The organism is Nitrosopumilus adriaticus, from assembly GCF_000956175.1.
In the GTDB taxonomy this organism is placed as follows: domain Archaea; phylum Thermoproteota; class Nitrososphaeria; order Nitrososphaerales; family Nitrosopumilaceae; genus Nitrosopumilus; species Nitrosopumilus adriaticus.
The window spans coordinates 1,403,167-1,458,213 of sequence record NZ_CP011070.1; the positions used below are offsets into that span (position 1 = coordinate 1,403,167).

General features: G+C 35.4%; 72 protein-coding genes and 1 tRNA gene (2 of these 73 cut by a window edge). 31 read left to right on the forward strand and 42 right to left on the reverse strand.

Annotated features, from left to right (window positions below):
- The 5 genes from leuC to NADRNF5_RS08340 all read right to left on the reverse strand — a co-directional run.
- Positions 1 to 884: the 5' portion of a 3-isopropylmalate dehydratase large subunit gene (leuC, locus tag NADRNF5_RS08320; protein ID WP_048117316.1), read on the reverse strand. Its footprint begins 532 nt before the window's first position; only the first 884 of its 1,416 coding nucleotides appear in the window; it begins with the start codon at positions 882 to 884; the stop codon falls past the left edge of the window.
- A 1-nt stretch (position 885) separates the two neighbouring features.
- Entirely contained in the window at positions 886 to 1,377 is a 492-nt protein-coding gene (locus tag NADRNF5_RS08325; RefSeq protein WP_048117319.1) for a LeuD/DmdB family oxidoreductase small subunit, read from the reverse strand.
- Positions 1,377 to 2,645 (reverse strand): 3-isopropylmalate dehydratase large subunit, encoded by a 1,269-nt coding sequence (locus tag NADRNF5_RS08330; protein ID WP_048117323.1) that lies wholly within the window; start codon positions 2,643 to 2,645, stop codon positions 1,377 to 1,379. The genes NADRNF5_RS08325 and NADRNF5_RS08330 overlap by 1 nt, the downstream gene beginning before the upstream one ends.
- 106 nt (positions 2,646 to 2,751) lie before the next feature.
- Entirely contained in the window at positions 2,752 to 2,970 is a 219-nt protein-coding gene (locus NADRNF5_RS08335; protein ID WP_048117326.1) for a hypothetical protein, read from the reverse strand.
- A gap of 72 nt (positions 2,971 to 3,042) precedes the next feature.
- Positions 3,043 to 4,140: a baeRF10 domain-containing protein gene (locus tag NADRNF5_RS08340; protein ID WP_048119433.1), complete on the reverse strand. Its 1,098-nt coding sequence runs from the start codon at positions 4,138 to 4,140 to the stop codon at positions 3,043 to 3,045.
- 78 nt (positions 4,141 to 4,218) lie between these two features.
- On the opposite strand from NADRNF5_RS08340, the gene NADRNF5_RS08345 reads away from it, so the two are divergent.
- Both NADRNF5_RS08345 and NADRNF5_RS08350 read left to right on the forward strand, forming a co-directional pair.
- The gene (locus NADRNF5_RS08345; protein ID WP_048119436.1) at positions 4,219 to 4,989 is read left to right on the forward strand and encodes a coenzyme F420-0:L-glutamate ligase; all 771 of its coding nucleotides are present in this window, start codon (positions 4,219 to 4,221) and stop codon (positions 4,987 to 4,989) included.
- Between the two features lie 53 nt (positions 4,990 to 5,042).
- On the forward strand, positions 5,043 to 5,597 hold the full coding sequence (locus NADRNF5_RS08350) for a hypothetical protein (RefSeq protein ID WP_048117329.1): 555 nt from the start codon (positions 5,043 to 5,045) through the stop codon (positions 5,595 to 5,597).
- Positions 5,598 to 5,599: 2 nt separating this feature from the next.
- Here the strand turns inward: NADRNF5_RS08350 and NADRNF5_RS08355 are convergent, their stop codons facing one another.
- A complete protein-coding gene (locus NADRNF5_RS08355) occupies positions 5,600 to 5,926 on the reverse strand; it encodes a hypothetical protein (protein ID WP_048117332.1) in 327 nt (108 codons plus the stop codon).
- A gap of 98 nt (positions 5,927 to 6,024) precedes the next feature.
- Here NADRNF5_RS08355 and NADRNF5_RS08360 point away from each other — a divergent pair, with 98 nt between their 5' ends.
- Positions 6,025 to 6,558 (forward strand): hypothetical protein, encoded by a 534-nt coding sequence (locus NADRNF5_RS08360; protein WP_048117335.1) that lies wholly within the window; start codon positions 6,025 to 6,027, stop codon positions 6,556 to 6,558.
- Here the strand turns inward: NADRNF5_RS08360 and NADRNF5_RS08365 are convergent.
- The 4 genes from NADRNF5_RS08365 to NADRNF5_RS11435 are packed head-to-tail and all read right to left on the reverse strand — an operon-like array spanning position 6,551 to position 10,103.
- A complete protein-coding gene (locus NADRNF5_RS08365) occupies positions 6,551 to 6,991 on the reverse strand; it encodes a hypothetical protein (RefSeq protein WP_048117338.1) in 441 nt (146 codons plus the stop codon). The genes NADRNF5_RS08360 and NADRNF5_RS08365 overlap by 8 nt on opposite strands.
- 50 nt (positions 6,992 to 7,041) lie before the next feature.
- Positions 7,042 to 8,004: a 2-oxoacid:ferredoxin oxidoreductase subunit beta gene (locus NADRNF5_RS08370; protein ID WP_048117341.1), complete on the reverse strand. Its 963-nt coding sequence runs from the start codon at positions 8,002 to 8,004 to the stop codon at positions 7,042 to 7,044.
- Complete coding sequence (locus NADRNF5_RS08375; protein ID WP_048117344.1) at positions 7,994 to 9,904, reverse strand: 2-oxoacid:ferredoxin oxidoreductase subunit alpha; 1,911 nt, start codon at positions 9,902 to 9,904, stop codon at positions 7,994 to 7,996. Before NADRNF5_RS08375 ends, NADRNF5_RS08370 begins: the two co-directional genes overlap by 11 nt.
- 49 nt (positions 9,905 to 9,953) lie before the next feature.
- Positions 9,954 to 10,103 carry a hypothetical protein gene (locus tag NADRNF5_RS11435; RefSeq protein WP_179372231.1) on the reverse strand — a complete coding sequence of 50 codons (150 nt, stop codon included), beginning with the start codon at positions 10,101 to 10,103 and terminating at the stop codon, positions 9,954 to 9,956.
- A 52-nt stretch (positions 10,104 to 10,155) separates the two neighbouring features.
- Here NADRNF5_RS11435 and NADRNF5_RS08380 point away from each other — a divergent pair, with 52 nt between their 5' ends.
- Positions 10,156 to 11,124, forward strand: a complete 969-nt coding sequence (locus tag NADRNF5_RS08380; protein ID WP_048117347.1) for a 2-hydroxyacid dehydrogenase — start codon at positions 10,156 to 10,158, stop codon at positions 11,122 to 11,124.
- A gap of 193 nt (positions 11,125 to 11,317) precedes the next feature.
- Here the strand turns inward: NADRNF5_RS08380 and NADRNF5_RS08385 are convergent, their stop codons facing one another.
- Together NADRNF5_RS08385 and NADRNF5_RS08390 are read right to left on the reverse strand one after the other, a co-directional pair.
- A complete protein-coding gene (locus tag NADRNF5_RS08385) occupies positions 11,318 to 11,692 on the reverse strand; it encodes a ChuX/HutX family heme-like substrate-binding protein (RefSeq protein WP_048119439.1) in 375 nt (124 codons plus the stop codon).
- A gap of 26 nt (positions 11,693 to 11,718) precedes the next feature.
- On the reverse strand, positions 11,719 to 12,000 hold the full coding sequence (locus NADRNF5_RS08390; protein ID WP_048117350.1) for a hypothetical protein: 282 nt from the start codon (positions 11,998 to 12,000) through the stop codon (positions 11,719 to 11,721).
- 86 nt (positions 12,001 to 12,086) lie between these two features.
- Between NADRNF5_RS08390 and NADRNF5_RS08395 the strand changes: the two genes are divergently transcribed.
- The 3 genes from NADRNF5_RS08395 to NADRNF5_RS08405 all read left to right on the forward strand — a co-directional run bounded on the left by NADRNF5_RS08395 (position 12,087) and on the right by NADRNF5_RS08405 (position 15,615).
- Positions 12,087 to 13,397: an NAD(P)/FAD-dependent oxidoreductase gene (locus NADRNF5_RS08395; RefSeq protein ID WP_048117352.1), complete on the forward strand. Its 1,311-nt coding sequence runs from the start codon at positions 12,087 to 12,089 to the stop codon at positions 13,395 to 13,397.
- 115 nt (positions 13,398 to 13,512) lie between these two features.
- On the forward strand, positions 13,513 to 13,956 hold the full coding sequence (locus NADRNF5_RS08400; RefSeq protein WP_048117355.1) for a universal stress protein: 444 nt from the start codon (positions 13,513 to 13,515) through the stop codon (positions 13,954 to 13,956).
- A gap of 51 nt (positions 13,957 to 14,007) precedes the next feature.
- Positions 14,008 to 15,615, forward strand: coding sequence for a hypothetical protein (locus NADRNF5_RS08405; RefSeq protein ID WP_048117359.1), 1,608 nt, complete (start codon positions 14,008 to 14,010; stop codon positions 15,613 to 15,615).
- Positions 15,616 to 15,681: 66 nt separating this feature from the next.
- Here the strand turns inward: NADRNF5_RS08405 and NADRNF5_RS08410 are convergent, their stop codons facing one another.
- The 17 genes from NADRNF5_RS08410 to NADRNF5_RS08490 all read right to left on the reverse strand — a co-directional run bounded on the left by NADRNF5_RS08410 (position 15,682) and on the right by NADRNF5_RS08490 (position 27,140).
- Positions 15,682 to 15,990, reverse strand: coding sequence for a hypothetical protein (locus tag NADRNF5_RS08410; protein WP_048119443.1), 309 nt, complete (start codon positions 15,988 to 15,990; stop codon positions 15,682 to 15,684).
- A 132-nt stretch (positions 15,991 to 16,122) separates the two neighbouring features.
- Positions 16,123 to 16,425: a hypothetical protein gene (locus tag NADRNF5_RS08415; RefSeq protein WP_048117362.1), complete on the reverse strand. Its 303-nt coding sequence runs from the start codon at positions 16,423 to 16,425 to the stop codon at positions 16,123 to 16,125.
- Positions 16,426 to 16,620: 195 nt separating this feature from the next.
- Positions 16,621 to 16,722, reverse strand: a tRNA-Ser gene (locus tag NADRNF5_RS08420).
- 62 nt (positions 16,723 to 16,784) lie between these two features.
- Complete coding sequence (locus NADRNF5_RS08425) at positions 16,785 to 17,231, reverse strand: hypothetical protein (RefSeq protein ID WP_048117365.1); 447 nt, start codon at positions 17,229 to 17,231, stop codon at positions 16,785 to 16,787.
- A gap of 22 nt (positions 17,232 to 17,253) precedes the next feature.
- Positions 17,254 to 18,255, reverse strand: a complete 1,002-nt coding sequence (locus tag NADRNF5_RS08430) for an RNA-guided pseudouridylation complex pseudouridine synthase subunit Cbf5 (protein WP_048117368.1) — start codon at positions 18,253 to 18,255, stop codon at positions 17,254 to 17,256.
- Positions 18,252 to 18,812 carry a cytidylate kinase-like family protein gene (locus NADRNF5_RS08435; RefSeq protein WP_048117381.1) on the reverse strand — a complete coding sequence of 187 codons (561 nt, stop codon included), beginning with the start codon at positions 18,810 to 18,812 and terminating at the stop codon, positions 18,252 to 18,254. Before NADRNF5_RS08435 ends, NADRNF5_RS08430 begins: the two co-directional genes overlap by 4 nt.
- Positions 18,809 to 19,438: an EMC3/TMCO1 family protein gene (locus tag NADRNF5_RS08440; protein WP_048117384.1), complete on the reverse strand. Its 630-nt coding sequence runs from the start codon at positions 19,436 to 19,438 to the stop codon at positions 18,809 to 18,811. Before NADRNF5_RS08440 ends, NADRNF5_RS08435 begins: the two co-directional genes overlap by 4 nt.
- Before the next feature lie 3 nt (positions 19,439 to 19,441).
- A complete protein-coding gene (locus NADRNF5_RS08445; protein ID WP_082052002.1) occupies positions 19,442 to 20,029 on the reverse strand; it encodes an adenylate kinase in 588 nt (195 codons plus the stop codon).
- Positions 20,007 to 21,437, reverse strand: a complete 1,431-nt coding sequence (gene secY, locus NADRNF5_RS08450; RefSeq protein WP_048117391.1) for a preprotein translocase subunit SecY — start codon at positions 21,435 to 21,437, stop codon at positions 20,007 to 20,009. The genes NADRNF5_RS08445 and secY overlap by 23 nt, the downstream gene beginning before the upstream one ends.
- Positions 21,430 to 21,855, reverse strand: a complete 426-nt coding sequence (locus NADRNF5_RS08455; RefSeq protein WP_048117396.1) for an uL15 family ribosomal protein — start codon at positions 21,853 to 21,855, stop codon at positions 21,430 to 21,432. Before NADRNF5_RS08455 ends, secY begins: the two co-directional genes overlap by 8 nt.
- A gap of 1 nt (position 21,856) precedes the next feature.
- Positions 21,857 to 22,324 carry a 50S ribosomal protein L30 gene (locus tag NADRNF5_RS08460; RefSeq protein ID WP_048117401.1) on the reverse strand — a complete coding sequence of 156 codons (468 nt, stop codon included), beginning with the start codon at positions 22,322 to 22,324 and terminating at the stop codon, positions 21,857 to 21,859.
- A gap of 6 nt (positions 22,325 to 22,330) precedes the next feature.
- A complete protein-coding gene (locus NADRNF5_RS08465) occupies positions 22,331 to 23,050 on the reverse strand; it encodes a 30S ribosomal protein S5 (protein ID WP_052661909.1) in 720 nt (239 codons plus the stop codon).
- Between the two features lie 2 nt (positions 23,051 to 23,052).
- Positions 23,053 to 23,535, reverse strand: coding sequence for a 50S ribosomal protein L18 (locus NADRNF5_RS08470; protein WP_048117405.1), 483 nt, complete (start codon positions 23,533 to 23,535; stop codon positions 23,053 to 23,055).
- 36 nt (positions 23,536 to 23,571) lie between these two features.
- Positions 23,572 to 24,486 (reverse strand): ornithine carbamoyltransferase, encoded by a 915-nt coding sequence (gene argF / locus NADRNF5_RS08475; protein WP_048117408.1) that lies wholly within the window; start codon positions 24,484 to 24,486, stop codon positions 23,572 to 23,574.
- Positions 24,483 to 25,997: a signal recognition particle-docking protein FtsY gene (gene ftsY, locus NADRNF5_RS08480; protein ID WP_048117411.1), complete on the reverse strand. Its 1,515-nt coding sequence runs from the start codon at positions 25,995 to 25,997 to the stop codon at positions 24,483 to 24,485. Before ftsY ends, argF begins: the two co-directional genes overlap by 4 nt.
- Before the next feature lie 3 nt (positions 25,998 to 26,000).
- Positions 26,001 to 26,426, reverse strand: coding sequence for a prefoldin subunit alpha (gene pfdA / locus NADRNF5_RS08485; RefSeq protein ID WP_048117414.1), 426 nt, complete (start codon positions 26,424 to 26,426; stop codon positions 26,001 to 26,003).
- 93 nt (positions 26,427 to 26,519) lie between these two features.
- Positions 26,520 to 27,140, reverse strand: coding sequence for a superoxide dismutase (locus tag NADRNF5_RS08490; RefSeq protein ID WP_048117417.1), 621 nt, complete (start codon positions 27,138 to 27,140; stop codon positions 26,520 to 26,522).
- 78 nt (positions 27,141 to 27,218) lie between these two features.
- Between NADRNF5_RS08490 and NADRNF5_RS08495 the strand changes: the two genes are divergently transcribed.
- Positions 27,219 to 29,240, forward strand: coding sequence for a S8 family serine peptidase (locus NADRNF5_RS08495; RefSeq protein ID WP_048119447.1), 2,022 nt, complete (start codon positions 27,219 to 27,221; stop codon positions 29,238 to 29,240).
- Between the two features lies 1 nt (position 29,241).
- On the opposite strand, the gene pckA is transcribed toward NADRNF5_RS08495, so the two are convergent.
- A complete protein-coding gene (gene pckA, locus NADRNF5_RS08500; RefSeq protein WP_082052003.1) occupies positions 29,242 to 30,846 on the reverse strand; it encodes a phosphoenolpyruvate carboxykinase (ATP) in 1,605 nt (534 codons plus the stop codon).
- A gap of 148 nt (positions 30,847 to 30,994) precedes the next feature.
- Here pckA and NADRNF5_RS08505 point away from each other — a divergent pair, with 148 nt between their 5' ends.
- Together NADRNF5_RS08505 and NADRNF5_RS08510 are read left to right on the forward strand one after the other, a co-directional pair.
- Complete coding sequence (locus NADRNF5_RS08505; RefSeq protein ID WP_048117423.1) at positions 30,995 to 31,399, forward strand: 50S ribosomal protein L32e; 405 nt, start codon at positions 30,995 to 30,997, stop codon at positions 31,397 to 31,399.
- Complete coding sequence (locus NADRNF5_RS08510; protein WP_048117426.1) at positions 31,383 to 31,838, forward strand: 50S ribosomal protein L19e; 456 nt, start codon at positions 31,383 to 31,385, stop codon at positions 31,836 to 31,838. The genes NADRNF5_RS08505 and NADRNF5_RS08510 overlap by 17 nt, the downstream gene beginning before the upstream one ends.
- Here NADRNF5_RS08510 and NADRNF5_RS08515 read toward each other — a convergent pair.
- Together NADRNF5_RS08515 and NADRNF5_RS08520 are read right to left on the reverse strand one after the other, a co-directional pair.
- Positions 31,835 to 32,134: an MGMT family protein gene (locus NADRNF5_RS08515; protein WP_048117429.1), complete on the reverse strand. Its 300-nt coding sequence runs from the start codon at positions 32,132 to 32,134 to the stop codon at positions 31,835 to 31,837. The genes NADRNF5_RS08510 and NADRNF5_RS08515 overlap by 4 nt on opposite strands.
- A complete protein-coding gene (locus NADRNF5_RS08520) occupies positions 32,131 to 32,907 on the reverse strand; it encodes a D-aminoacyl-tRNA deacylase (RefSeq protein WP_048117432.1) in 777 nt (258 codons plus the stop codon). The genes NADRNF5_RS08515 and NADRNF5_RS08520 overlap by 4 nt, the downstream gene beginning before the upstream one ends.
- Positions 32,908 to 32,946: 39 nt before the next feature.
- On the opposite strand from NADRNF5_RS08520, the gene NADRNF5_RS08525 reads away from it, so the two are divergent.
- The 4 genes from NADRNF5_RS08525 to NADRNF5_RS08540 all read left to right on the forward strand — a co-directional run bounded on the left by NADRNF5_RS08525 (position 32,947) and on the right by NADRNF5_RS08540 (position 34,419).
- A complete protein-coding gene (locus NADRNF5_RS08525; protein ID WP_048117434.1) occupies positions 32,947 to 33,120 on the forward strand; it encodes a protein translocase SEC61 complex subunit gamma in 174 nt (57 codons plus the stop codon).
- Positions 33,121 to 33,122: 2 nt separating this feature from the next.
- Complete coding sequence (locus NADRNF5_RS08530) at positions 33,123 to 33,581, forward strand: transcription elongation factor Spt5 (RefSeq protein ID WP_048117438.1); 459 nt, start codon at positions 33,123 to 33,125, stop codon at positions 33,579 to 33,581.
- A gap of 35 nt (positions 33,582 to 33,616) precedes the next feature.
- Complete coding sequence (locus tag NADRNF5_RS08535) at positions 33,617 to 34,096, forward strand: 50S ribosomal protein L11 (RefSeq protein ID WP_048117441.1); 480 nt, start codon at positions 33,617 to 33,619, stop codon at positions 34,094 to 34,096.
- Between the two features lie 83 nt (positions 34,097 to 34,179).
- Positions 34,180 to 34,419, forward strand: a complete 240-nt coding sequence (locus NADRNF5_RS08540; protein ID WP_048117444.1) for a hypothetical protein — start codon at positions 34,180 to 34,182, stop codon at positions 34,417 to 34,419.
- Between the two features lie 473 nt (positions 34,420 to 34,892).
- On the opposite strand, the gene NADRNF5_RS10750 is transcribed toward NADRNF5_RS08540, so the two are convergent.
- Both NADRNF5_RS10750 and NADRNF5_RS08550 read right to left on the reverse strand, forming a co-directional pair.
- Positions 34,893 to 36,266 carry a sensor histidine kinase gene (locus tag NADRNF5_RS10750; protein WP_052661910.1) on the reverse strand — a complete coding sequence of 458 codons (1,374 nt, stop codon included), beginning with the start codon at positions 36,264 to 36,266 and terminating at the stop codon, positions 34,893 to 34,895.
- A 1-nt stretch (position 36,267) separates the two neighbouring features.
- Entirely contained in the window at positions 36,268 to 37,185 is a 918-nt protein-coding gene (locus tag NADRNF5_RS08550) for a phosphate/phosphite/phosphonate ABC transporter substrate-binding protein (RefSeq protein ID WP_048117447.1), read from the reverse strand.
- 52 nt (positions 37,186 to 37,237) lie between these two features.
- On the opposite strand from NADRNF5_RS08550, the gene NADRNF5_RS08555 reads away from it, so the two are divergent.
- The gene (locus NADRNF5_RS08555) at positions 37,238 to 37,621 is read left to right on the forward strand and encodes a response regulator (RefSeq protein ID WP_048117450.1); all 384 of its coding nucleotides are present in this window, start codon (positions 37,238 to 37,240) and stop codon (positions 37,619 to 37,621) included.
- 105 nt (positions 37,622 to 37,726) lie between these two features.
- Positions 37,727 to 39,394 (forward strand): acetolactate synthase large subunit, encoded by a 1,668-nt coding sequence (locus NADRNF5_RS08560; RefSeq protein ID WP_048117453.1) that lies wholly within the window; start codon positions 37,727 to 37,729, stop codon positions 39,392 to 39,394.
- A gap of 255 nt (positions 39,395 to 39,649) precedes the next feature.
- Here NADRNF5_RS08560 and NADRNF5_RS08565 read toward each other — a convergent pair whose 3' ends face one another.
- The 3 genes from NADRNF5_RS08565 to NADRNF5_RS08570 all read right to left on the reverse strand — a co-directional run bounded on the left by NADRNF5_RS08565 (position 39,650) and on the right by NADRNF5_RS08570 (position 40,761).
- Complete coding sequence (locus tag NADRNF5_RS08565) at positions 39,650 to 40,057, reverse strand: DUF6659 family protein (protein ID WP_237089252.1); 408 nt, start codon at positions 40,055 to 40,057, stop codon at positions 39,650 to 39,652.
- On the reverse strand, positions 40,058 to 40,216 hold the full coding sequence (locus NADRNF5_RS11440; protein WP_192828315.1) for a hypothetical protein: 159 nt from the start codon (positions 40,214 to 40,216) through the stop codon (positions 40,058 to 40,060).
- 107 nt (positions 40,217 to 40,323) lie between these two features.
- Positions 40,324 to 40,761, reverse strand: a complete 438-nt coding sequence (locus NADRNF5_RS08570; protein ID WP_192828316.1) for an Lrp/AsnC family transcriptional regulator — start codon at positions 40,759 to 40,761, stop codon at positions 40,324 to 40,326.
- A 181-nt stretch (positions 40,762 to 40,942) separates the two neighbouring features.
- On the opposite strand from NADRNF5_RS08570, the gene NADRNF5_RS08575 reads away from it, so the two are divergent.
- The 5 genes from NADRNF5_RS08575 to NADRNF5_RS08595 all read left to right on the forward strand — a co-directional run bounded on the left by NADRNF5_RS08575 (position 40,943) and on the right by NADRNF5_RS08595 (position 44,578).
- Positions 40,943 to 41,614, forward strand: coding sequence for a 50S ribosomal protein L1 (locus NADRNF5_RS08575; protein ID WP_237089253.1), 672 nt, complete (start codon positions 40,943 to 40,945; stop codon positions 41,612 to 41,614).
- Positions 41,607 to 42,473, forward strand: a complete 867-nt coding sequence (locus NADRNF5_RS08580) for a 50S ribosomal protein L10 (protein ID WP_048117460.1) — start codon at positions 41,607 to 41,609, stop codon at positions 42,471 to 42,473. The genes NADRNF5_RS08575 and NADRNF5_RS08580 overlap by 8 nt, the downstream gene beginning before the upstream one ends.
- 69 nt (positions 42,474 to 42,542) lie before the next feature.
- Positions 42,543 to 43,325, forward strand: coding sequence for a hypothetical protein (locus NADRNF5_RS08585; protein WP_048117462.1), 783 nt, complete (start codon positions 42,543 to 42,545; stop codon positions 43,323 to 43,325).
- A gap of 145 nt (positions 43,326 to 43,470) precedes the next feature.
- A complete protein-coding gene (locus NADRNF5_RS08590; RefSeq protein ID WP_052661912.1) occupies positions 43,471 to 44,172 on the forward strand; it encodes a sensor histidine kinase in 702 nt (233 codons plus the stop codon).
- Between the two features lie 43 nt (positions 44,173 to 44,215).
- A complete protein-coding gene (locus NADRNF5_RS08595; RefSeq protein ID WP_160289404.1) occupies positions 44,216 to 44,578 on the forward strand; it encodes a response regulator in 363 nt (120 codons plus the stop codon).
- A 4-nt stretch (positions 44,579 to 44,582) separates the two neighbouring features.
- Here the strand turns inward: NADRNF5_RS08595 and NADRNF5_RS08600 are convergent, their stop codons facing one another.
- A complete protein-coding gene (locus NADRNF5_RS08600) occupies positions 44,583 to 45,440 on the reverse strand; it encodes a hypothetical protein (protein WP_048117468.1) in 858 nt (285 codons plus the stop codon).
- 322 nt (positions 45,441 to 45,762) lie between these two features.
- On the opposite strand from NADRNF5_RS08600, the gene NADRNF5_RS08605 reads away from it, so the two are divergent.
- The 9 genes from NADRNF5_RS08605 to NADRNF5_RS08645 all read left to right on the forward strand — a co-directional run bounded on the left by NADRNF5_RS08605 (position 45,763) and on the right by NADRNF5_RS08645 (position 51,712).
- On the forward strand, positions 45,763 to 45,954 hold the full coding sequence (locus NADRNF5_RS08605; RefSeq protein ID WP_148313090.1) for a hypothetical protein: 192 nt from the start codon (positions 45,763 to 45,765) through the stop codon (positions 45,952 to 45,954).
- Entirely contained in the window at positions 45,951 to 46,421 is a 471-nt protein-coding gene (locus tag NADRNF5_RS08610) for a hypothetical protein (protein ID WP_048117474.1), read from the forward strand. Before NADRNF5_RS08605 ends, NADRNF5_RS08610 begins: the two co-directional genes overlap by 4 nt.
- A 115-nt stretch (positions 46,422 to 46,536) precedes the next feature.
- Positions 46,537 to 47,310, forward strand: a complete 774-nt coding sequence (locus NADRNF5_RS08615; protein ID WP_052661914.1) for a DUF432 domain-containing protein — start codon at positions 46,537 to 46,539, stop codon at positions 47,308 to 47,310.
- Positions 47,311 to 48,132 carry a mechanosensitive ion channel family protein gene (locus tag NADRNF5_RS08620; protein WP_048117478.1) on the forward strand — a complete coding sequence of 274 codons (822 nt, stop codon included), beginning with the start codon at positions 47,311 to 47,313 and terminating at the stop codon, positions 48,130 to 48,132. It abuts the gene before it with no gap.
- A 78-nt stretch (positions 48,133 to 48,210) separates the two neighbouring features.
- A complete protein-coding gene (locus tag NADRNF5_RS10755; RefSeq protein ID WP_052661915.1) occupies positions 48,211 to 49,452 on the forward strand; it encodes a GAF domain-containing sensor histidine kinase in 1,242 nt (413 codons plus the stop codon).
- Positions 49,453 to 49,501: 49 nt separating this feature from the next.
- On the forward strand, positions 49,502 to 50,149 hold the full coding sequence (locus NADRNF5_RS08630; protein ID WP_048117480.1) for a DM13 domain-containing protein: 648 nt from the start codon (positions 49,502 to 49,504) through the stop codon (positions 50,147 to 50,149).
- 80 nt (positions 50,150 to 50,229) lie between these two features.
- Positions 50,230 to 50,898 (forward strand): sensor histidine kinase, encoded by a 669-nt coding sequence (locus NADRNF5_RS10760; protein WP_052661917.1) that lies wholly within the window; start codon positions 50,230 to 50,232, stop codon positions 50,896 to 50,898.
- A gap of 43 nt (positions 50,899 to 50,941) precedes the next feature.
- Positions 50,942 to 51,337 (forward strand): VOC family protein, encoded by a 396-nt coding sequence (locus tag NADRNF5_RS08640; RefSeq protein WP_048117483.1) that lies wholly within the window; start codon positions 50,942 to 50,944, stop codon positions 51,335 to 51,337.
- Positions 51,338 to 51,481: 144 nt separating this feature from the next.
- Entirely contained in the window at positions 51,482 to 51,712 is a 231-nt protein-coding gene (locus NADRNF5_RS08645) for a hypothetical protein (protein WP_048117491.1), read from the forward strand.
- A 2-nt stretch (positions 51,713 to 51,714) separates the two neighbouring features.
- Here the strand turns inward: NADRNF5_RS08645 and NADRNF5_RS08650 are convergent, their stop codons facing one another.
- Entirely contained in the window at positions 51,715 to 52,143 is a 429-nt protein-coding gene (locus NADRNF5_RS08650; protein ID WP_048117494.1) for a cupin domain-containing protein, read from the reverse strand.
- Between the two features lie 113 nt (positions 52,144 to 52,256).
- On the reverse strand, positions 52,257 to 52,433 hold the full coding sequence (locus tag NADRNF5_RS10950) for a CDGSH iron-sulfur domain-containing protein (protein ID WP_048117497.1): 177 nt from the start codon (positions 52,431 to 52,433) through the stop codon (positions 52,257 to 52,259).
- Between the two features lie 125 nt (positions 52,434 to 52,558).
- On the opposite strand from NADRNF5_RS10950, the gene NADRNF5_RS10765 reads away from it, so the two are divergent.
- Complete coding sequence (locus NADRNF5_RS10765; protein WP_052661919.1) at positions 52,559 to 53,314, forward strand: hypothetical protein; 756 nt, start codon at positions 52,559 to 52,561, stop codon at positions 53,312 to 53,314.
- Between the two features lie 127 nt (positions 53,315 to 53,441).
- Here the strand turns inward: NADRNF5_RS10765 and NADRNF5_RS08665 are convergent, their stop codons facing one another.
- Together NADRNF5_RS08665 and NADRNF5_RS08670 are read right to left on the reverse strand one after the other, a co-directional pair.
- Entirely contained in the window at positions 53,442 to 54,848 is a 1,407-nt protein-coding gene (locus NADRNF5_RS08665; RefSeq protein WP_048117500.1) for an MBL fold metallo-hydrolase, read from the reverse strand.
- Between the two features lie 142 nt (positions 54,849 to 54,990).
- Positions 54,991 to 55,047: the final stretch of a rhodanese-like domain-containing protein gene (locus NADRNF5_RS08670; RefSeq protein ID WP_048117503.1), read on the reverse strand. 240 nt of this gene lie beyond the right edge of the window; only the last 57 of its 297 coding nucleotides appear in the window; its start codon lies beyond the right edge, outside the window; the stop codon is at positions 54,991 to 54,993.

Here is a 55,047-nt window from a genome sequence, read left to right on the forward strand (position 1 = left end):
GGATTTGTTCCCCAACTAACTTGAGGAGCAATGTCGTCAATGTGTAAAATGAATTGTTTCTCAAATGTTGCATCAGTATCAGTCTTTAGATGTTCACGCCATTCTTCAACTAGAGATTCATAATTTTTAGGAGTGTATTTTCTTCCTCTAAGATAATCAAAGGTTTTCTCATCGGGGGCAACCAAACCTGCTCTTGCTCCTGCTTCAATAGACATATTGCAGATAGTCATTCTCTGCTCCATTGAGAGATCCTCAATTCCCTCACCCCTATATTCAATTACTGTGCCTGTACCACCCCCAGTACCAATATTTTTGATTATTGAGAGAACAATATCTTTTGCAGTTACTGCATGAGGGTTCTTTCTTTTTCCCTCCACTCGAATTTCAAAAGGTTTTGGTTTTTCAAGCCACATTGTCTGCGATGCCAATACATGCTCCACGTCACTAGTTCCTATTCCTAATGCTAGAGCACCGAATGCACCATGAGTGGACGTATGACTATCACCACATACTATTGTAGAGCCAGGCAGTGTAATCCCTAATTGGGGACCTATAACGTGAACTATTCCTTGATTAGGACTATTAATATCAAATAGAGTTATTCCAAAATCTTTGCAATTTTTTTCCAGTGTTTGGATTTGAATTGCAGAAGTTTGATCCAAAATTGGAAGTGACCGATCATTAGTTGGAACATTATGATCCATTGTAGCTATAGTAAGATCAGGTCGTCTAACCTTCCTATTGTTGATTCGCAATCCATCAAATGCTTGAGGAGATGTTACTTCATGAACTAAATGTCTGTCAATGTAGATTAAAGAAGGATTATTTGGTTTTTCAACAATTACATGAGATTCCCAAATTTTTTCAAAAAGTGTTTTTCCCATTTTAATCCTGGTCGGGCTTGTACTTGAAGAGACCACCAGCAGCAATAATTTTTCCAATGATTTCTGAGAATGGTTTCATTTTGTATGTCTGGTTTTTTGTAAGATTTTTTATTTCATTTGCAGAAACATCAATGTCTATTTCATCGCCTTCAGAAATTCCATCATATGCATCTTGATCAATTTCAATGGGTAACAAAAATGCACCATCCACTGCATTTCTGTAAAAAATTCTTGCAAAAGATAATGCAAGTACTGCTTTAATTCCAGAATGAGACAAAGCAATTGGCGCATGCTCTCTACTTGAACCGCAACCAAAATTTTTACCAGATAAAATAAAATTACCTTCCTTTACTTTTGAATGAAAATCAGGATCAAGTCCTTCCATTGCATGTGTCGCAAGTTCTGCATAATCATGAACTTTAAGATACTGACCAGGAATGATTACATCAGTATCTATATTATCTTGTGCGTATTTTATGATATTTCCCTTCATTACAAATCCCTCGGATCAGTAATCTTGCCTGTAACTGCAGATGCTGCTGCAACTAGTGGAGATGCAAGATATGTTTGAGATTCTACATGTCCCATTCTTCCTGGAAAGTTTCTATTAGTTGTACTAATGCAGATTTCATCTTTTGCCAACACTCCCATGTGAGCACCACAACATGCACCACACGTAGGCGGTCCAACTGTAACACCTGCATCCAAGAATATTTTCAATAGACCATTCTCCATTGCACGTTTGTAAATTGAAATAGCTGCAGGTAAAATTTCTGTTCTAATCTTTACTTGTCGACCTTTGAGAATTTTTGCAGCAGCTACTAAATCTTCATACTTTGCACCAGTACACGACCCAATGTATGATTTATCCAGTTCTACATTAGGCGCTTCTCTAACAATTGAAATATTTTCAGGCGAAAATGGTTTTGCAACAGTAGGTTCCATCTCAGATGCTTCATATTCAAACACTTTAGAATATTCCGCATCATCATCACCCTTTACTAAATTAAAATTAGTTGCACCACGACTAGAAAGATAATCAACTACTTTTTGATCAGGCTCTACAATTCCATTTTTTGCACCAGCCTCTGTAGTCATATTACACAATGTCAATCTACTTTCAACAGACATTTCATCAATCCCGCTACCACCAAACTGCATTGTTCGGTATGCGCCACCATCAGTTCCAATCTCACCAATAATTTTTAGAATCAAATCTTTTGCCATCACATGATCTGGTAATTTTCCATTTAGCTTAAAGTACATAGTTTCAGGAACCTTAAACCAAATTTTCCCATTAAGCAAAACATATGCAACATCAGTATGTCCCAGTCCACATGCAAATGCACCTAATGCACCTGTTGTATTTGTGTGGGAATCGCCACCAACATAGACCTCACCGGGCATAACCATTGCTTCTTCATGAGATATTGTATGACAAATTCCATACTGCCCCATTCCATACTTGAAGTGTTTTTCAATACCGTATTGCTTTGTAAAATTAGATAGTTTTACAATATTTTCAGCAGATACTTTTTCTGCAGATGGTACAAAATGATCTTCTGCTACCCAAACCTTAGTTGGATCCCATAACTTATCAACAGAGATCCCTTGTTTCTTTAGTTTATCAAATACCTTGATTACGCCTGGTCCTGAAACATCATGAACCATTACCTTGTCAACATTAGCAAAAATTACATCATCAGGAGCTACGGAAGACTTTCCAGATGCACGTGCAAGGATCTTCTCAACTATATTCATGATTCAAAAAGTCTGCTCTACAGATTAAAAGCTTTACAGAATGGGTTTTTCCTCATTCATAAAGAATTCGTAGAAATGGCATTCAGGCAACACTTGTAGTGTTTTTTCATTCAGCAAGCACATTCTGATTTACTAAAACTTTCTTTACAGACTCTAGATACTGCCGTCTAGTACTAGGAATTGATCTCCATTTTGAAACCATAATCTCATCTAAAAGATCATAGACAATAGTAATTTCTATTCCTGATTCTAGTTTTTCTTTAGCAATATTTGCTAATTCCTCAATTCGCAATTTCCTTCTCCAAGTTTGGACACAGTCAGTCATGAATATTTTTTTAATTTAATGATCTAAAAGGATCACTATCAAATCATTACAAAAAAATTTAGTTTAAAAAAATTATTTTATTCGGTAACGAAGAATTGCCAGAACCGAATTATCAAGTTCTAGTCTTTGGATAATTTTTGGGGAAGATGCAAATTCAATTTTACACGAAGTACTTTTTGCAATCTCCAACATCTTTAGAATTTTTTTAAATTGGGAATCAGTATAGTAATTTGATGAAACAATTAGTGTGTCTACCGCTCCATTTTCCAAAGCCTTGAAAATCACATCATTTCTTTTTGCAGTAAGTCCTTGTTTGACTAGGTTTTCATATTTTTCAATAATTTCTGCAACATATTTTTTTCTATATTGATACAGATGATGAATTAATTTTTTTTCAATTTCTTTATTTGATGTAGAAAAAGACAAGTTTTCAACAAATCTACATTTTTTTGCTAGTTCTGAATTAAGTTCACCATAAAATTCGGTTTTCGCAGGTCCTATTCCACCCAATAAGAGTAAATCAGAGTTAGAATCCATCTCCCTGACTTTATTTGCAATTTTTTTAAAGAAAACATGAATTTTGGTTTGTCTTGCCCTAAGGAATCTCCCTTGACTCTGCCCCCCCTTTCGGTGTCTACCTTGTAAATCAATTCCAAGTTTAGATTCTGAAATTATTTGACTTCCATGATATTTTTGAATTTTTGCTGATTTTTGATCTAGTGTAACTAGTAAAACATTGTAGTTAGTTTTTAGAATATCTTTGAATGGTTTGATAAAGGGCTTTTTGCTTGCCATGTAGATGTAGGGAAGTTTTTTCGAAGTCCCAATCACTTTGATGTTTACCTTTTTGTTTTTTATCCATCCAAAGATACACAATGTTTTTGTGAACTTTCCAGCAGAGATAGGATTATCTCGGAGTTCAGATATTTTATTTTCAATTTTTGCTTCAATTTTTTCAAATGACTCGTTTCGTTTTGTTTCTTTAAGTAAAGACATTGTTTCAGGTCCTTTTCCATATGGATAGTACACAGAAATACAGGGGGAATCAATCTGCCTAATCTCATATAGGAATTGATTAATCGATAACCATTCAAGAGGAGTTATTTCATCAGGATTTTGAATATTTTTCACTAGTGTGGCTTTTTTTCTTTCATAAATAACTAATACCATTTGCATGTGAATTATCTTGAAAATTCAAGAAATATTTTATTCATAACAATAAAAAAGAAACACTGTTTTAGATATATTGTGGAATTAACAGTTTTACCACTATTAGCTGAAAGAAGACAAGATAGATTTGATGTTTTTGAAGCATTGCTTGAAACGTTAGAAAAAAATGATGTAAAATTGCAAGAAGGTGATGTTTTAGTGATTTCTACAAAATACATTTCAAATTCACAAGGAAGAATCGTGGATCTTTCAAAAATTAAAACATCTCAGGAAGGATTAGAGATTTCAAAAAAATATCAACTTAAACCTGAAATTGCAGAAATAATTATCAGAGAATCAGACAAGATCTTTGGTGGAATAGGCGGATTTGTGATTACATCAGCTGACAACATTATGGCACCAAATGCAGGTATTGACAAATCTAATGCAAAAAAAGGCAAAGCAATTCTATATCCTCAAAATCCATATCTCATTTCAGAGCAAATTCGTAGAAAGATTTTCTTAAAAATGTCAATTCATGTTGGAGTGATTCTCGTAGATAGTAGACTAATGCCTGCAAGAATTGGAACATCAGGTGTTGCAGTAGCTTGTGCAGGTATTGAACCGGTTTTAGATATGAGAGCAAAAAAAGATCTTGATGGTAATCCACTAAAGGTTACATTTCAAGCAGTGGTCGACAACATTGCAACAATTGCCAATTATAAAATGGGAGAAGGTGGTGAATCAAAACCATTTGCAATAGTTAGAAACTCAGAAGCTAAACTTACTGATAGAAAGATTAACCCTTCAGAGATGGCAATATCTCCAGATCAGTGCGTCTATGTTAGAGGATTAGCAAATGCACCATAGCACTAGGGATTTTTTGGTTCTGCTTTAAATAGAGGTTTTTTGGTGAAAAAATAATGGAGTATCTTACAACATACCCAAAGACGGTTTCATTTCTGGATGGACTAAAACACAAAATTGATGTAGACAACAAACATGGGGTTGAACAACTTCACGTAGTTGTAAAGAAGAGTTTTGAGGAATTAATGAAAATCTTTACTGAAGAAGGATTTACCAAAGTAAAGCTTGAACATAAACAACCAGGACAGATTGGAAGTGGTCTAAATTTGAAATTAAAAAAACCATGGGAGATGCACATCAGAATGGTAGATCTGAAAAAAGGGTTAATCGGAATTCATGCAGAAGTTGAAGTATCAAGAGATTATCTTCAACATTTGTTCTCACAGAGAACCCCAGTAGTTTACGAAGTAGAAGAGATTCTAAAAAAATATCATGTAGAGTATAGTTTTTGGCATGATAAAGTTAAAAAAAATGTCAACGCCATTGTAGATAATTATAAAGTAAAGCTTGCAACACCTAGCATTCCAGTATTTGCATGGAAACCAATGTTATTTGTGATTGGAACTATTGCTGCATTTTATGGTTGGAAATATTTCAACACAATCTGGTAGATTTAAACACCCAGACTTTCAGCTTTAGTCATTTCTAAAAAGACCTTATCCCCAACTGACAGACCCATCTCTTTGTATTCATGCATTTCAAGTTTTAATTGGGTCACACCTTGCATTCCCATTCCACCACCCATTCCAGACATCATTTTGTTAAGATCCTTCATCATGTCATTCATGTTTGAAAACCCCATGACTTTAGGAGTACCAAAAGGAGATGGCGGATTTTGAGTGGAGTCTTTAAGATCTTTAATGGATGATAATGATACTACAACATATGGTGCCCCATCAGGTGCTGAATCAATACTTTTTACTACAAATTCTTTCTTCATAAATATAGAAATTCATCCATGTAATTTTAATTTTAAGGTCAATTTGTCCCAATTTCCATGGTTTGAAGCTTTAATTACAATTTTTAAGAACTCATAGTATGGCAGATGCATTAAAGACAACACTGAGATATTATGGAATTTCTCCGTGGGAAATTGAAGTGCTCTATGGGTTTTTGAACTCGCATTTTACAATCATTCAAGACGAGATTGCGCAAGATGACGATAATTTTGTAAGCTCACTGGACATGGAAATTCCTCTTGCGTTTAATGAAGAATTCTTTCAGTGGTTTGAGTTTAAACGATGGGAGAATGTAAAGTCAGTTTTCAAGGAGATGAAGAGAAGAAGAGGTAGCGGGAATGCATTAAAGGTTAAAATTAATTTTGCAGGAAATCCCAGAATTGTTTTCAGCATAGATGTAGAAGACAAACAATGGTTTGATAATGCAATCGAAAAAATTGATTTTGTTTTAGAATTGATTCCACACCATCTTGATCCTCAAAAACTACCTTCAGAAATTTCAGAGATTATTTACAAATTTGATTCAAAATCAATTAGATGGAGGTTAGATACGGCATCATCTGAGAATAAAAAATTTATTTTTAGTGGAAACGCTTGGAAAGAAATTATTTGAGATCTTTTTGCAGTGGTTCTAATAATTCATGAAGTTCTTTGTATTTTGACTCTAAAAATTCTAAAGCATCATCAAGTTTTTTTGATTTTCCATATTTGAAACGAATTAACTCACGATGATGCCAAAATGTTTTACCCTCTTCTACTGAGAGAGTTGTAAAGTAATCAGCACCCTTCAAATTATCAGGGAGTTTTACATCATGAGGAAAGAGTAATTCCACAATAAACCATTCATCTCCATCAGGATAATCACATCCTGTATCCACATCAAAGAAAATATGGAGTAAGTCTGACTGCATGAGCCCATCATCAGTAATTGAAGGATGTTTAATTGCAGATTTTTTGAAATCAAGATTTAGAAGTTGGGGTTCAAAGAATCCCTTGATAATTGATTTTCGAAATATTTTATTTGCGTCGTAAATATTCAAATGCAAAATACACTACAATGAAACTTGCCTATAACTTGTTAGGTTTAAACTGGAAATTATACTTTAAGGGAATCTAAAATTGCAGAAATATCAGTGATCGGTTTGCCATTTTGGGAAATGTTTTGTTTTGCAGGTGGATTTTCATAATAATTTGGAATCTTGTCTTGCAGTCTTTGGGTGTAAGGTGAGATTAAATCGTTTTTGTAAAAGACCCCAGTTGGAATTTTGTTATCCCACTCTAGGGATTTTATGAGAGATTGAGAAAGTTTTTCGTTTACTTCAGGTACTGAATCATAGTGTACAACTGGATCATACCCATGTTCTTCTAATTTGTAAATTCTTGAATGTCTTTTTTGTGCCTCATCAACTAAATCAGCTCCTGCATACCAATCTCTTGTATTGATATCATTGTATGTAGGACATGGTTGTAGTACATCCAAAAAAGACAGTCCTTTGTGTTTTACTGCTTGAATAATCAGAGATTTTAGATGTTTAATATCATATGAATATCCACGTGCAACAAAAGTAAATCCACTTGCAACTGCAAGACCAATTGGATTAACATTGAAATTTGTGTTTGGCGAAGGCAATGACTTTGTCTGTTCACCTAGTTTTAGAGTTGGAGATGCTTGTCCCTTTGTTAATCCATAAACACCATTATCAAAAATAATGTAAGTCATATCGACATTACGTCTTCCAGCTGCAACAAAGTGACCTGCACCAATACCTAAACCATCACCATCGCCACCAGCTGCAATTACTGTCATTTCAGGATTTGCAATCTTTGCACCTTGTGCAAACGTCAAAACACGTCCATGTAGTGTATGAACACCATAAGTATTGATGAAGTGTGATGTTTTGCCAGAGCAACCAATTCCAGAAAAGATTGCAGCCTTATCTCGCTCTATATTCATTTCAGCTAAAGCCATCTGTATAGCATTTACAATTCCAAAATCCCCACATCCAGGACACCAGTCATTGTGTACATCTGTTTTGTAGTCAGCAAGTTTAAGCGCCATGCATTAAAACCTCCCGTTTGTCAGCTTTTCCTTCAACGATTTTTTTAAGTGAATCATAAACTTCAGTACTAGTCATGGCTCTACCAGAGTATTTTAAGATGAAGTAATCAATGTCACGACCTACATTTTGTTTGAATAGTTTTCCTAGTTGCCCAGAATGATTAGCTTCAACATCAATTATTGTCTTGGCATCCTTGAGTAGTGATGTAACATAATCAGCTGGGAATGGATTCATCAGTTTGATTTGAACATACCCAATTGAGATTCCTTCTTTTTTTAGCATGTCAATAGCATCAAGAATAGGACCTTTGGCAGAACCCCATGAAATGATTGTGTGCTCTTCAACTCCAAATGACAGTGCTTGTTCTGATTGGGGGATCTCTTTTAGAATTAAATCTAGTCTAGACATTCTTTTATCCATCATTTTTACACGTAAAATTGGATCTTCTGTAATGTGACCAAATTCATCTGATTCATCACCTGTATTCCAAAAGATTCCATTATCCATTCCAAGTCTAGAACGAGGAGAAATCCCATCATCAGTAAATGCAAAACGCCTATACTCACCTTCTATTTTTTCTAATAATTTACCTCGATTGATTGTAATTTTTGTAGGATCAAATCTTTTGCAAGTAATTACAGAGCTTGCATGGAATTTATCCATCATGTGAATTACTGGAACTTGAAAGATATCTGCGTAATTAAAGACGTTGCCAGTATCGTAAAAGCTCTCCTCAATGTCACCTGACGCATAAACAATCTTTGGAAAATCTCCATGGCCGGCATATACTGCAAAGAGTAAATCATCTTGACCATGTCTTGTTGGAAGTCCAGTTGAAGGGCCACTTCTTTGGTAATTTGTAATTACAATTGGAACCTCATTCATTCCAGCCCACCCCAACATTTCAGTCATCAATGCAAATCCTGGACCAGATGTGCATGTTGCAGCACGTGTTCCAGTCAATGCAGCACCAATTGTCATTCCCATAGCAGCGATTTCATCTTCGCATTGAATTACTGCAGTTGAGCCCGGTCTAGCACCGCTTACCTCAACAATTTCATTTGTTTCAAGAAATACTGATTCATCAGAAGCCGGTGTAATTGGATAGTAAGGTTGCATTCTACAACCACATGCCATCTTACCTAATGCAGTTCCTTGAAATCCTTGAACTAAAATTGTGTCAGGTTCTTTTTCAGTGCCAGGAAGTAAGTGATTAAATGGTTCAAACTTTGCTGCTGCATAATTGTACGAGTAGGTTGCAGTTTCTTGATTAATTTTTGCAATCTCTGCTTTTTTTGCAAAGATATCTCCAATAGTTTTATTCAGTGAATCAGGAGGCATCTTTACCAATCCCAAAGACAGTGCAACACCAATCACATTAAACATTCTAACTAATCCTTTCAGTCTAGGATTTTCTAATTCTTCTGCAAGTGTAGTTAAAATTGATTTGAAAGAAACTGGATAAAGTGTAACTCCTTTTTCTTTTGCAATCTCTAAAACTCCTGCAATTGTAAATGGTTTATTTTTTGATTCTAATTCTTTGTGCAATCTTTCTTTGAACGGTCCATCAAGTGTGTTAACATCATCAGTTTTTGATTTTTCTAGATCAGAATCATAAATTATCCCACCGCCAGAAACTACTTCATCATAATGACGAAAGATGGTTTCAGCATCAAAAGATACCATTAGGGTCACATCATTTATGTTAGAATTAATTTTCTTATCACAGATTCGAACTGTAAAGTAACTATGCTCACCTTTAATGTTAGAATAAAACTCTCTTTTACCAAATATCTGGTATCCCATCTCAGCGCAAACTTTGGAGAAGATATTAGCACCAGACTCTACGCCACTGCCTTGTGGACCACCTATCAACCAGGTAAAATCAGCTGTGCTCACAGTAAATTACCCCATCTTTTCAGTATAATATTCTGTATTATCAAAATGATCAACCCCCAGTAGCTGCATCAAACAATGCACATTCGCATTTATCGCGTTCTCCACAATAAGGACATACACACCCACATTTGTCAATAGAATTACCACACTCTACACAAATGGCAAAATCTTCCTCTTCTTCTTCTGCTTTAGAAGACATGAGTCATTTAGAAAGAAATCGTATAAATGGTTTGAGATGAATCTCAAGACTGATGAAAAATAAGGTCTTCCTTACGAGAACTTTGCATGGTTTTGCTTTAAAGGAATTAAAGAAAAGATATCAGGTAGAAGTTCATTCTGGAAAAATTCCGATTCCTCAAACAAAGCTTCGATCAAAAATAAAAGAAGCAGATGGACTGATTTGCTTTCCATATGATAAAATCAGTAAAGAGACTATTGATTTAGCAAAGAATCTAAAAGTGATCAGTACCTATAGCGTAGGCTTTGATCATATTGATGTCAGTTATGCCAAGAAAAAGAAAATTCGTGTCGGATACACACCAGAAGTACTAACTGATGCAACAGCAGATTTGGCATTTACTTTATTGCTAGATGTATTAAGACGAGTTTCTGAAGGCGATAGAATAATCCGTGGAGGTAAATGGAAAGTAATCTACGGGGCACATGATTATGTTGGAGTAGATTTACAAGGAAAGACTCTCGGTATTTTAGGCTTGGGGAGAATCGGGAAAACTCTCGCAAAACGAGCAAAAGCATTTGACATGAAAATTATTTATCACAACAGAAATCGCATCTCAAAATCCAAAGAAAAAACATTGGGGACAAAATATGTCTCTTTTGAAAAATTAATCACACAGAGCGATGTAATATCAATTCATGTTCCACACACAAAGGAGACAAATCACTTGTTTAACATGAAAGTTTTTAGAAAAATGAAAAAATCTGCATTTTTAATCAACACTGCAAGAGGAAAAATTGTAAATGAAAAAGAACTTGCAGTAGCGCTCAAGAAAAATATCATTGCAGGTGCAGGACTAGATGTTTTTGAAGAAGAGCCAATGAATCCAAAAAATCCATTAATGAAATTACAAAATGTTGCCCTTGCACCACACATTGGCAGTTCAACTAAAGAAACTAGGGCCAAAATGGCTCAAATTACTGTCAAAAATCTGAATCTAGGAATGAATGGAAAAAAGCCGATCTATTCAGTAGGATACTGATTTTTACGCTTGAGTGATCATCTAAAACAATGTGCGGTTTTTATATTCAAATCATGACATAATATTAGATTGAAAAAATTCAAACATACTAATGAAGAATTAGAATTAGCTAAATTACAATCTGAGAAAGAAAAGAAGAAAAAAGAATCAGAATAGTATTTTTTCTCCTTGTCTTTTTCAGACAAGGTTTTTTTTAAAATTTAATTTTGGACGAGAATTTTTGGTTTAGTGCATCATATGCGTTTTTTCTTGCAGGAATTAGTTCTTTAGACTCATCATACATTTTTGTAAAAAATGCAGCTAAAACACGTTCTCCATGTTCATCAAAGAACTGCACACTAAAACTAGTTCGTTCAGGATTTACTTGCTGAATAAATTCTGCAGATTTTATTATTTTAGAATTTACATGCATGTGAGCAGGGCCATCATTGTCTCCAATAGTAATCCATTTGTCTTTTTGTCTAATACCAAGTGAATTACTTCGAGTTTCACTTGTGGCACCATTATTTTTTACAATCAGTAAAACATCATCATTTGCAACTATATCAGACAATAAATCAAAAAGCATCATAATCTATTCAAAACAAAATTATTTCAATTTTTAGAAGGTTTCATGTCAATTTGAACAAAATCGTCTGAATCGCCATGTATGCAATCAGTTCCAACTGCTTTTACAGGTGAAAAGATAATTTTGCCATCAAGGATTTTTCCTTCATTTTGAAGCATACCGATTTTGCCTGAAACTATATGCTTGTGTTTTTGGCATGTGACTCCAAACATGTATTCATCTTGATCTGCGACAATAGATACAATAAATTCTGGTGGATTAACGCATTGTTTTCCCTCTTCCATTACTGAGCATCTATCAGGTAACACAAGTTTAATTGAAATTTTATTGGATATTAATCTTAATTATCATAGATTCGATTTATTATTGAGAAAAATGTATCAAATTATGGTCAATGGCACATAACTTTGATGTAGTAATTATCGGTGGCGGTATTCTTGGAACATCTATCTCATATTTTCTATCACATCTAAACAAATCAAAAAAAATTGTAGTAATTGAGCAAGAGCATAATGTAGCATTTCATACCAGTGGGAGAAACACCGGGAAAGTTCATGCACCATATTTGTACAATCCTGAAAAGAAGAAATTGTTCGCAAAAGCTGCTTTTCATGGATTTGAGATGTGGGAGGAATATTCTAAATTAAGAAATTTGCCTTTCAAAAAAGATGGAGTGATAGAAGTTGCTTTGGATAAAAAAGGTAACTCAGTTCTTGAGAAATATCTAAAGTGGGGTAAACAAAACGGGTTAGAAGATAAAGATATCAAACTAATGAATAGTGCAGAGTTAAAAAAAATAGAACCAGAAATAAAATGTGAGTCGGCACTATATGTTTACAAAGATGGATCAACTGACTATTCAATATTCACAGACTCTGTAATGAAAGACAGTGAAGCTAGTGGAACCAAATTCATTTTAGACACAAAGGTAACAAAAATCAAAAAAGAAAATGGAAAATGGAAGATCACACTAGATGGCGAGTATGAAATATTTGCAAAATTTCTAATTAATGCTGCAGGAGGGGAGGCAATAAACATAGCACATGATGCAGGACTAGCAGAAAAACTCACCGATGTTCATTTTAGAGGAGAATATTGGAGAGCCCCAAAAGAATACAACAACTTGACTAAAACAAGTGTGTACTCTGTTCCAGAATTTCCAGACTATCCATTTTTAGATCCTCACTGGATAATCAGAGTTGATGGAAGTTGTGAGATTGGTCCAAATGCAGTTCCTGTGTTTAGTCCATACGGATACAATAAAACAGAAAACATCAAGGAGTTTATTCCAAAGATGCTGGAGATGCTAGGTTCTGGTGCAAGAAAAGCAATTTTTGACAAACAATTCCAAGAGTTGGCAATGAATGAGATTCAATCATCAATGTCAAAATCAGCAATGATTGATAGAGTGAAAAGATTTCTACCAAAGATCGATGCCGATAGGATAACAGAAAAAGGGACTGCAGGGATTAGATCATCAGTAATCGATGAGAATGGAAAATTTGTGCCAGATGTAATTCTAATTGATGATGATACATCATTTCATATTCTAAATTATAATTCACCGGGAGCAACCGGAGCATTGCCATTTGCATCACATATCATTAGTCATCTAAATAAGAATGGGTTATTCCAGAGTGAAGATCTTGATGCCCAATGTGGCCCATGGAAATTTTCTGAGATTATTGAGAAATTAGAGAGATAGTCAAAACTTTATCAAACTTTTAGTTAAACATATAGAATCATCATTATTTTGGATGATTATATGTAAATCAAATAATTTAATACTTGAATAACAAGAACAATACTTAGAATATACAATGTCAAAGATTTTCAAAAATATAGCAGTTGCAATTATCACTCCTACCCACACAAAAAAATCATTTGATGTAGGACTAGAGCTAGCAAAAAAAATCGGTTCGGATTTAACAATCATTGAATGCATGTATAAAATTCAACCAAAGTTGTATTTTTTTGAAACAAAATCAGATAAAAAAGTCGCTCAACAGCAGATTTCCAAATTAAAGGCAGAATTAGAAAAATGGAAAAAAATTGCCAAAGAGCAAGGGATTAACGTTAAAACAAAATTTGCGTTAACTGATTCTATTTCACATTGGGTTATTGATTATGTCAAGGTTAACAAAATTGATCTCTTAATTGTAGACTATCCAAAACTATCCATGGTAGAAATGTCAATGTATGATGACATTATAAACACCATTCATCATGAATCTCATTGTCATCTTTTAACTACAAAGCCCTAACCAAGTCCAAATTTACAATTGTATTTTAAGAACTTTGAAATATCTAAAATCATGATTGAGAAGTGGATTTTAGGCATATGTGCCATTTTGTTTCTAGTTACATTTTCTCCTGCATATGCACAACATCATTCAGGGTCTTTAGCGCCACCAGTTGATTTTGACGGATTAAAAGTTTCATTAAGCACAATATTAACTCCTGTGGATTATTCATCTTCAGAAACCAAAAATCCAAACCTGTCAATCAGATTCTTTGATAGTGATACCAATACAAACATCAAAAGTGTGACATATCGTGTTCAAATTTTTCATGAAGACAATCTTGTTGCAAATGAATATTTTTTTGATGATGACGGTAAACTAGATTTAGAAATTAAACCAAAAACTGACTGTCAAGAAAAAGAACTTTGGAAATGTACAAAGTATTACGGTGAAAAACACGCCATTGCAGGTGCCTACTATGCAAGAGGAGAGTCAATTCCAGTAATTCAAGGACCTGTTTTTGATAAAAGTGGGCAATACAATGTCAAAGTATCAATTGTCGGTGCAACAAATCCCAAGACAATGACAGTAAAAGATATTCTTTTTGATACTTTTGTAAGCATTCCACAGCAAGAAATATTTCAAATTAAAACTGCAAATGCTCAAGAATTTCCCATAAAAATTAAATCATATGATAGTGAAATTTCCAATTTTAATTTTGATGAAACAACACCAAAGATATCATATGAATTACAGTTAAGTGACAAACATGTCCAACACCATGATGATCATACAAAGCAGTTGATCATCATGCAAAAAGATTTTCTGTCATTCAAGCAAGGATATGATATCGAAGTATTTGTAGAAGGAGTGAAACTACAAAATGAATTAATTGAATTTGATAGTTCTGCACCGACTGAAAATATCATCAAGTTTAGTATTCCCAAAGAAGAACTTGTAACAGTAGAAAACAAACACAGTTCAGATCATTCATTAAAAGTAGAGATTGTATCAGGAGACGCAATAAATCTCCATAACATGGATTTTAATTTTGAGAATGATTTTTCTGCAAGTGTCTCATGGGATTCAAAGTTAGAGGCAGGTAAAAAAATTCCATTCATATTTTCGTTTTTTGATGAAAATAGAAACCCCGCAGAAAATATACTGTTTGCATATAGTATCATAGATTCATCAGGGAAGGAAATTTGGTCAAATATCGGTGATTCACAAGAGCATCTTGGAATTTTAGCCCAACACGGAGTAATTCAAGAATCAATTTTGATTCCAACTAATGACAAATACCAATTAAAATTAATTCTAACTGGTCAAAACTCACAAAATTTTGCAGAGTTTTTTACATCAAAATATGATTTTGAAATAACTCAGTCACCACAAGAAGAGGAATTTACCACACAAGTTCCCTCATGGATCAAAAATAATGCTGGTTGGTGGTCAGAAGGAATAGTAGGCGATCAAGAATTTGTTCAATCCATTCAATTTCTAATTAAAGAAAAAATTCTAAGTGTCACAGTAACAGAATCAGCACCTACAGAAACTCAAGATATTCCAATTTGGGTAAAAAATAATGCTGGTTGGTGGTCAGAAGGTCTGATTTCTGAGAGAGATTTTGTGAAAGGGATTGAGTTTTTGATTAGTCAGGGAATAGTTAGAGTGAATTAACATTTTAAACCATAGCGGTAAATAGTTAAAAAATTAATTAAGAAAAAATAGAATGCAATATCAAAATCATTTAGTGTTTGTAGCTTTCTTCAATGCTTTTTGATAATTTGCTTTCTTTTTGCGAGCAGATTTTTCTGCAGTTTTTAGAGCCTTCTTCATGCTTTTGATCTTGTTATCTGCTTGTTGAAGTTCTCTTTTTCTTTTGTTAGCTACTAGTTGAGCTCGTCTCTTTGCTTTACTTACTGTGCGTTTAACTTTTCTCACAGCTTTCTTGCCTTTTGTGACAGTTCTCTTTGCTTTGCTAGTAGTTTTTCTTACAGCCTTTTTGATTCTTCTAGTTGGTTTTCTTTTGGCTGTTCGTTTTCTTGCTGCCATGATTAATCCCAAAATAAAGTAAACTAAATAGCATGTACGTCAGAAATTTTTCAGGTCAACTCAAAGATTTTTACTATAAATTTAAAATTATTTAGAAGATATTATTTTTAATTGATCGATATTTTTGTTAAATTATAATTTTTCACATGTTCCACCAGATTTCTTCCAACTTTTTCCACCTTGGCTTTTACATTGTGCCTTTGTTACTTTTCTTGCAATGACACCTTTACAATTTTTTTCAACATAACAAGTTCCCAGAGCTGTTTTAGTTGTAGTTTTTTTGTGTAAAACTGGTTTTTTAGGAGTAATTTTTGTTTTTACTCTACCTAATGAAAGAGATGGAGATTTTTTAACAATACGTTTACGTTTAGAAATTAATGGTTTTTTTATTTTTGGGACTTTGGGTTTTCTAATTACAGGCTTGCGTATTGACACAAAATAAAATGGATAAATTACTATAAAACAATTTTATTAAAAATTCTTCAAAAAAATATACTATCTAAATTTTCATACATTCTAGCATGTTGTAAAAAATATCCTAGTGTTTGATCGGTGATTTTGGTAAATTGTCTATTGCTTCCAATACGCATCAATTACAGAGCAAAATAGTAGAATTTAGAATAAAATAGATGGCGCCGGGAGGGAGATTTGAACTCCCGTTCCCTTGCGAGAACGCGCTTTATGGTTTAACAATTTCCAGGCGCGCGCCCTACCAGGCTAGGCGACCCCGGCACAAGTCTAACGACAAGGGTACTCGGTAAAATGCGATTATAAATTATGTTACTTTTGAAATCCTACTTCCAAATTGTAACAGTAGTTGATTTCTCTACTTGATCTCCTTTATCATCTAGTCCCTTTGCAGATATTTTGTACAATCCTTCCAAAGCAACATCACCATCATTTTTGATTTGATCCCAAGAGAATTCAATTTCATCACCAGGTTCAAGAGTGGAAACAACTTGTACACTTGTTGGTGAGTACATCAATATTCCTGACAGTCCAGTAATTCTAAGACCATATGATGTATCAGAAAAAGTTATCGGAGTTGTTCCAGAATTTACAATTCGGATTTTAATCTCTTCACCTTTTTTAAAATCAAATTTTTCAGTAACTAAAGAAATCGATGGATCATCAACATACACTAGTTGATGTGTACTTTTAAAATCCATCAAATAAACACCATATGCAAATCCCGAGACTACTCCTATTGCAATAAAAATTACAAGACTTTTTGCTAACATGGCTTTAGAATAATTGTTTTAGTTAATCCTTTGGATGTGTAGGCTTTGTTCTCCATTTTTTAGGATATGTGTTTGGAGCCATTATGATTCTCTTTGTTTCAAATGCATATCCCTTTGCGGCATCACGAATCTCTTCTTCAGACATTGTAGATTCTGCCAATGCTACTGCTTCTCCTTTTTGAGTGTAAACTCCAACAAGATCACCTTTTTTGAGATTTTGAGAAATTTTTAAAATTCCAGGAATTGCAAGCTGAGCACCATGGCACATTGCATCTACTGCAGAATCACGAATTACTACGGATTTTAATTCACTTAGTGCATATTCAACAGGTTTTATCATTTTCATCAATCTTGTTTCATCTTTGTTTTCTTCCCATAGTGCAAATGCATTTGCCAATTCATGAAGGGTAACTAGACCATCAGTTTCATAAAATTGGTCCACCCTAGATCTTCTAAGCTCAATCATGGTAGCTCCAGGTCCTAGAATTTCTCCAATATCGTAGTATAATTTTCTAATATAGGTTCCAGCCTCACATAACACGCGAGTAAGAAGCAACCGTTCTTTTTGCTCAATTAATTCAAATTCATAAATTGTTCTAGTTCTTGTTTGCCTTACAACTGCTGAACGTTGTGGGGGTTTTTGAAATATCTCACCTTTGAATGATTCAATTATTTCAGATAGCTTTTCTTTTGATGGAAGTGAATGTACACGTCCCAATGCAACATATTCCTTAGGACCCAACAATAAAACACCCAATGCTTTTGTTGCCTCACCTAATCCAAGAGGAAGTACTCCAGAAACCTGTGGATCAAGGGTTCCGCTGTGACCAATTTTAGGTAGTTTCAAAATTCTTTTCACCCATGCTACTGTTTCATGACTTGTAGGACCTGGTGGTTTATCCAATAAAATGATGCCATAGTTTAGTAATTGTTCAAGTGAACGTTTGTCATAATAGGTTCCAAAAGAATCATCAGTGATGTCTTGATCAATTTCAACTAGATTTTCAAGTTGTTTTAATGTCATAGTAATTTTCTCACAGTTTCTTTTGCAACATCAATTACCTGTTGGGCAGACAGATGATCGGTATTAATAATTAAATCAAACACAGATTTATCCTCACCAAAATCAAAATCATAAAGTTTTTTGTACAATGCCTTATTTTTGTCAAATCGCTCTTTTGTAATTTCATATGCTTCTTGTGGACTCATGTTATCTCTTGTTTGCATTCTTTGTGTACTGCTTTCATGTGAGCCTTCAAGCCAAATTTTAATTCCATCTGAGATTAACCATGGTAAAGTGTAACTAGTGATTACAACGCCACCTTTCTTGAAGAGTGCAGTTAATTTTTCATCCAGGGCTCTATCATATTTTGAATCATTTTCTCGTTTATTGAGAAAACTCATTCCTTCTTTCGTATCCCACCAATCATCACCATCTGAATGATATCCTTCTTCTATTGCCATCTCTTTTAGGACATCACCACCACTAAGATACTCTAGTTGAAATTCTTCTGCCAATCCTTTGGCAACAGTTGTTTTACCTACTGCAGGAGGGCCAGAAATTACTATAGATTTTGTCAACTGAGATCCATAGAGGTTTTCGTCAGTTTCATAATAATGCCACTAAATGCAATAGATGAAAGGAAGTACCAAGCCCAGAGATACAGAGAATTTTCTTGACCAAAACAAGGATCACCTTCTATAGCTGCATGCTCAGCCGTACATGTTAGTTGGAAGAATTCACCAGGGATTACATTTAGGGGGATTGGGGATAGTGCCACAGTGTAAGAAAACAATTGAGGCAGTACGAGATAAAATATCAAAATTAAAGGTACAAAAGTTATCATCATTGGACGCATATTCATCTGCATCATTTCCATTGACATTTTGTTCATGTATGCAGATTTTTTTCCAAGTTCAGCTGCTTTTGCAGTATCTTTTGCTCTCATGGCAGCCATTCTTGCTTTTTGCCATGCACGAGTTTCTTTCATGATTCGCTTTAGCTTTGTTTGGTCTACCATCTTCTTTCTAACTCCGGCATTGAAGATATTCAATAAAATTCCAAATCCAGTAACTGCAAACATTGAAAGAATCAGTCCCTTGATTATTGGATCATCACTACCAAGTGCTTGTCTTCCATCACCACCAAAAATATCAAATTGTAGGGGGATTGAGTCGAGAAATAGTAGAATAAAGTTTAAGTCCATTTTTTACAGTCCTAGTGCATTAATTATTTTGTCTATGGCTTCATCAATCTTTCCTTCTCTATTAAGAATATGTTTTACAGGTGAGCCTGTAAGTACAGTACATGCAGAGATCATTGCTGATTGAATATCTAGTTCTTTATTGATAGTTAATAATGTAATTTTGTCACGATTTCGTGTTTCATCTGTCATTCGTCTGTTGTAGATTTCTTCAGGCTTTGCTGAAACTGAAACAAAGTTGGTAGGTTGGATAATTTTCAATACATGTTCAGGCAATCCAGGATAGTAGCCTTCAGGGGAATTGATAAAGGCATGAGTATCTACAATTACTACTTGTTCATCAAATGCTGCAATTTTTTCAGCAGCTAGTTTTTGAAGATGTTGTTGTCGATCTACAGGCAAATGTCGGAGTTCATCTCTATCTTTGAGACCATTTTCTTTTGCAACTTCAAACATCAAAGTTCCAAAACTTACCACATGAACAGTTTTGTTATGATCCTTTAGAATATCTACCATTTTTTTTAAAATAGTAGTTTTTCCTACACCTGGAATTCCTACAAGGATAATTCTCTTATTTCCTTCCAAGTAAAGCACCCAAACGCGGCATGACGACTTCTACTTGTTCTCTTACTAACTGTGTGTAATAGTTGATGAGAATATCTACCATAAGTAAAATTCCAATTCCAGAACCAAATACACCAAGTACATCAGACACACCTGCTAGCAGACCCAAAATCATAGAGCCAATAATTGTAACTGATGGAATGTATTTGTTCAGTAATGCTTCAACTGGTTTGTTTGATCTTCTAAATCCAGGAATTTGTACATCAGCATCAAGTAAGTTCTGAGCTGCACTTTTTGGTGACAAACCACCAAGCTCTACCCATAGTCTTCCAAACACAACTACAATTCCTATCATAAATAGTACATATCCTACTGCACGCATTGGATCCAATGCTGCAACATCCAAACCTCTTGGAGGGGTGATATAGTAGATTACACCACCTATAGGAGTAGATGGACTCGTCGGGTCAAACTGCGCAACAAAATTCATGAAGAAATTATTATTCCGCGGGTTCATGTTTGCCCACAACATTTGGAAAATGAAAACAGCATTTGCCGTAAGGGCGGATGCCAAAATTACTGGGATGTTTGAAACATACATCAATTTGATAGGGTAAACAGCAGAGAAACCTCTGTATTTTGTAGATACAATTGGAATTTCAATTTTCATTCCTTGTGTAAATACAAGAATTAACAAAATTCCAGCCGTCAGGAATATACCAAAGACACTCGGAAGTTGATTCGAACGGAAGAAAACATTTGACAAATCGCCACCCATTATTGATTGACCAAGATATGGAATGATACCAATCGTTCCTCCATCACCTGCAGGTAACGGACTAAACAAACTCCAAAGAATTTGTTGCGCGACACCTGCCATAATGAAAAGACTGATTCCACTACCCAGACCCCATCCTTTCTGAATTAATTCGTCTAAGAACATGATAATGATTGACGCGGCCATCAGCTGCCCTATCATGACATACAAAAAGTACGGCTCTGTTACTCCTGGTCCATATACTGCAATTGCATATACAATAGATTCTGCAACAATTACAATGTAGGTTACAATTTTAGTTGCTGTCTGAAAGATTCCTCTCTCTTCAGGTTTTTTGAAATCAAATTTTAGAATGTCCGAACCCCTCAGCAATTGCATTAAGAGTCCAGCAGTAACTATGGGTCCAATCCCTAATTCAACAAGAGTTCCTTGTTGTGATGCAAAAATTACTCTGGCAAAGGCTAAAAAGTCAAACTGTGGGGCTGTTGCGCCAAATAATGGAGTCTGACCCATTATCATGTAAATTAGTAATGCTACTCCACACCACAACAGTCGGGTTGGGAGTGGAATTTTCTTTTTTGGTTTTGGAACTTGAGGAAGATAAGGTTCTGCTTTGAAAACTATTTTTCGAATAACACTAGTAATAGTACCCTCAGCCATTATCGGATAACACCTCTCCCCCAACAGCTTTTATCTTTTCTTCTGCAGTTGCAGTGAATTGTTTTACTTTGACGGAATAGGCATTTGCTATTTTTCCGCCACCAAGGAGTTTTTCGTATCCTGCACTTGTAAGGTCTACGATTTTCTTTCCTCCTTCTTCTTTACCGAACTTTAAGAACAAGTCATCAATGTCTCTGATGCTAGTCCATGTTTTTGTAATATTTGGGTGAGGGCGTTTAGGTGCTTCATGACCATAATGATCTGGTTCATATTTTAAAGTAGAACTCCAATGATGCTTTAGCATACCTGTAACTCCAAGACCACCTTTGTGACCACTTGCGCGGTGTTGACCTACTTGTCCCCATCCCATGTGTCTTCCGCCTCTGAGTCTTCTAGTTTTTCTTAATCTTGTTGCCATCTCAAATCATTCTCCTAACGATTGTGTCAAGTTCTTTGTTTTGTCCAAGTATACCCTTGTTTCCATAAAGTCTCTTTGTACTTCTTTTGAATCCAAGTTTTGGAGGAGCCAAAGCAAACCATGGCTTTAGTGGTTTTAATTTTGATAGTGTAGCTTTTCCTTCTGCCAATGCAGTTCCTAATTCATCTGAACTTGCAAATCCTAGTTCCTTAAGATCTTCTGGAGTAATTTTTTGATAACCGCCTTTTCTTGCTTTTTTGTCAATGAGTTCTTTTGCCAGTGATGCGTCAAGTTCAATCCAAGAAACATAGTGCTGTACTTTTCTTAGCATTCCTAAGGTGTTTTCTTTTGCAGGCAAGATTGTTGCACGGTATTTTTTATCTAATTTTAGTAGAGTCATTGTATGAGTTGCCCAGTAGGGACAATCGGCTTGGCCTTTAATTCTAACAACAAGATATGCATTTGCCATTTTCTATCAACCTTGACTAAATGTCTGTCTTAGACAGTCCAGAATTGCTTTAGAAGTAGAGTTCATGGTAGGAGTTGAGCCCTTTGCAGTAGTCCATGCATCTTTGAGACCAGCTAATTCCAATAATCGTTTAATTTTACCACCTGCAACAAGTCCTAGTCCTCTAGGTGCAGGAATAATTTCAATTGTAACACTACCACCTTTTCCCTTTACTTTGAATGGGACTGAATGTTTTTGATCACATCTGCATTCCCAACTGCCACATCCTAGTTTGATTGGATTAACATTTAGGTATGCTTGACTGGTTGCTTTTTCAATTGCAATTCTCATCTGTTTTGATTTTCCTTGGCCAATTCCCAAGTAACCGTTTTCATTTCCAGCAGCAACAATTGCTTTGAATCTAGTTGACTGTCCGTTTGAAGTCATTTTTTGAATGATACCAACATCTACTACTTCGCTTTTCAAGTCAGGCAATAGTTTCTTAATAATTCCTGACTCTTGAATTCTTAATCCTAATTCTATAATTTCTTCTAGAGATGAAATTTCTCCTGATGCGACTTTTTGTCCCAAGATTGTTTTTGGAACCCAAACTTCTTCTTCTGGTTCTCTTCTTGGTCTTCTTGGACGGTCTCCGCCTTTAACTCCACCTGGTGGGCCACTGCCATAAATTGGTGGACCTCGTCCTCTTTGACCTGGTTTACCTTTAGATTGTGCAGCTTGGCTCATGTCTACTTGACCTCACTGTCGATTGTGGATTTCATTTTAGATACTTCGTTTTTTACTGTAAGATGTTCACCGTTAATTCTATCCTCTGGTGGGAAAGTTTCCTCGTTTACTGGTACTTGTACTCCAGCATCAACAACTCCTTTGAGTGCTGCTGCCATTCTTTGGGTATAGCGTCTTGTTCCAGTGTAAAGAATTGCATCCTTTGCACCCTTACCAAGTGCTTTCTTTCCTGCCAAATATCCAGTAAGATATGCTGCAGGTACACTTTTTCTAGAACCCTTCCATCCTTTCTCAAGGAGATATCTAGAGTGAGCAGATGCTACTACTTTATCGCCTTCCATTCCAGGCTTTAGAATTTGGACTTGGGTATTTTCATTAGTAATATTTACAGTGATAAAATCGTGTTTACCCATCAACATGGTGCCACGTTTTTTGTAATTGGTCTTTTCCTCTCTAAGTCTACGTAATATTTTCGAATAGGCCATCTATAGAAACCGAGTTTGAATCTGCTCTTATATACGTTAAGCGCGAATTAGGGCGGCAAGCAAAGCCTTCTGTGTATGTAGACGATTTTCTGCCTCATCCCAAACAACAGATTGGTTTCCATCAATTACAGATGATGTTACTTCTTGTTCTCGTTTAGCTGGAAGACAATGCAAAAAGATCGCATTAGTGTTTGCAGACGTCATTAGTTTTGGATTGACTTGATATTTTGGGAGGAATTTTTTTATTCTTTTAGGATCACTGTTGTGAATTGAAGAATATGTGTCAGTAACTACAATATCTGCGTTCTTTGTTGCAACAAGTGGATCGGCAGTTAGTTCAATCTCAGTTGATTTCTTTGCGTCCTTTACAACACCTTTGTCAGGTTGGAATTCTTTTGGAGTTGCAATTGACATATCTATTCCAGATAGTGCTGCGCCATAAATCATAGAGTTGCAAACATTATTTCCATCACCTACCCAGGCAATCTTTAATCCCTTGAGTTTTTTCTTTTTTTCTTTAATGGTCATAAAGTCTGCCAAGATTTGACATGGATGAAATGAATCAGAGAGTCCGTTAATTACAGGAACATCAGAGTATTCAGATAATTTTTCTAGCAAGTCATGAGAGTAGACTCGGGCCATAATGCAATCAGTGTATCGTGATAGGGTCTTTGCAGTATCCTCAACTGACTCTCCGCGGGATAGCTGCATGTCATTTGCTGATAAATTAATTGCGTGTCCACCTAGCTGAAACATTCCTGTTTCAAAACTCACACGAGTTCTAGTTGATGGCTTTTGAAATATCATTGCCAGGGTTTTATTTTTTAAAACAGGTTTGGATGTTCCTTGTTTGAGTTGTTTTTTTAGTTTGATTGATTCATCAATTAATCCTAAAAATTCCTTTGGGGATAGTTCCGCTAAAGTGAGTAAGTTTTTTGTTTTGAGTTTCATTTCTTAAAGAATCCAAACATACCTCGCTTCTTTTTAGATTTTTCTTCTTTATCATGTTTTTGTACATCATCATCTGAAATCTCATCTTGCTTGTCTTCAGGTTCATCTTTTGATTGTCCAGGTTTAGGCCTGCCGTCTTTGATCCATTGACGGATTTTATTTCCAAGCAGTACTGCTTCGCTGTCTCTTTCAGGTGGTGGGACATCAAACAGATCTGAATAAGTTGCAATGTCATCATCTTTGATTCCATCAAATGGATCATCAGAAGAAATTGGTTCCGGTGTTGGTTCCGGTGTTGGTTCCGGTGTTGGTTCCGGTGTTGGTTCCGGTGTTGGTTCCGGTGTTGGTTCTGGTTCCGGTGTTGGTTCTGGTTCCGGTGTTGGTTCTGGTTCCGGTGTTGGTTCTGGTTCCGGTGTTGGTTCTGGTTCCGGTGTTGGTTCTGGTTCCGGTGTTGGTTCTGGTTCCGGTGTTGGTTCTGGTTCCGGTGTTGGTTCTGGTTCCGGTGTTGGTTCTGGTTCCGGTGTTGGTTCTGGTTCCGGTGTTGGTTCTGGTTCCGGTGTTGGTTCTGGTGTTGGTTCTGCGTCTTTTTTTATCTCAACATCATCTAATGAACCAAAAACGGTTTCAAGAAAAGTTTTCTTATCAAAAGCCTTCAGATCAGGATATTCCTGTCCAACTCCAACATAGAGAACAGGAGTTGATGTAATTTTTACTATAGATAGTGCTGCTCCACCTTTAGCATCTGCATCACTCTTGGTCAAAATTGACGCGTCAAATTTTACATGCTCATAAAACTCTCGTGCTTGATTTACAGTATCATTTCCTGCCAAAGAGTCACCTACAAATATTTTCATATCAGGATTCACAACTTTGGTGATTTTTGCAATTTGCTCCATCAAGTTTTTGCTTGTCTGCATTCTTCCTGCAGTATCAATTAGTACACAGTCTGTTCTATGGGAATTTGCATAAAGAACTGCGTCTCTTGCAACAGCTGCAGGATCTGATTCATAGTTCTGAGCAACAAGTTTCAGATTAAGTCGATTCGTGTGTTCCCGTAATTGCTCAATTGCACCAGCTCGAAACGTATCAGCTGCTGCAACAACAACAGAATATTTTGCTTGTTGTAACAGATGTGCAATTTTTGCCAAAGATGTGGTTTTTCCAGTTCCGTTAATTCCAACAAATAAAATTAAAAATGGTTTTCCTTGTTTCTTTTTTTCATCAATTTTTGCAAATAGATCATATGTTCCTGCAGAATCAAACAGTGCAGAGATACTAGAAATTAGACTGTCCTTGACAAATTTTTCAATTTCTTTTTTATCGACTTTGGAGCCAATCAGTTTTGTTTTAAGATCGTCTTTGATTGATTCAATGACTTCAGTTGCAACATCAGACTCCATAAGAGAGATTTCTAATTCAAATAAAATATCTTCAATGTCTTTTTCACTAAGTTCTTTTTCACCAAGACTTTTCGCTGCATTTGAAAATGCACTACGAAGTTTATCAAACATTGTTTATCCCGATTTTGGTTGTTGCATTGCCTGCATCATTTGATTCATTTGGGCTTTTCCTTGCTCTAACCTATTTGCTGCATCTTGTTTCTTTGCAGAAGTATCTTGCAAAGCAATTTCAATTTCTTTAATTCTTGCTTCAAGATAATTTATTGCTGAAGGAAAATCTTTTTCGACTGCAACTCCTGCCCCAATATTCAAAATGATTTTGCTATTTGATGAAATCTTTGTTGGAACATATGTTCCCATTCCAATTGGAACTAAAGTTTCAGATTCAGGGCTTTTGCCAAGTGACTGGATTGATTCGATTGCAGCAGTTGCTTCTCTCAAAATACTGTAGAAAGTTCCCTCTCTTTGAGATAAATCAGAAAAATATGTCTCAAGCATTTGCATTTGCTGCATTAATTGCTCTGCCTGCTCTTCACTCATTTACAACCAACCTCCCTCAGAAGGTTATAAATTCATTCATGGGTAAAAGAGAAATCAAAAATAGAAAATGAAGAAAAAAATAAAGATTGAACTTTATTTTGCTTTGGAGAATCTAGATTCTACCTCATCCCAGTTTACTACATTCCACCATGCGGCGATATAGTCTGGTCTTTTGTTTTGGTAGTTTAGATAGTATGCATGTTCCCAAACATCACAGCCCAATAATGGCACCAGTCCTTCAGTTCTTGGACTTGTTTGGTTTGGCATTGATTTGTATTCAACCTTACTTGATGAAGGGTTGTAAACTAACCATCCCCAACCACTGCCTTGTATTACTGCTGTAGTGGATGAAAATTTCTCCTTAAACTCAGCGAAGCTTCCAAAAGAACTGTTAATTGCATCAGCAATTGATCCTCCTGGTTCACCGCCTCCGTTTGCTTTCATGTTGTTCCAAAATAGCCTGTGGTTATCATATCCACCACCATTGAAATTAACTGCACCTCTTTGAGCTTCTGGTACTGATTTGATATCAGCTAGAATCTCAAGTATGTCTTTTGATTGAATATCAGCAGGACATGCTTCAAGGGCTGCATTTAATTTGTCAGTGTATGCTTGATGATGTTTTGTATGATGAATCTCCATTGTTCTTGCGTCAATGTGAGGTTCGAGTGCATCATATGCATATGGCATTTCAGGAAGAGTGTATTTTCCCATAGAATCAAAGAGATCCTAATTCAATTTATTGCTTTACGAAGCAATTCATTTTTACTTGTAAAAATGCATAAAAAATTTGTGAAATTTCTAGCATTTTTATTAATACTTGCAATTGCTGTCGGATTTGTTTTCTCAGGGTTCTTTTTTGCAGAAGACGAAATTCGAGCATATCTGGACAAAAGCGTTCCATTCATTGGAACAGATATTCCAAGAATGGGTGGAATTGACGGGGCAGGAATCAAAGTCGCAGTAATAGATACGGGCGTAGATTTTAACCATCCAGATTTACTTGGCTGGGGACCTGATGGCAAAGTAATTGGAGGATACAATTTCATTGAAGAGAATAAGCCTCCATTGGATAAGAATGGGCATGGCACTCAAGTTGCAGGAGTGATTGCAGCTGATGGGCAAGCAAAAGGTGTTGCACCAAAGGCCAAAATTCTTGCATACAAAGTTTCTGAAGACGGTGAAGGAGTGTCATCGGATCTTATTATTCGAGCAATTGAGAAAGCAGTAGAAGATGGTGCAGACATTATCAACATTAGTTTGGGAGTTAACAAAACAAATTCAAAGATTGACCGCGCAGTAAATCTTGCATTAGAAAAAGAGATCTTTGTAGTAACTGCAGCTGGAAATGACGGTCCAGGATTTCAAACTATTGGAAGTCCCGGAAGAAATTACGGTTCAGTTACAGTTGGTGCAACATATAACAATCTCACTTCAAGCTTGGTGGCAACTCTAGAAGTAAATGACAAACCATTTACAGTAATCCCAATGGTCGGCTCTGAAAAATTAAACGGTCCAATTACTGGAAAAATAATTTTTGCAGGATATGGAAAACTAAAAGACTTTGAGGGAATTGATGTCAAAGATGCGATAGTAATTGTTGAGAGAGGAAGTGATGTAGAGGGAGAATTGCTGTATTTTTCAATCAAGGAGAATAATGCCGCAAATGCTGGAGCCAAAGCTTTGATAGTGTACAATAATGTCCCAGGAATTTTTCTTGGGGAATTAATTCACGATTTTGCAGATTCAGACTATAATCCCCAGATTCCAGTAGTATCAATTGACAGAGAAGAAGGTCTGGAGATTATCGAATCAATAAAAAATGAAAACAATGCATCAATGCATTTGTTTTACAATCCAGACTTTGTAGCTCACTTTAGCTCCCGAGGTCCTGTTTCACCATTTTACCTAAAGCCCGAACTTGTAGCACCGGGGGCATACATCAATACCACTCAAAGTAATGCAGGGTATAATTTCACCAGTGGAACAAGTTATGCCGCACCTCATGTGAGTGGGGCAGCAGCACTATTACTCCAGAAAAACCCATCACTGCACCACCATGAGATAAAATCGCTACTACTGACCACAGTTGAGCCTGTATCTGATGCCTATGGCCAGCAATTCTCACTAAATGATGCAGGGGCTGGAAGGCTTGATATTGAAAATGCATATGGGGCCAATCTAATCATAATGCCGCCTAATTTTGTAATCAGCATTTCATCAGATGATACCATTGCAGAAAAACAATTACAGCTAAAACTCATTGATGGCACCCTAGATGATTTGGATGTAAAATTTGAAGGACCAGAGTTTATTCAGTTTGGATATAATCTTGAAGAAGATAATTTGAAATTCAAACTAAGTATGACTGGAGAAAATTTCGGTGAACATGAAGGACAAATAATTATTCATCATGATGGCACACGTTACACCATTCCAATACTGGTTCATTATACTGAAGGGTCGATATCGGTAATTCAGCAAAATCAAAAACTCATCTTTGATATTTATCATCCAGAGAAATGGAATTTTGCAAAAATATCAGTGACAAACAGCAAAGACGGCAGAGTAGATACAACTACCATGCTGCCAAACAATAAGGCAACAATAGATGTCTTTGAGAATGCAGAGTACTGGATTGAAGCTAAAATTAGAACGGATCAAAACTCTACTAGTGCATACAATACAATCGATATCACTACAATTCCTGATGGCATTCAAAGACTAGACTTTGACATTCCAGAAAAACAGATTGGAATCATTGCAATAATAGTGGCAGCTATTGGAATTTTTGGATTGATTAAAAGAAGATAACCTAGAGGGGTGGTTTTGGACCTGCCTCAATAATATCAGGTGAGACACCATCAAACTTTTTGAAATTCTCAGTGAACATCTGGGCTAGTTTCTTTGCAGACAAATCATAAGAGTCCTTATCAGTCCAGGTATTTTTTGGATCTAAAATTTCAGATGGGACACCTTCCACTTCAGTTGGAATATCTAGATTAAACAAATCATCATGACGATACTTTACAATATCAAGTGCGCCAGAAAGTGCAGCTGTAACCATTGCTCTACTGTACTTTATCTTGATTCGTTTTCCTACACCATATGGGCCGCCAGACCATCCAGTGTTTACAAGATAGACTACAGTATTGTGCTGATTGATTTTATCTCCCAACAATTTTGCATAAACTGAGGCCGGTCTAGGCATGAATGGTGCCCCAAAGCACTCAGAAAATACAGATTTTGGCTCTTTGATACCACGTTCTGTTCCTGCCAACTTGCTGGTATATCCGGACATGAAATGAAACATTGCCCCCTCCTTTGTCAATCTAGAGACAGGTGGCAAAACACCTAGTGCGTCAGCTGTCAAAAATACAATTACTTTGGGATTTCCTCCGACACTTGGAATTACTGCACCTGGAATAAAGTCAAGTGGGTATGCAACCCTAGTGTTTTCAGTTAATGAGTTATCATCATAATCAGGTACATTGTCTTTGAGTACTACGTTTTCTAAAACTGCGCCAGGTTTGATTGCATTCCAAATTTCAGGTTCTGCTTCTTGGCTAAGATTGATACACTTTGCATAACATCCACCTTCAAAGTTAAAGGTTCCATTATCAGACCAACCGTGTTCATCATCACCAATTAGTTTTCTATTAGGATCTGCAGAAAGAGTAGTCTTACCAGTACCAGACAATCCAAAAAACAAAGCAGTGTCACCTTTCTCTCCAATGTTTGCAGAGCAGTGCATTGGGAAGATTCCACGTTCAGGCAATAAGAAATTCATTACACCAAACATTGACTTTTTCATTTCACCGGCATACTCTGTCCCACCAATCAAAACAATTTTTCTAGTCAAGTCAATTAGGATAAAGACATCAGTTCTTGTTCCATCAATTTCAGGATCTGCTACAAAGTCGTTAATACACAAGATTGTAAATTCCGGTTCATGATTTTCAAGTTCTTCTTTTGTTGGTCTGATAAACAGATTCCTTGAGAACATGTTCTGCCAGACATGATCATTTATCACCCTAATTGGTAAACGGGTTTCAGGGTCTGCCCCAACAAAGCCATCAAAAACATAAAGTTCCTTGTTATCAACAAAGTTTTTCATTTTCTCCAAGAGTTTCTCAAATTTGCCAGTTGGGAATTGGTGATTAATTTTACCCCAATCAATGGTATCATGGGTTTTGTCATCAAATACAATAAATCGGTCATCAGGTGAGCGGCCAGTATATTTTCCGGTATTGACTGAAAGTGAGCCTGTGGAATTTACTACCCCCTCTTTTCTCTCAACTGCAATTGAGACCATCTCCTCAACGCTTAGATTTCTGTGGACTTTGGATGGATTGATTCCAAACTCTTTTAGCTGAGCAGTGAATTTGTCAGTAACTGCATTACCTACGACTTTGGTCAGAGGATTTGGCCTCCAAAAATAATTCTATCAATCCCAGGCTGGTTCATGAGATATCGATCCGCCTAAAGTTTCCTTATTATCTTTTTCTTATATGAAATCATTTTTTTGTCTAGGAACGTATTTATTCCAAAATTCAAGACTCAAATTGATGCCTATCAACAAGGACAAGATTGCAAAGAGAAAGGAAGTAAAAGAACACAATCCTGAATTTGTAAGACCAGAAAGCTGGCGTTATGTTAGACTGCAGACTAACTGGAGAAAACCAAAAGGTATCGATCACCACCAGAGAAAACAAAAAAGTAGAGGTCGTCCTGGACTAGTCAAAGTAGGATACGGAGGACCAAAAGAAGCAAGAGGATTGCATCCATCAGGATATACAGATAACTTAGTATTCAATTTATCAGACTTGGAAAAACTAGATCCAAAAAAAGACGGAGTCAGATTCGGACATAGTGTTGGAACTAGAAAGAGAAAGGAAATAATTGTAAAAGCAATTGAAAACAAATTCAAAATTTTTAATGCGAGAGTGAGTGCAAGTGGTAGTAAATCTTAACGCTAAGAAGAGACTCGCAGCTAGAGTCACAGGTGTCGGCATTCACAGAATTAAATTTGATACGGATCATCTAGATGACATTGCAGATGCAATTACTAGAGAAAACATCCGTAGTCTCATCACTGCAAATACAATCAAGATAAAACCATTTGTTGGAACATCAAGAGGAAGAGCACAATTCAAAAAAGACCAGAGAAAGAAGAGAGGTACAACTCAAGGATCAAAACAAGGCAGAAAGGGTGCAAGAGTTGGCAAAAAAGAAGTTTATGTTGCTAAAGTTCGTTCATTGAGAAGATTACTAAAGATTGCAAAAGACAGAAAGGACTTGACAAATCCTGAATTCTGGGAACTCTACAAAAAAGTAGGCGGCAATACCGTTAGAAACAAAGCACATCTCAGACTACTCATGGATGAAATTAGAGAAAAGAGAAAAGACTAGAACCGATAAACTGTATTTTCTAAATTCATAATTTTACCATTCTTAATCTTGATACCTTCGTCACTTAGCATCTTGGCTTTGATGTGCTCCCCATATGCATAACCTCCAATTTTACCTGTAGACATTACAACTCTATGACATGGAATGATTACAGGATACGGGTTTTTGTTCATAATTCTCCCAACAACTCGTTGTCCATTTTTTAGTCCAACTGCTTTTGCAAGATCACCATATGTTGTGATTTGGCCTTTAGGGACTTGTAGTAATTTTTTGTAAATCTTTTGTTCAAGATTCAAAGTTTGATGACCTCAAGACTCGTTGTTTCAAGCAAATCAAGTATCTTTTGTTTATCAGAGCCCAGTCCCTTCCAATCAAGTAGTGCAGCAGTTGCCATTTTGTTTTGGGATAAAATATGAGAGAAAAGTTCTGCGTCAAGATTTTCTAGTGCATGCTTTGGAATTACAGTTCCAAGGGCATATTTTCCATTTAGCAATTCATCTGTAAACTTTGAAGGATAGTGAGTTCCGCCAAAGCAGATAGCTGCTGGATTTTTAGGAATTGGTTTTGACATTACCTGGTGGACCAATAATGCAACAGAGTGACACAGCGATTCATCAGTCCATTGTTTTTCAGTAGTTCCAATCTCTATGAAGATTGATGGTTTTCTCAATGCAGTAGGACCATGATGTGTGGCCTCTATGGTAATTTGAAAATCTGAAAACTTTGATTGGTTTTTCTTTAATGTTTTAAGATATTCTTTTTGAAGATCAGGGTGTGGGACTGCAACTTGTTTATCATTTCCTCCAAACTTTGCCTCTGAGAAATTTCCTGTACTATGACAAGTCAGTGCCAACTGTCCGGACTCTGCTGCATGCTTTGAGAGAAAAACAAATCCGTCATAATCATATTTTTCTTCCAGCCAATCAGCTGAAATTGCAGGAGTTGGAATGATTAGTAAATCATAATATTTTCCACGAAAGACATCACCGTCTTTGGTCATTTCCTTTGAAAGAAATTTTGCCATATTGTGGCCAGCTGGGTCATCTTGATACGCAATTAGTAGCTCCATGAGATAAGGAATATAAGGACACCCTATTAATTTCCACCAATGAACCCTAAGCAGACTTTGAAGAATATGGTAAATACCATGAAAATGGCTAAAAAACCAGACAAAGACGAGTACCAACAGCACCTAAGACTAGTATTATTGGGAATTGGTGGAGTCGGATTAATTGGATTTACTATACAGTTTGTCTTTTCGGTAATAACATTTGGACGGTAAAATTGTCAGAGGAAATAAAATCACACTTGTTTGCAATTAGAACCACTGGAGGACAAGAAAAAGTGGTTATGAGATTATTAGAGGCAAAGGCCAATGCCAATCAAATTAACATTCAATCAGTATTACTAGTAGATAATCTCAAGGGATATGTCGTAATTGAGGCAATCAATCCCAGTGATGCATACATGGCAGTTGAAGGTGTAAGACACATTCGCGGTCAATTAAGAGGAGAATTAGAATTCAAAGATATCGAAGGATACCTAATCAAGAAATCAACAGTTTCACAATTAGCAGTAGATAATGTCGTAGAAATTACAGGAGGTCCATTCAAGGGAATGAAGGCAACAATCACCAGAATTGATGTCGACAAGGAAGAGGCAACCGTAGTTTTACTTGACGCATCATACCAATTGCCAGTAACAGTAGACGCAAACTACCTAAAGCTCTCAAGTGAGGGTTAGGAAGGATTAAATTTTCATTTTGAGTTTGATTTAACATGGGAGAACAAAAAGTATCATCACTTGTAACAGGCGGAGCAGCATCAGCTGGTCCACCATTAGGACCTGCACTAGGACCACTAGGTGTCAACATCATGGAAGTCATTCAAGCAATTAATGATAAAACCAAAGACTTTGAGGGAATGAAAGTTCCAGTTACAGTAATTGTTGATTCTGATACAAAAAAATACGAAATTGAAATCGGTATCCCATCAGCTGCTGCATTAATCATGAAGGAAGCTGGAATCCAGAAAGGATCTGGCGCATCTGGTACTGAATGGGCAGGAGATGTGACACTTGATTCTGTAATCAAAGTTGCAAATACTAAACTAGAGAAATCTTATGCTACATCATTGAAATCAGTTGCAAAGACAATCATTGGAACATGTCTTGCATTGGGAGTCAAAGTTGAAGGAAAGACACCAAAAGAGATGACAGCTGAAATCAACGAAGGCAAATGGGATGCAAAATTCCAATAGAATAGAATTAAGCAAATAATTTTTTCAAAAACAAATCACTGTTCAATAAGACCATCCTTATAGGGAGATTTCATATTGTGTGCATGATTAGAGGAGCTCCAAAATACATTATGGTTGCATTTTTTGCATTAGGGGCGTTGTTTGTTGTTTTTTCACTTTGGGCACTATATCTAACGGACATTCCACAAGAGCAATTCCTAGAGGATCCTCGATTCGAAGAAGAGTACGTGAAATATTACGAATGGAACATTCTATTTGGAACAGTACTAATAGGAATTGGTTGGGTTTTTGCATTTCTTGGACGTAAAATGTCTCGCAGATAATTTTCAAAAATTTAAATTTTATTTGTAATTTTTAAGTATTGAAAGAATCGGTGTAGCTTGTATGAATAAAAAAATCATTTACATTATCTTGGGAATTGCAGGATTAACAGCATTTGAATTACTTTTCTATTCAGGTTTATTTTTATTCTAGTTCTATAGAATGAGAGCATTAGCTGAATCTAATTAGTCACATCTAATTTTCACAGACTTTAAATTAAAAAACTACCCACATGATACTATGAGAATTGAGTCATGTAGAAAATGTGGAATCGAACTAGAAGAAAACAAAAAGTGTGATATTTGCAGAAAAGTAAATCAGTTTTTCTGTCACAACTGTGGCTTTACAACTGATGAGCAAATCCATTCAAAGTGTTATCTTCTGAGATCAAACCATACCATTCAAAACGCAGCTGTAGTTTAATTCTCACAAGGCAAACAGTATTTAAAATTCTAAATGGATATCACGAAAAAAATCACTTTACATCTGCCTTTGGAAGTAAAATGGTAAAGATTACTCCTGTTGGTAAGTTTTTGGCAGAAATTTCACCATTATGTGCCTCTACAGTATTCTTACAGCTGACCAATCCCAATCCAGTTCCAGTTTGTTTGGTAGTGAATAACGGCTCAAATATTGCCTCCAGAGAATCATCTGGAATTCCCTCACCATTATCTTCTACAGTTATTTTATCAAACTTTTGTTCCTCTTGGAAATTAATAATTATTTTTCCCTCTTTTTTGCCAATAGCATGAATGGAATTTGAAATTAAATTTACAATTACATTTTGAATTTGATTTTTATCACACCAAAGTATTCCATCATTTTCAGATACTGAAATTTTGATGTTTTTTGGAAATTGAAATGATTTTAAAGAATTTGAAATGATTTCAGAAAATTTTACATTCTCTCTTTTAGGTGGATGTTTTTTGATAAACCCAAGCACTTCGTCAATTTGATGATTCATTCTCTCGACTGAATGCTGCATCATATCAAAATATTCTTGGTTTTCTTTAATCATCTCAGGTTTTTTTGATTTCAAGATATCAATTGCCATTTTTAGTGAATTCAATGGATTTCTCAAATCATGGGTAATTCTTGAAGACAATTCACCAATAGCTGCCAATCTTTCAGTTTTGATCATCTCTTTTTGATACTTTTCTAATTTTTCACCCATCTCAAAGATTTGTTTTGATAGTTGATCAATTTCAGAAATATTTGAAAAGATATGAGGATTTTTTAAATTTCCATCAGAAACACGGAAGATGTTTTCTCGAAGGTCTAAAATGGGCCTACTGATAGATCTGCCTAATTGAATCGCTATAACTGCAGAAATTCCTAAAATGATTATGGCTGTAAGAATTATGCTTGTGATGGAATTTTGTATTCTAGAATTGATTCCTTGGGTAGAATACTCCATGACGAGAATGCCAATTTTTTCATTCAGCATTATTGGTTTTGAGGCATAAATTACATCATCTTCCACTAGAAGCATCTCTTTATCTTCTAAAATTGAAGTTTGAATAAACTCATCCTCAATCACTTTGCCAAAATTATAGTCATCATCAGTCCCATCAGTAAATAAACGCCCATCAGGAAATAAAACAAGAACCTGAAGAATATTTTTTTCTTTCTCTAAATTATCAATGATTTCATTTAGTTCATCTACATCCAAGTTATTCATAGGATTTCTCATTTCACTTTCAGTCAAATCACACAGAGATTTAATTTTTGAAATTGTAGAATCAAACAAATCTCTAGATGTAAACTCTGCAATAATAATTGAAGTCAGTGATGTGGCAATCAGTACAGGAATGATTGCTATCAGTACAAGTTTGGAATTTAGATTCATCTTACTTTAAAAGTCCCATTAATTTTTCTGAAATTTCAAAATCTTCATCCCAATTGATTTCAGAAAACTTTGATGTATCAGAGATCTTACCAAGAATCTCCAGTGAGTTAGAATTATCATCCATATCTAAAAGAATCTCCTTAAGCTCGTCTTGTTGTTCAACATGATTGCCAACAAATACCATTTGCCTTGGAAGGGATTCAGTTGATTCAATTATCTTTACTCTTTCTTTGATGTTTGCAGGAATGTCTTCAAAATCTAAATTGGATGTAGCCCCAACATCTCCTTTGCCCTCAAGAATCCAAACGGGAGTATTCTCATCATCGTTACTAAAAACAAACGAAAAATCTTCCGAACCATCAAGGTCAATATCATATCCAGCATTTTGAAGATGGATCACAGGCAGGTAATACCCTGATGTTGATTCCGTATCCTCAAAAACCAATGTTTTATTGAATAGATTATCAAATGTGATTTCTGAATCAATTGCAGTAATGAAGACTGTATGATATTCACGATGCCCCTCCTTCCAAGATAATAGAAAAGGCTCTATTTCAGCATCATTCATGATTTTAATTCCAATTAAAGGACTATCAAAATACAGATCCATCTCATGATTGTTGATTGCTTCAATCATTTTTTCTTGGCTTGGAAGTATCATCACTTTACCCTTGTACATTTTATTTTCATCACTAATTTTCTCTGCAATGTAATCAGCTAATGGCTGATACCTTTTTACCATTTTTGCAGAGTCCCTGTGAATTGTACCAATTGTAAAAAGTTCATAATCAGAGCTTGTAGTATCGGTATTTTCAACAACATTATTTTCAACATCATCAGCTGATGATAATGCCTGATACCCAATCATTCCAGACACAATTGCAATACCAATTATTCCTAAAATTATGTAGAGTTTCAACTTTTACCTCTAAACTCATAACATATTAAAAATAGCTGTCAGCACTTTCTGTATGGGGATAACTGCCATAATTGCAGAAGATGATCTAATCAATTTAAAATTATTTGCAGAATTGCTTGAAATAAACGGAATTTCTGTTGTAGGTAAAGTAACTAATGGAAAAGAAGCAGTGACATCTTTTGAAGAATCGAATCCTGATGTAGTATTTTTAGATGTAATGATGCCGGAATTTGACGGAATTTATGCATTGGAGCAAATCCGAAAGAAAAATCCATCATCTAAAGTTGTGATGGTCACAGCTGACACTTCAGAGGAAACAGAACAATTACTTGAAAAATTAAAACCATCAGCAGTCATCCACAAACCATATGAAATAATTACAATTCTACACATTCTTGAAAATCAACTAGAACTAAAAATTTCATCATCAGATTAAAGCACATCAAAATTATATTTCCATGATTGATGTGATTATTTTTCACAAGTATTGAATTTGCTGTAAGAGAATTGTTTAAAGCCTAGAATCCCAAATGGGATTGTCATGAAAGCATCTGACTTGTTTGTAAAATGTCTTGAAAATGAAGGTGTTGAATATGTTTTTGGGATACCAGGAGAAGAAAACGCAGATTTTGTAATGTCATTATCTGAATCTAAGATAAAATTCATCTTAACTCGTCATGAGCAAGGGGCCGCCTTTATGGCAGATGTCTATGGAAGATTATCAGGTAAAGTAGGAGTATGCCTTGCGACACTTGGTCCCGGTGCAACTAACCTGGTAACTGGAGTGGCCAATGCAAACATGGATAGATCACGATTGCTTGCCATCACAGGACAAACCGACTCGCATCTCTTACACAAGGAATCTCATCAAAACATGGATGCAATAACAATGTTCAAGCCAATCACAAAGTGGAATTGGTCAATACGCAATCCACAAAACATTCCAGAAATTGTAAGAAGGGCTTTCAAGATTGCACTAGAGGAAAAACCAGGCGCGGTACACATTGAATTGCCTCAAGACATTGCAAAAAAAGAAGCAGACATTCCCCCAATAGAACCTCAACGAGTCTTTAGGTCAGGGGCAAATGAGGAATTGATAAAACAGGCTGCAAAAATTATTCTTGAAGCAAAGCATCCAGTAATTTTTCTAGGAAATGGGTGTGTTAGAGAAAATGCCAGCCAGCACATCAGGAAGCTAGTAGAAAAAACAGGAATCATTGCAATGAACACGTTTATGGGAAAAGGAGTTGTCTCAGATGACTCTCCACTTCACCTCCACACAATCGGTATCAAGGATGCAGATCATGCTTTGCTGGCAATAGAATCAGCTGATGTTGTAATTGCAGTAGGTGTTGATTTGGTAGAATACAGTCCCAAGAATTGGAACAAGAAGTTAGATAAAAAAATAATTCACATTGATTTTACACCATCTGAAGTCTACACCTATTACAGACCAGTAGTTGAGATAGTATCAGATATTGAATATGCAATTGATGCAATTCTTGACGAATTAGAACTGCAGAAAAAAACACATCCAGAATTAGATGTATTTCCGATTAAAGAAATTCCAGAATTATTTAAAAAAATTATGAAAGAAGTAGACGAAAGACGGGATTCATTTAATGATGATAAAGCTTTCCCAATAAAGCCTGAAAAATTAATTATTGATGTTCGAAATGCTTTGGGTGAAAATGACATTCTACTATCAGATGTTGGTGCACACAAGCTTTGGATTTCAAAAATCTACAAAACCTATCAACCAAACACATGCATTATTCCAAATGGCTTTTGCTCAATGGGATTTGCATTTCCAGGCGCAATTGCAGCAAAGATTGTCCATCCAGAGAGAAACATAGTAGCAATGTGTGGCGATGCAGGATTCTTGATGAATATTCAAGAGCTTGAGACGGCTGTTCGTCTAAAACTTGGATTCATTACAATAGTTTGGTGTGATCTTGACTTGGGAATGATTTCAATGAAGCAAAAAAATGAATTTGGCAAGAGCGTCTTTACAAAATTTACAAATCCGGATTTTATCAAATTGGCTGAGAGTTTTGGAGCAGTAGGATTCGTGGTAAAATCTACTGAGGAATTTCCAAAGATTTTGGAGGAGGCAAAAGCAATCAAGGACAAGCCAGTAATCATTGCAATTAATGTGGATTATTCAAGAAATCATGTTCTGCTAAATGACAGTCATTATGAAATATAAAATGAAAAACCAAACTAATTACTAATTGGGTTTGGGTATTTTTCAGGTAATAGAGATGGAGTAATTTTCTCATCATACTCTGTTATCTTAAAGCAGATTGACACATGAAAGCGCTCATCAGTGAGCATACCACAGATTCGGCAGATAAATCGCGTCGGAGCTCTGCATTTCCCACACAAGGAATAATCAAAGAGCAATCCCCCACATTTTCTGCATGATTCATCAGGCAATTCCACACATCCAATTTGCAGGCAGTTATGCCACCTGTGGAATCTCAATTAATGACTTTTCTTGTAGTCTTGTCGTAAGATATCCGTATGCAGTTTGAACTATTTTGTTGTGATCAAATCCAGGCTCTACTGATAGCAGCATCAAATCCTCTTGGTGTGGAATTGTAATCATTGTAGTGTTTTCCCTAAAGGAAACAATGGCAGATATCTTTCCAAATGAATTGTCAAATTCTTTTCTCATTGACATGTCAAGTGTGGTCTCCATAAACAGCATCTCTAGTTTTTTTTCATCAGTCTCTAAAGGAATTGACCGAGATTTGCATTCAGAAATCTTTCGTCCACGATTATTAATCATCACTGCAAAATTAATTCCAGGTAGATTGGACATTTTTTTGCAGATTTCATCATATAGACACATTTGCTTTACTTCCATTTAGAAATCCTCCTCATCTAGTAGAGTCCAGGACAAACCTGCAACATCTTCCCAATGGAATTGAGAGGCATTCTCAATTGCAGGGTCTGTGTATTTGATTTTTGGAGTTTTCTGAATCTGATTTGTTTCAGATTGCTTGTGAATCAATATAGTTGACATGCAATCTTTTGGTTTGAGTATTATATTGGATTGATTGTTGTGTTGCGGCATGCCTTTGTTCTAAAAATATGAATTTTTTTAATTGATAATTAGAGATGATTGAATTTCTAAATTGTCTGAGTAAGATACACAGGATCCTTGTCAGTTTTTTGCAGTTCCACAAAAGTCTCAGAGTTTTGAACGCCTGGAACTTTGCCTATCTTTTCAATAACTATACTATGAAGGGCCTCAAGATCTTTTGCATATACTTGAATGATAATATCGAACCTGCCAGTAACTTCTGAGATCGATACAACTTCAGGAATACCCATGAATGTTTTGTGAATTTCGTCTTTGTGTTTTGGATCTCGATTTATTCCAACTGATGCCTTTACACCGATTCCCAAAAGAGAATCATCAATTTCGACTGTGAATTTTTTGATTAGTTTTTTCTTCATCAGTCTCTTTATTCGACTATACAGAACTGATGCGTTAATTCCTAGTTTTTTTGACAGTGTAGGGACAGAAATAGATCCATCCATGGTCAATTCAAATAGTAATTTCATATCCAGTTCGTCAAAGCGATGCAACGTATTCGAAAAAACATTTTCTGATTTAATATATGTAGGTTTTTACAAATAATTCAGCCAGATTTACAAGATTTAATTGAAAATCTGTAATTTTTCTAAAAATTTCGATATCTAAAAACATCAATCCCTAAACGATTTTAAGTAGGCTTTTTTGAAAATGGTCGTAATGATTACAGAGTCTCAGTTAGTTGATTTGATCAAAAAGGCAAAGGCTGCCACCAAAAAGAAAAAGTTTACGCAGTCAATTGAGCTTATTGTTAATTTTAAAGATATTGATGTAAAGAAGGGATTTGCACTAAACGAGGTAGTTCAGCTTCCAAAGACCAGTTCACCAGCTACAGTTTGCGTCATGGCAACAGGTGAGATGGGCCAGAAAGCAAAAGAAGCAAAGGCAGACTCTGTAATTGGGACAGAGGAGTTGGACAAATTTGGAGCAAACAAAAGAGAGTCTAGAAAATTCATCAACAAATATGATTTCTTTTTGGCAGATACGAAAGTAATGCCAACAGTCGGTAAAACTTTGGGTCAGCTATTAGGTCCTAGAGGAAAGATGCCAACACCGGTTCCTTTTGATGCACCAATTGATTCATTTTTGTCAAGATTTAGATCATCAATTAAAGTTAGAACAAGAGCATCACTATCTGTTTCATGTAAAATTGGAGATGAGACAATGGAGGATGCAGATTTAGCAATCAATGCACACACTGTTCTTAATGCAATTGAAAAGAAATTACCAAACGGCGAGAAGAACATGAGAAGAGTCATGATCAAAACCACAATGGGAAAGCCAATAAAACAAGTTCAAGAGGTCAGAAAGAAATTTGCATGAGAATAGAACTACTTATCCTAAAAGAAAAACTCAGATGTATCAGCAACTACAAGAGTTACCAAAAAAATACAAAGTAGTATCAGTTATCAAATTAAACAAAGTACGTTCAACACAGATTTTACCATTAAGAAAAGTTCTCAAAGACGATGTAGAGTTTGTTGCAATCAAAGACAAAGTTGCACAAAAAGCACTCAATTCACTTGACATTCCAGGAATCAAAGCGATTGCAGACCAACTTGAAGGCCAATGCATGTTCTTGTTTACAAACATGTCACCATTCAAACTCAATGTACTTTTAGCTAAAAACAAAATAATGATGGCAGCCAGAGGTGGCGACATTGCAAGTATCGACATTGTAGTTCCTGCAAAGAACACAGGAATTGCACCAGGCCCAATGCTTACAGAATTCAAGGAAGCTGGAATCCCAACAAAGATTGATCAAGGAACAATTTGGATTGCAAAAGACAGCACACCAGTTCTCAAAGGAGAGGCCATCAATGAAAAACTAGCATCAATTTTAGGTAAATTAGATATCAAGCCAGTAGAGGCTGGAATTTCACTATTCACAGCACTTGAAGAGGGCAGCGTATATGCAGCAGACGACATGGTAATTGATGTCGAGAAGATAAGAGCAGAGTTTGGACAAGCATACCAAGAAGCAGTCTCACTATCAATCGAGGCAGCATACATTACTGCAGAGAACATCTCACAGATTCTCAGCAAAGCATCACAGCATGCTCGCTCATTGTCAATAGAATCAGGATTCATGACAGACGAGACAAAGGAGCAAATCTTGCAAAAAGCAGACGCACAAGCAAAAGCAGTTGCAGGCCAAGCAAAAGATTACACTCCAGCATAAACCTAATTAGTTTTAGTTTTTAATTCAGACACGAATCAGTTTTGGTAAAATCAATCGGAGATGTCAATAATGAAGAATAAAGAACTGGCATGGTATGGAATCATCTTTGCTGTAATCATTTCACTAGTAATTGCCACCATTCAGATTTACAGCATTGAAGAGCAAAACATCAAGACATCAATAACTGAAAACCAAATTGAAATTCAAGAAGTCATTGCAAAATCAATTGCAAAAAACATCAGTTCAGAGATGGATCTAATAATATTTGAATTAAAAAATTTGTCAGAAACTAGCCAAATACAAGAAGATACTGGAACGGCAGAATCAAGTAAAATGATTGCAGGAACATTTTTGCGAATAAACTCAATCTCACCTACTGCGCAAATTCTCGCCCTTGATGAAGAGTTTATTGTGCTTTCACAAGCAAGCAAGAATCACGAGTCATTTGTTGGTGCCAAAGTAAAGGGCCTATCAGAATTAATTGATTTAGAAACAAATAGCCTAGATACTGATCCCAAGATTTTATCAATTAACACACTGCTTTTTGATGAACCAGAAATTGCCATAACTTATCCAATATTCAATGAGGCAAAAGAGCAGACAGGGACACTGCTAGTAACATTTGCATCAAGTGAGTTTTTCAAGAGACACGGAAACATTTACGATGTAGAATCTCAATTTTTGACTGTAACTGATGAAAATCATGTGCGATTAATCTATCCAAACAATGAAAATTTTGAAGAGAGGTCCTTAGAATATGCGCCAAAATATGCCGATGATCCTGTGTTAAATGCGCACATACAACTAATTTCTGAAGGCAACATATCTACTGCAATTTTTTTCACTAGATGATGATATAGGAGAAAGAATAAGCACCGGAATTCCTGTTACAATAAATAACAAGATTGAATTTTTATTTGCAGTAGTTACACCGACGCAATCAATTAACAAAGAGATTGATGAGATAATTTTCGTCACACAGGTTCAAAGTATCTTTTTGTTGCTATCTACCATAGTTGTCCTGCTGGCATTACTAGTAAAACGCTCTCAAAGCTTCAAGAAAGAAAAGCTAACAGTAATCGGGCAGCTATCATCAAACATTGCACACGACATACGCAATCCCCTCGGTACAATAAAAAATGCAGGAGTTATTATTCAAAAAGAAAACAAGGACGGAAACGAAGTCATATCAAGGGAGATTGACAGAATAAATCTGTCAGTGAGAAGAATATCTCATCAAATCGAAGAGGTTCTAAACTATGTCAGGACAACACCGCTAATTCTAAAACCACACTCAGTTAATCAAACAATTCAAGAAGCAATAGATACACTAACTGTACCAGAAAACATTACAATAAACACTCCAACAAATGACGTTACCATAAAATTTGATCATGAAAAAATACTCATTGTATTTGTAAACATCATACTAAATGCAGTTCAGTCAATAGGAAAAACAAAAGGGGAGATCACCATCACTATCAATGAAACCGAAACCCATGCTACAATTCAATTTGAGAACTCAGGTCCTAACATCCCATCAAAAGATCTAAAACGCGTCTTCGATACACTATACACTACCAAACTGGAAGGAACAGGTCTTGGTCTTTCTAGTTGCAAAAACATAATCGAGCAGCACAAAGGAGAGATATCTGCAAGCACAAAACCTGTAAGATTCTCAATAAAACTCCCAAAATGACCATTCAAATAACATCGACTGGCAACACAAAATGGAGAGAAAATTGACAAATTCCAGTATTCTTTTGGTAGATGACGACATTCAGTTCCTAGAGGCCACAGAATACATGCTAAAATATGAAAATTATGACGTAATTACGGCTAAAAATGGCGAGGAGGCCATCAAAAAGTACTCAGAATCAAGCCCAGATATCGTCCTAATGGATTTGAAGATGCCCGTGATGAACGGCTATGATGCATTTTTTAAAATAAAAAAACAACATCCTGATGCAAAGATAGTATTCACATCAGCGTATGCAATCAATAATGAAGAATTTGCAAAGGCCAAAAAATCGGGATTGTACGGATTGCTGACAAAACCATTTGATCTTAATGAGCTAAACAGTCTGGTTGAATCAAAAAACTAGCATTTCATTTGGCATCAGACTTTTTCAATATTGTGTATCTTTGCTGATAATATTTTGTTGCACTTCTAAAAAAAATCAAGAACCATTTTTTAAGCAAAGCATCCTCTTCAAAAATAACATCTAGATTTTTTATTCCGTCAGTTTTTGGTTCAGTTTTTCCAATTGGGTTGTACAGCAAATTAATGTAAAACCAATACGAGATTTGTTCTGCGAGCTGCTCTTCTGAAATTGATTCAAAATTTCTCTGAAATTTGATGTGCAGATATGACATTAATTCATAAAATGGAATTCCCTGTTGTACTTGAATCTGAGGGTTGTCTGCAAGCAATCCATTTGCCAATAATTTAATTCCGTAAATCCTGTTTCCAATTTTTGATTTTAGATAATCCCATTTTCCAAAAACTTTTGGCAATACATTAGAATACTTTTCTGCAAGCTTGTCAATTTCGTTATTTGAAAAATCCAATACATCAATGCAATACAAAACTCCATACAATGATAATCTGTACTTGTCAGCTACACCTGTCTTGAGACTCTTTCCATCTTTTACTACCAATCCCAAATTTAAAATTCCATCTGAGCGTTTTCCTTTATCTTTTCTTCCAACAAGCAGTCTTCGGTAAATTTTTTCACGTTCACGCAATTTTGCCATGTCATTTGGAATTGATATTTTTGCAAACTCCCAAGTTGTAAGTGGCTTATTTTTTGACATTATTTTTAAAAGTGATTGGACGTTTTGTTGATGTTTAGTTAGATTTGATTTTTTTTCGCCTGGCTTTCCATAGTGAAGATGTGCGTTTGGGCGCAAGTACATTTTGTAGTTTTGCAAGTTGCCCAGTACGGATTCTGATTCGGAAGGCATACCGTAATCCGGTATCTCTTGTTATATATAACTCAGCCTCAAGTATTGCATGAAGCAGCAAACCGTACACAACTGGCAACACTCGCCTTCAAAAACTCAGGTTGCAAGCATCCCTGTAAAAGCAGTGTCAAAATCCTTGCACCAAGCCAAGACACCTACCTTCTCCAGTGAGGATTTGATGGGGCTTTCCTGGGCATTGTTTGAGGAGAGATTCTAAAATGCAAGCACAGTATTTTTTTCCAAATGTCAGGATTGTGTGTAACAAGATTCCGACCAATTTTGTTGCATTGCACAGCCAAAAATGTATGGAGGAGGTGAGAAAATGAGACCTGCCAGCAAAATTTTCCCCAGAGGTGGATTTTCATCTTCGCTGCTGATGCATGCAGAACAAATCGAGAACTCAGATAGCATTGAATCTCAATATGAGAATGAAATAATGCTCGATGAGTTTAATTTGTTTGTACATCAAAGACCAAGAAGAGGCAATCAAGTGAGGTGTGGAGCATCAGCATGAGCATAGTTTCATCACCAAGCATACCAAGGAAGAGCAAGACAAGAAGTTTGGCAACATCATGTATTTTTGGAATGGTGTTGAGTCTTTCACTGACAATGTTTGCAGATTCGGCAAATGCAGAACCAACTCAAACTTCAGTGATAAAACTTGATGATGAGACAAGTCTTGAAAAGACTGTTCTTAGCATGAACATTCCTGAAACAAATACACTTCCTTGGGGAACAATCAAAGGCAAAGTGAATGACCCTTCGCAAGGACATCCTGTGATTATTCAAATTTTCAAATCCGATGAGTCCGTTCCTATTCATGTTGCACAGGTTAACTTGAAAGGCGATCATTCCTTTGAGTACAAGTTCCGATTGCTGTCAATAGATGATGGTAAAATCACTCCTTTTTTTGAAGGCGACTATAATGTCAAAATCTTCAAGGTGATTAACACACCAACAGGTAATCTAGAATCAATCTAGATTATCTCCATCTTTTTTTATTTTTTTTAATTTTAATTTCAAATATGCTGTCAAATACGTATTTTACTCCAATAGTATTATTACTGGTAGAAACGGGATATTGTTGAATTAAGCAATGAGTACCGAAAAAGGCAATTATTCAGGATATGGCAAGTATGATGTCTCAGACAAATTAGAATTAAGCCTGCCAAAAACAGAAATCAAGATAGAAAGAAAATCCAATGATACATTATCATATTATCGAAAGAATGCCGAAGGTGCTGAAGTTAGAAAATCATTTCCCAATTCGAGCAAAAATGTTTCACTAGAACTGTGTCCAGTCTTGCCACTTCATCTTCCTGCTAAAAAAACACACGATCTCATCTTTTTGCGTTTGGTAGAATCTATCTTTCTAGAAAAAAACTCTACTGCAAGCTTTGTAATTCAATTTCCAATGGAGATTGGAGTCTTTGTAATTAACTCAAGTGATGGCTCAAAGGAGCTCTTTGATTGTTTTACATGTGAGCCAATGCACTCAAGATTTGCATTGTATGGCACCCCAGAGAAGGGAAATCTTTGCATGTACTCCAAAGTCAAACTACTAGAGGAGACGGACTCTGATCCCTATGTCTTTGCTAAAATGAGAGTTACTTTGAACAACGAACTAGACCATGGAGTATTTGTAAAGAAATTAGTATTTCCAATAGCAGAGCATACAATTTACTATGCAGAAAAGTCTTCTGAAGTTCACATTGATGACATTAAAGGAGTGATAAAATCAGTAACAAATAATGAAGTAATTGAGATTAATAGAGAAGAGCATACCAAAAAAGACAACGATTTGAAACTAGTAACATATTCTAGCAGCAAGGAAAACAAATCATTTACGATGGAAAAGGGGTTTGATTAGATGGTTTTAGAAATTTTAGATACTCAGCTGATGGAGGGCGTTACCATTTGGAGTTTGCTAATTACTGGAATTGTAGTTTTTGTCGGAGTAATTGTTGCAAGAATAGTTCGTATGATATTCAACAAAAAATTTGCGCCAAACATGCCAGTTCACACTGTAAAAACTATGAACAAGTTAATCTACTATGGAATAATTGTCATCTTCTTGATGGCTGCAACTGCAAGCCAAGGAATTGATCTTGGCGGGCTAGTTGTAGGAGCAGGATTCATGGGAATCGTAATTGGTTTTGCAGCACAGTCAGTAGTATCAAACATGATATCAGGAGTATTCCTGCTAATTGAAAAGCCCGTAAAACAAGGAGACACTGTAGATGTAATTGACTCTAATGTAACAGGTAAACTAATTGATATTAACACATTCTCGTCTAAAATTCAACAATTTGATGGAACAGTTGTTAGAATTCCGAATGAAAAAATGTTTACATCAAATCTTCGTTCTTTTAATTTATCAGAAGTAAGAAGAAGTGAAGTCACAGTTGGCATTGGTTACGGAGAGAATATCGACAAGGCAATCAAAGTAATTAAAAATGCAATTGAAAAAAACGTAGTCTACTCACTAATGGAGCCTGAACCACAATTTTCCATATCAGAGCTTGGCGATAACAGCGTAAACATTCTGATTCGCGTATGGTATCCCCGAGATGATCTGCTTGAAGTTATGCCCAACTTGCTCAAAGTTATTAAAAATGCATTAGATGAAGAAGGCATCGAGATTCCATTCCCACAAAGAGTGGTATGGGAAGGAAAAGAATCTCAGAGATAGGATTACAAAAATCACTCAATACTATTATTTTGGATTTTAAATGAATAGATATTTTACATTCAAGTAAATCATATTTGTGTGGAAGTAGAACACAGCTTAGAGGAAAAAAATAGGATTCAAGCATTACATGAATTGGAAATACTAGACACTCCACCTGAAGAGAGATTTGATAGGATTACAAAAATTGCACAAATCATGTTTGATGTTCCAATAGCGCTTGTGAGTTTAGTTGACTCTAATAGACAGTGGTTCAAATCATGTGCAGGTCTTTCTGCCAGAGAAACTCCAAGAAGCATGTCTTTTTGCAGTCATGCAATTTTGAATGAGGATATAATGACAATCGAGGATGCAACAACGGATAACCGTTTTTCAGATAATCCTCTGGTAACAGGAGATCCATTTATTCGATTTTACGCAGGAAAGCCAATTAGAGGACAAGACAATAGGATGTTAGGAACGTTATGCATTATTGATAAAAAACCTCGAGTTTTTTCCAAAGCTGATAAAAGTGTATTAACTGATTTGGCAAATTGGGTAGAAAATGAATTCAAAACCTCAATTCTTACAAAGTCATTAAAAAATACAACTGAGAACCTAGTAAAAGTTCAACAAGAGCTTTTAGATCAAAATAAAAATTTAGAATTAAAAATCAAAGAAAAAACAAATCAGATTCTAAAACAAGACAGAGTTACAACTGTTGCTTCAATGTCAAGCCGTCTTGCTCATGATCTAAGGAATCCATTACAAGTAATACAGATTAGTTCAGAATTATTAAGACAGGAACTTGAAAAACACATGGATGAAAACATGAAGAAACGTTGCGGTAATTTACAGAGTTCCATACTAGAAATTAATCGAATTATAGAAGATGTGCTAGAATTTGTAAAAACATCACAGCTAAATCAAGAGACTAATTCATCAAAAAATCTATTAGAAAATTGTATCTCAAACATTGTAATTCCTGAAAACATTGCAATTTCGTTACCAGAAAATGATGTTCAGATTTTTGGAGATGCTAGGAAAATTCAAGCTGTATTTTCAAATTTAATCATTAATGGCATTCAAGCAATAAATGGTTCTGGAGAAATCCTTATTCGCATATCAGAGTATCCTGAAAAAACTAGTATTACATTTGAAGATTCAGGACCTGGAATTCCAGATGAAGTGATGCCTAAAATCTTTGAATATCTATACACCACAAAACAAGATGGAACAGGCTTGGGTTTGGGAATTTGCAAAAGTATTATCGAACAACATGGCGGTAAAATTTCTGTTTCAAATAACCCAACTGCATTTACAATTGAGTTACCAAAACATTAGGATGTAATTTGGATAATTTGTTTTATACAAAAAGCCTTCAGATTAAATCGTGAAGAAAACCATCATACCAATTATTGCGATAATTATAGTTGGAATCGTATCAGCATATGCCATATCCCCATACTTTACTGAATCAACAGTAGACGAGGCAATACCCTCAGGTGCCATTATTGAATCAGCTATGGAAGAAACTATGATGGAAGAATCAGCTATGGAAGAAACTATGATGGAAGAAACTATGATGGAAGAATCAGCTATGGAAGAAACTATGATGGAAGAATCAGCTATGGAAGAAACTATGATGGAAGAATCAGCTATGGAAGAAACTATGATGGAAGAAACTATGATGGAAGAAACTATGATGGAAGAAACGATTCCAATTTCATATGCTGGAAAATTTGTCGGAGTTGGTGATGGAATACATGATGCACAAGGTGATGCATACACCATACCATTACAAGATGGAAGTAATGTACTAAGACTGGAGGACTTCCAATCAACAAATGGCCCGGATCTTTATGTTTACTTGGCAACAGATGATAATGCTTCGGAGTTTATCAATTTAGGAGAATTAAAGGCAAACAAGGGAAACCAAAATTATCAAATTCCAGAAGATACTGATCTTGATAAATACAACAAAGTCTTGATTTGGTGCAAAGCATTCGGTGTTTTGTTTGGCAGTGCAGAATTAGAGTAATCTAGCAGGGAACAATGGATTCATGTTTTTTTAAAACGAACTAACAACTCTTCATAGTTACATAATGCAGATTTTTCGTTATGATTCCAAAAAGAGATGCAAAACAAATTCTCGCTCAACTATCAGATACTGAGGAATTCTCATCAATAGTAGACAATGTGGCCATAATAAAAAATACAAATTTCAAGACTAGAAAATCCCTTGAATCAGTAGTAAATCAAGAAATGTTAGATAATTTTCAAAAAATTGAAGAGGCAATAATTAATTTGCAGCGCCTTTTTGAGGATACTAAAAAACCAATTTTAAAATCACAAAATAGCCACATTGATGAAATGTCTTATGTTTCATTATTTGAAATACTAAAGCAGTCCATTCCTGTAAGCATCCCTTCAGAGATATTCATAAAACTTCCAAGACACGATTACGCAATAAAGGGGATTAAAAAGAAGCTAGTCACTCTATTTTCAAGTTTAATTCGAAATTCAATTCAAGCCATGGATAAAAAAGGAACAATTACCATTAGAGCATTTGAGTCAAACAAACAAGTAAGAATAGAATTAGAAGATACAGGAAATGGAATTCCTGAAGAGATGATTAACCAACTTTTCGTAGCTCATACAACTACCAAAAAGTTTGGAACAGGACTAGGCACATCACTTGCAAAATCCATAGTGGATATGCATGGTGGCACAATTTTTGCCAAGAACAATCCCACAACATTTACAATTCAATTACCTGTCTACGAATAATCAATCATAAAACAAACTAATACAAGAATCACTGCGATATTGTATGAATAATTTTCTCCAAGCAATATCATTGGATCATGTGAATATGAGCGTCAAGGATTTAGAAAAGACTGTAGAGTTTTACAAAAAACTTTTTGGATTTGAGATTAGAAAGGATGACAACTCTCCAAACAAGCTGGATGTACCATCAAAAATCATCGGTAATGATTCTATCAAGCTATGCCTGTATGAAGATCCTCAAATGTCACCTGCAGGAGGAATAGCTCACTTTGGTTTTCATGTTGCAAACTTTGATGATATAATGAACAAATGCAAAGAACTGGATGTCGAAGTTCTCTATGACGGTCCTGTAGAGTTTGAAAAGTCAATGTCGGTTTACATAAAAGATCCTAGCGGGTATGACATTGAACTCAGTGAAGTAGCTGGCGGTGGACTCTAGATTATTTGAATTCAATTGGATCAGTAGAGCAAGTTTCCTCTAGAAAAGTTCCAGTTATGAGTAGAATTCAGAAAATATCTCAAACATTGTTTGTATAATTTGGAAACTCCAATATTCTTATGTTCATACTAAATTCAGAATGTAGTGAGAATACAAACTATTAGCATTGTAAGTTTAGCAGTAATCATATCATTTGTAGCATATGGGACATACTTGATACATAATCCACAGGTAGACCTTGAGAAAACTGAAAAAATCCATCAGATGGTTTCAGATAAATTTGAAAAATGTCTTATGGAATTTCAATCTGTAGAAATCTGTAATGCGTTATTAGAAGAGTTTACTCAATCAGCTAGATTAGAACTTGGATATTGAGATTAATCCCAATGTTTGGAGCCATCTGAAAAAATCTGACCGTATTTTTTTCCAATCTCAGATTCTTCTTCAAAAGGAACTTTCCTTTCTGAGAGTAATTTGCTAACCTCCCAAAAATAAAATTCTAGATTTGGTGGACTAATTACAATTGCATGTCCACCTTTTTCACCAGTAACAAATCTATGTAGTGCTCCGGTAGGAACACAAACAGTATCACCTGCTTTTGCCACAATAGATTCTCCATTTAGAAAGAATTCATAATTACCTTCAACAATATGAAAGGTTTCAGGACCTGCAGGATGTTGGTGTGCTGCAGGACCAATGTTCGGAGCATGTAAAATATCTAAAACCGTGTATCGGTTACTGGATTCAGAGGATAGAACTTTGATGGTAAATTGTGAACCATGAAAATCAAAAGGATGGTTTTTCATAATTTGAAAAACATATTCATAAATAAAAATTCATTTTACGTGGATTAATCTACTGTTTCGGAGATAAAATTAGATTCAGATAGGTGTGAGATAAGAAAAAATGTCTTGTAAATTTAATCACAGACTTTGATTTCTGATGTTTCTGCTTTGAAACCAGATTTTGCATGTGAGCCATCACAATTTGGTTTGTTTTCTGATGCAGTACATCTACATAATGCACATAATCTCTTTCCATCAGTTTCTACAATTAATGGACCATTTTCAATAGCTTTGATTGTTACTTTGACCATGTCACAATGTGTTTTTTATCATATATTACACTGTCTTATCGGAGATCATACTCTCATTTTGGGAAAGAAATAGACGCAGAAATGTGTGAAAATGCTTATCTGAATTGAATTCATGAATTTTTGTTATGGGTTTGTTAGATAGATTTAGTCGTACGTTTGACAAGCATGGGTATGACTTGGATGGTTATGACAAAAATGGTTATGACAAAAAGGGATTCGACAAAAATGGTTATGACAAAAAGGGATTCGACAAAAATGGTTATGACAAAAAAGGATACAACAGAAATGGGTTTAACAAAAAGGGATACGACAAAAACGGTTATGACAAAAAAGGATACAAGGACGGTTATGACGAAGATGGGTTTGATTTCAAGGGTTACGACAAAGACGGGTTTAACAAAAACGGTTATGACAAAAATGGTTATGACAAGGACGGTTATGACAATCGGGGTTTTTCCATAGATGGAATTCACATCGATACAAAAATTGCTTTTGATAAAGACGGGTTTAACAAAAATGGTTATGATGAAAATGGGTTTAACAAAAATGGTTATGACAAAAATGGGTTTAACAAAAATGGGTTTAACAAAAATGGTTATGATGAAAATGGGTATGATAGTAACGGGTATGACAAAAAAGGATACAATAAAGACGGGTTTAACAAAAATGGTTATGATGAAAATGGGTATGATAGTAACGGGTATGATGAAAATGGATTCGATGAAAATGGTTTTGATCTAGATGGGTTTGATGAAAATGGGTATGATAGTAACGGGTATGACAAACTAGGATATGATCATATAGGTTATGACAAAGAAGGATACAACCAAGAGGGATACAACAAATTCAATAAAAAGAAAAACGAATTACATAACGATTAAAACAAATTTTTTTCTTTGAATACATTCAACAAAAATGTGCACTTCCACTGCTAGTCTATTTGCTAAATCTGAAGAAGATAACAGTATGCATAAAAAAATAATTTCAAAAATAGTATTTTGGAATCCCTCAGATATTGCCTGTATCGATTGCACACCTATTTGGCCCAATCTCCAAATCAGGAATCTGTGAATGCATCAGTTCTAATTCTCCTTTGTTAACGGTAATGATTTTCCTATAATTCATTGGTCGTGGGCGAGTTATCGCAACTACCTTTTTGATAAACACTTGTTTTGGGATATCCAGCCATGGAAGTTTTTTGGCTTGCTGTATGGTAGAATAAAATGCATCATCTATAGGTTCTACATCACCATGATGAGTTGGAAATACCATAGTATCATCTGAAAGTCTGAGTAGTTTGTTATGTAACGTATTGTGAAGATCTTCTGTGAATTCTTCTGCATTATCCCTCAAATCAGGTCTTCCAATTGACTCTACAAATAAGATATCACCAGTAAAGACATATTTTTCATCAACTACATAGCTTAGACTTCCAGGTGTGTGACCTGGGGTATGAATTACTCTGAGTTTTGTTTTGCCAAATGCCACTTCATCTGAATCCTCAACAAAGTTTGCATCATAATCATATTCCTCATATTTTGAAAGATATAATTTTGCACCAATAGTTTTGGCAAGGTCTCTTGCAGCAGAGACATGATCTGCATGCAGGTGAGTATCAAAAACTGCAGTAATTTGAAATCCTTCTTGCTTGGAAATATCAATGTATTTTTCAAAAGGATATAACGGATCAATTACAACAGCATCTCCATTAGATTCTACAATATGTGATAGGCATCCTTTTCCGACTTTTTGAATTTGGGTAATTTTTATTGGTTCAGTTACAACAGTTACGTCTTTGAGGAATTGGTTCCATCCTACCAATCCACCTGCAAGTGTTTGAGAATCAAGTCCTGCCCTTGAGAGAGCAAAACTTGCAATCATTGCTCGATTTCCATGCGGACAAATGGTTACAATTTCTTTATCTTTTGGAATATTTGAGATAGTTTTTGTATCAAACAGTTTCTCTAAAGGAATGTTTACACTTCCAGGAATTTGAAATTCTGTAAACTCGTCATTGTCTCTAACATCTAATAGAAATACCGAGTCCAATTTTTGAGCAAGTTTATCAGGTGTTATTATTTTTCCAGTTTGACCTAAAGATATTTTTCCAGTCCATGCAGAAAATCCACCTTCAAGATAATGAGCGTCTAATCCAAATGACTTCATCATAGATGCAGTCTCTTTAGCAAAATCTTCAGGTTCAGAAATCAGTACAATTTTGGTATTTTTTGGAATTTTTGGCATGATCTTTTCTTTGGCCTGTGCGTCACATACTGCATGCACTGAGCCTTCAATGTGAGATTTTACAAAAATGTCTTTTTCTCGAATGTCAAACAAAAGAATTGGCTTTTGTTGAACTAAATCATCGTTTAACTCCTCGGGAGTAACTCCTAAATTTTCAGTAGTTTTATCCATATGACAATATTCTTAATTTTACTTTAAAATAAATAAGACATTTTTCATCAATGACTTTCAAACATGGCAATCGTTTTGAGGATACTGATAAAGTATTAACTTTCAAGATTCATCTGTCATAACTAGCACTAATTTCTGTGTGCTAATTGGAATCCCATGAAGGATAGCCGCCATCTAATGTTACAGCACTAAACCCCTC

Bases quoted from the DNA above. Each gene is read 5' to 3' on its own strand.
- NADRNF5_RS08325 (WP_048117319.1), bottom strand. From the start codon at position 1,377: ATGAAGGGAAATATCATAAAATACGCACAAGATAATATAGATACTGAT.
- NADRNF5_RS08330 (WP_048117323.1), bottom strand. From the start codon at position 2,645: ATGAATATAGTTGAGAAGATCCTTGCACGTGCATCTGGAAAGTCTTCC.
- NADRNF5_RS08335 (WP_048117326.1), bottom strand. From the start codon at position 2,970: ATGACTGACTGTGTCCAAACTTGGAGAAGGAAATTGCGAATTGAGGAA.
- NADRNF5_RS08340 (WP_048119433.1), bottom strand. From the start codon at position 4,140: ATGGTATTAGTTATTTATGAAAGAAAAAAAGCCACACTAGTGAAAAAT.
- NADRNF5_RS08350 (WP_048117329.1), top strand. From the start codon at position 5,043: ATGGAGTATCTTACAACATACCCAAAGACGGTTTCATTTCTGGATGGA.
- NADRNF5_RS08355 (WP_048117332.1), bottom strand. From the start codon at position 5,926: ATGAAGAAAGAATTTGTAGTAAAAAGTATTGATTCAGCACCTGATGGG.
- NADRNF5_RS08360 (WP_048117335.1), top strand. From the start codon at position 6,025: ATGGCAGATGCATTAAAGACAACACTGAGATATTATGGAATTTCTCCG.
- NADRNF5_RS08370 (WP_048117341.1), bottom strand. From the start codon at position 8,004: ATGGCGCTTAAACTTGCTGACTACAAAACAGATGTACACAATGACTGG.
- NADRNF5_RS11435 (WP_179372231.1), bottom strand. From the start codon at position 10,103: ATGTCTTCTAAAGCAGAAGAAGAAGAGGAAGATTTTGCCATTTGTGTA.
- NADRNF5_RS08380 (WP_048117347.1), top strand. From the start codon at position 10,156: ATGAAAAATAAGGTCTTCCTTACGAGAACTTTGCATGGTTTTGCTTTA.
- NADRNF5_RS08385 (WP_048119439.1), bottom strand. From the start codon at position 11,692: ATGCTTTTTGATTTATTGTCTGATATAGTTGCAAATGATGATGTTTTA.
- NADRNF5_RS08395 (WP_048117352.1), top strand. From the start codon at position 12,087: ATGGCACATAACTTTGATGTAGTAATTATCGGTGGCGGTATTCTTGGA.
- NADRNF5_RS08400 (WP_048117355.1), top strand. From the start codon at position 13,513: ATGTCAAAGATTTTCAAAAATATAGCAGTTGCAATTATCACTCCTACC.
- NADRNF5_RS08405 (WP_048117359.1), top strand. From the start codon at position 14,008: ATGATTGAGAAGTGGATTTTAGGCATATGTGCCATTTTGTTTCTAGTT.
- NADRNF5_RS08410 (WP_048119443.1), bottom strand. From the start codon at position 15,990: ATGGCAGCAAGAAAACGAACAGCCAAAAGAAAACCAACTAGAAGAATC.
- NADRNF5_RS08425 (WP_048117365.1), bottom strand. From the start codon at position 17,231: ATGTTAGCAAAAAGTCTTGTAATTTTTATTGCAATAGGAGTAGTCTCG.
- NADRNF5_RS08430 (WP_048117368.1), bottom strand. From the start codon at position 18,255: ATGACATTAAAACAACTTGAAAATCTAGTTGAAATTGATCAAGACATC.
- NADRNF5_RS08440 (WP_048117384.1), bottom strand. From the start codon at position 19,438: ATGGACTTAAACTTTATTCTACTATTTCTCGACTCAATCCCCCTACAA.
- secY (WP_048117391.1), bottom strand. From the start codon at position 21,437: ATGGCTGAGGGTACTATTACTAGTGTTATTCGAAAAATAGTTTTCAAA.
- NADRNF5_RS08455 (WP_048117396.1), bottom strand. From the start codon at position 21,855: ATGGCAACAAGATTAAGAAAAACTAGAAGACTCAGAGGCGGAAGACAC.
- NADRNF5_RS08460 (WP_048117401.1), bottom strand. From the start codon at position 22,324: ATGGCAAATGCATATCTTGTTGTTAGAATTAAAGGCCAAGCCGATTGT.
- NADRNF5_RS08465 (WP_052661909.1), bottom strand. From the start codon at position 23,050: ATGAGCCAAGCTGCACAATCTAAAGGTAAACCAGGTCAAAGAGGACGA.
- NADRNF5_RS08470 (WP_048117405.1), bottom strand. From the start codon at position 23,535: ATGGCCTATTCGAAAATATTACGTAGACTTAGAGAGGAAAAGACCAAT.
- argF (WP_048117408.1), bottom strand. From the start codon at position 24,486: ATGAAACTCAAAACAAAAAACTTACTCACTTTAGCGGAACTATCCCCA.
- ftsY (WP_048117411.1), bottom strand. From the start codon at position 25,997: ATGTTTGATAAACTTCGTAGTGCATTTTCAAATGCAGCGAAAAGTCTT.
- pfdA (WP_048117414.1), bottom strand. From the start codon at position 26,426: ATGAGTGAAGAGCAGGCAGAGCAATTAATGCAGCAAATGCAAATGCTT.
- NADRNF5_RS08490 (WP_048117417.1), bottom strand. From the start codon at position 27,140: ATGGGAAAATACACTCTTCCTGAAATGCCATATGCATATGATGCACTC.
- NADRNF5_RS08505 (WP_048117423.1), top strand. From the start codon at position 30,995: ATGCCTATCAACAAGGACAAGATTGCAAAGAGAAAGGAAGTAAAAGAA.
- NADRNF5_RS08520 (WP_048117432.1), bottom strand. From the start codon at position 32,907: ATGGAGCTACTAATTGCGTATCAAGATGACCCAGCTGGCCACAATATG.
- NADRNF5_RS08525 (WP_048117434.1), top strand. From the start codon at position 32,947: ATGAACCCTAAGCAGACTTTGAAGAATATGGTAAATACCATGAAAATG.
- NADRNF5_RS08535 (WP_048117441.1), top strand. From the start codon at position 33,617: ATGGGAGAACAAAAAGTATCATCACTTGTAACAGGCGGAGCAGCATCA.
- NADRNF5_RS08540 (WP_048117444.1), top strand. From the start codon at position 34,180: ATGATTAGAGGAGCTCCAAAATACATTATGGTTGCATTTTTTGCATTA.
- NADRNF5_RS10750 (WP_052661910.1), bottom strand. From the start codon at position 36,266: ATGAATCTAAATTCCAAACTTGTACTGATAGCAATCATTCCTGTACTG.
- NADRNF5_RS08555 (WP_048117450.1), top strand. From the start codon at position 37,238: ATGGGGATAACTGCCATAATTGCAGAAGATGATCTAATCAATTTAAAA.
- NADRNF5_RS08560 (WP_048117453.1), top strand. From the start codon at position 37,727: ATGAAAGCATCTGACTTGTTTGTAAAATGTCTTGAAAATGAAGGTGTT.
- NADRNF5_RS08565 (WP_237089252.1), bottom strand. From the start codon at position 40,057: ATGGAAGTAAAGCAAATGTGTCTATATGATGAAATCTGCAAAAAAATG.
- NADRNF5_RS11440 (WP_192828315.1), bottom strand. From the start codon at position 40,216: ATGTCAACTATATTGATTCACAAGCAATCTGAAACAAATCAGATTCAG.
- NADRNF5_RS08570 (WP_192828316.1), bottom strand. From the start codon at position 40,761: ATGAAATTACTATTTGAATTGACCATGGATGGATCTATTTCTGTCCCT.
- NADRNF5_RS08575 (WP_237089253.1), top strand. From the start codon at position 40,943: ATGGTCGTAATGATTACAGAGTCTCAGTTAGTTGATTTGATCAAAAAG.
- NADRNF5_RS08585 (WP_048117462.1), top strand. From the start codon at position 42,543: ATGAAGAATAAAGAACTGGCATGGTATGGAATCATCTTTGCTGTAATC.
- NADRNF5_RS08600 (WP_048117468.1), bottom strand. From the start codon at position 45,440: ATGCCTTCCGAATCAGAATCCGTACTGGGCAACTTGCAAAACTACAAA.
- NADRNF5_RS08605 (WP_148313090.1), top strand. From the start codon at position 45,763: ATGAGACCTGCCAGCAAAATTTTCCCCAGAGGTGGATTTTCATCTTCG.
- NADRNF5_RS08610 (WP_048117474.1), top strand. From the start codon at position 45,951: ATGAGCATAGTTTCATCACCAAGCATACCAAGGAAGAGCAAGACAAGA.
- NADRNF5_RS08615 (WP_052661914.1), top strand. From the start codon at position 46,537: ATGAGTACCGAAAAAGGCAATTATTCAGGATATGGCAAGTATGATGTC.
- NADRNF5_RS08620 (WP_048117478.1), top strand. From the start codon at position 47,311: ATGGTTTTAGAAATTTTAGATACTCAGCTGATGGAGGGCGTTACCATT.
- NADRNF5_RS10760 (WP_052661917.1), top strand. From the start codon at position 50,230: ATGATTCCAAAAAGAGATGCAAAACAAATTCTCGCTCAACTATCAGAT.
- NADRNF5_RS08640 (WP_048117483.1), top strand. From the start codon at position 50,942: ATGAATAATTTTCTCCAAGCAATATCATTGGATCATGTGAATATGAGC.
- NADRNF5_RS08650 (WP_048117494.1), bottom strand. From the start codon at position 52,143: ATGAAAAACCATCCTTTTGATTTTCATGGTTCACAATTTACCATCAAA.
- NADRNF5_RS10950 (WP_048117497.1), bottom strand. From the start codon at position 52,433: ATGGTCAAAGTAACAATCAAAGCTATTGAAAATGGTCCATTAATTGTA.
- NADRNF5_RS10765 (WP_052661919.1), top strand. From the start codon at position 52,559: ATGGGTTTGTTAGATAGATTTAGTCGTACGTTTGACAAGCATGGGTAT.
- NADRNF5_RS08665 (WP_048117500.1), bottom strand. From the start codon at position 54,848: ATGGATAAAACTACTGAAAATTTAGGAGTTACTCCCGAGGAGTTAAAC.